Source organism: Pseudomonas taiwanensis (genome assembly GCF_013393345.1).
GTDB classification, from domain to species: domain Bacteria; phylum Pseudomonadota; class Gammaproteobacteria; order Pseudomonadales; family Pseudomonadaceae; genus Metapseudomonas; species Metapseudomonas resinovorans_C.
In genome coordinates, this window is the sequence record NZ_QJRF01000032.1 from 1 (window position 1) to 43,047 (window position 43,047).

General features: G+C 63.7%; 34 protein-coding genes. 16 read left to right on the plus strand and 18 right to left on the minus strand.

All coding sequences use genetic code 11. The features are described 5' to 3' along the window. Window positions 1-366, plus strand: a 366-nt coding sequence (locus DM872_RS03500) for an L-serine ammonia-lyase, iron-sulfur-dependent, subunit alpha (RefSeq protein WP_179058153.1), incomplete at its 5' end; no start/stop codon positions are given. A gap of 393 nt (window positions 367-759) precedes the next feature. Then, complete coding sequence (locus DM872_RS03505; protein ID WP_179058154.1) at window positions 760-1,863, plus strand: GlxA family transcriptional regulator; 1,104 nt, start codon at window positions 760-762, stop codon at window positions 1,861-1,863. Between the two features lie 263 nt (window positions 1,864-2,126). Here DM872_RS03505 and DM872_RS03510 read toward each other — a convergent pair whose 3' ends face one another. The 7 genes from DM872_RS03510 to DM872_RS03540 form a co-directional block, all read right to left on the minus strand. After that, window positions 2,127-2,372, minus strand: coding sequence for a hypothetical protein (locus DM872_RS03510; RefSeq protein WP_179058155.1), 246 nt, complete (start codon window positions 2,370-2,372; stop codon window positions 2,127-2,129). A 32-nt stretch (window positions 2,373-2,404) separates the two neighbouring features. Next, on the minus strand, window positions 2,405-3,184 hold the full coding sequence (gene etfB / locus DM872_RS03515; RefSeq protein WP_179058156.1) for an electron transfer flavoprotein subunit beta: 780 nt from the start codon (window positions 3,182-3,184) through the stop codon (window positions 2,405-2,407). After that, window positions 3,174-4,406: an electron transfer flavoprotein subunit alpha gene (gene etfA / locus DM872_RS03520; protein WP_179058157.1), complete on the minus strand. Its 1,233-nt coding sequence runs from the start codon at window positions 4,404-4,406 to the stop codon at window positions 3,174-3,176. Before etfA ends, etfB begins: the two co-directional genes overlap by 11 nt. A gap of 121 nt (window positions 4,407-4,527) precedes the next feature. Continuing rightward, window positions 4,528-6,486: a dimethylglycine demethylation protein DgcB gene (dgcB, locus tag DM872_RS03525; protein WP_179058158.1), complete on the minus strand. Its 1,959-nt coding sequence runs from the start codon at window positions 6,484-6,486 to the stop codon at window positions 4,528-4,530. A gap of 167 nt (window positions 6,487-6,653) precedes the next feature. Continuing rightward, window positions 6,654-8,714, minus strand: a complete 2,061-nt coding sequence (gene dgcA / locus DM872_RS03530) for a dimethylglycine demethylation protein DgcA (protein WP_179058159.1) — start codon at window positions 8,712-8,714, stop codon at window positions 6,654-6,656. A 15-nt stretch (window positions 8,715-8,729) separates the two neighbouring features. Beyond that, on the minus strand, window positions 8,730-9,260 hold the full coding sequence (locus tag DM872_RS03535) for a DUF5943 domain-containing protein (protein ID WP_179058160.1): 531 nt from the start codon (window positions 9,258-9,260) through the stop codon (window positions 8,730-8,732). Window positions 9,261-9,383: 123 nt separating this feature from the next. Further along, window positions 9,384-10,361: a dipeptidase gene (locus DM872_RS03540; protein WP_044871141.1), complete on the minus strand. Its 978-nt coding sequence runs from the start codon at window positions 10,359-10,361 to the stop codon at window positions 9,384-9,386. Between the two features lie 576 nt (window positions 10,362-10,937). Between DM872_RS03540 and DM872_RS03545 the strand changes: the two genes are divergently transcribed. From DM872_RS03545 to DM872_RS03560, 4 genes are read left to right on the plus strand one after another with little or no spacing between them, the layout of a single operon-like run. Further along, the gene (locus tag DM872_RS03545) at window positions 10,938-11,420 is read left to right on the plus strand and encodes a formate dehydrogenase subunit gamma (RefSeq protein WP_179058161.1); all 483 of its coding nucleotides are present in this window, start codon (window positions 10,938-10,940) and stop codon (window positions 11,418-11,420) included. After that, a complete protein-coding gene (locus tag DM872_RS03550) occupies window positions 11,414-12,973 on the plus strand; it encodes a formate dehydrogenase beta subunit (protein WP_179058162.1) in 1,560 nt (519 codons plus the stop codon). The genes DM872_RS03545 and DM872_RS03550 overlap by 7 nt, the downstream gene beginning before the upstream one ends. Further along, window positions 12,970-15,846, plus strand: a complete 2,877-nt coding sequence (gene fdhF, locus DM872_RS03555; protein ID WP_179058163.1) for a formate dehydrogenase subunit alpha — start codon at window positions 12,970-12,972, stop codon at window positions 15,844-15,846. The genes DM872_RS03550 and fdhF overlap by 4 nt, the downstream gene beginning before the upstream one ends. Further along, entirely contained in the window at window positions 15,843-16,064 is a 222-nt protein-coding gene (locus DM872_RS03560; protein WP_179058164.1) for a formate dehydrogenase subunit delta, read from the plus strand. Before fdhF ends, DM872_RS03560 begins: the two co-directional genes overlap by 4 nt. Before the next feature lie 188 nt (window positions 16,065-16,252). Here the strand turns inward: DM872_RS03560 and DM872_RS03565 are convergent, their stop codons facing one another. Then, the gene (locus tag DM872_RS03565; RefSeq protein WP_179058165.1) at window positions 16,253-17,221 is read right to left on the minus strand and encodes a GlxA family transcriptional regulator; all 969 of its coding nucleotides are present in this window, start codon (window positions 17,219-17,221) and stop codon (window positions 16,253-16,255) included. Window positions 17,222-17,445: 224 nt separating this feature from the next. Between DM872_RS03565 and choX the strand changes: the two genes are divergently transcribed. The 4 genes from choX to DM872_RS03585 all read left to right on the plus strand — a co-directional run bounded on the left by choX (window position 17,446) and on the right by DM872_RS03585 (window position 20,991). Beyond that, a complete protein-coding gene (gene choX / locus DM872_RS03570; RefSeq protein WP_179058166.1) occupies window positions 17,446-18,384 on the plus strand; it encodes a choline ABC transporter substrate-binding protein in 939 nt (312 codons plus the stop codon). 73 nt (window positions 18,385-18,457) lie between these two features. After that, window positions 18,458-19,342 (plus strand): 3-keto-5-aminohexanoate cleavage protein, encoded by an 885-nt coding sequence (locus DM872_RS03575; protein WP_179058167.1) that lies wholly within the window; start codon window positions 18,458-18,460, stop codon window positions 19,340-19,342. A gap of 117 nt (window positions 19,343-19,459) precedes the next feature. Then, the gene (locus DM872_RS03580) at window positions 19,460-20,425 is read left to right on the plus strand and encodes an L-carnitine dehydrogenase (protein WP_179058168.1); all 966 of its coding nucleotides are present in this window, start codon (window positions 19,460-19,462) and stop codon (window positions 20,423-20,425) included. 86 nt (window positions 20,426-20,511) lie between these two features. Then, entirely contained in the window at window positions 20,512-20,991 is a 480-nt protein-coding gene (locus tag DM872_RS03585; RefSeq protein WP_179058169.1) for a thioesterase family protein, read from the plus strand. Window positions 20,992-21,022: 31 nt separating this feature from the next. Here the strand turns inward: DM872_RS03585 and DM872_RS03590 are convergent, their stop codons facing one another. Next, window positions 21,023-21,655 carry a response regulator transcription factor gene (locus DM872_RS03590; RefSeq protein ID WP_077520873.1) on the minus strand — a complete coding sequence of 211 codons (633 nt, stop codon included), beginning with the start codon at window positions 21,653-21,655 and terminating at the stop codon, window positions 21,023-21,025. Window positions 21,656-22,158: 503 nt separating this feature from the next. Between DM872_RS03590 and DM872_RS03595 the strand changes: the two genes are divergently transcribed. Then, complete coding sequence (locus DM872_RS03595; RefSeq protein ID WP_256873282.1) at window positions 22,159-25,731, plus strand: ATP-binding protein; 3,573 nt, start codon at window positions 22,159-22,161, stop codon at window positions 25,729-25,731. Here the strand turns inward: DM872_RS03595 and DM872_RS03600 are convergent. After that, window positions 25,725-26,921, minus strand: coding sequence for an EAL domain-containing response regulator (locus DM872_RS03600; RefSeq protein WP_179058171.1), 1,197 nt, complete (start codon window positions 26,919-26,921; stop codon window positions 25,725-25,727). The two genes, DM872_RS03595 and DM872_RS03600, sit on opposite strands and share 7 nt — an antisense overlap. 163 nt (window positions 26,922-27,084) lie before the next feature. Between DM872_RS03600 and DM872_RS03605 the strand changes: the two genes are divergently transcribed. Continuing rightward, entirely contained in the window at window positions 27,085-27,720 is a 636-nt protein-coding gene (locus tag DM872_RS03605; RefSeq protein ID WP_179058172.1) for a response regulator transcription factor, read from the plus strand. Window positions 27,721-27,731: 11 nt separating this feature from the next. Here DM872_RS03605 and DM872_RS03610 read toward each other — a convergent pair whose 3' ends face one another. The 5 genes from DM872_RS03610 to gbcA all read right to left on the minus strand — a co-directional run bounded on the left by DM872_RS03610 (window position 27,732) and on the right by gbcA (window position 34,348). Further along, window positions 27,732-30,182 carry a fimbria/pilus outer membrane usher protein gene (locus tag DM872_RS03610; RefSeq protein ID WP_256873281.1) on the minus strand — a complete coding sequence of 817 codons (2,451 nt, stop codon included), beginning with the start codon at window positions 30,180-30,182 and terminating at the stop codon, window positions 27,732-27,734. 241 nt (window positions 30,183-30,423) lie between these two features. After that, complete coding sequence (locus DM872_RS03615; RefSeq protein WP_179058174.1) at window positions 30,424-31,155, minus strand: fimbrial biogenesis chaperone; 732 nt, start codon at window positions 31,153-31,155, stop codon at window positions 30,424-30,426. Between the two features lie 73 nt (window positions 31,156-31,228). Further along, window positions 31,229-31,795 (minus strand): fimbrial protein, encoded by a 567-nt coding sequence (locus DM872_RS03620; RefSeq protein ID WP_179058175.1) that lies wholly within the window; start codon window positions 31,793-31,795, stop codon window positions 31,229-31,231. Between the two features lie 461 nt (window positions 31,796-32,256). Continuing rightward, on the minus strand, window positions 32,257-32,577 hold the full coding sequence (locus tag DM872_RS03625; protein WP_179058176.1) for a hypothetical protein: 321 nt from the start codon (window positions 32,575-32,577) through the stop codon (window positions 32,257-32,259). Between the two features lie 481 nt (window positions 32,578-33,058). After that, on the minus strand, window positions 33,059-34,348 hold the full coding sequence (gbcA, locus tag DM872_RS03630) for a glycine-betaine demethylase subunit GbcA (protein ID WP_179058177.1): 1,290 nt from the start codon (window positions 34,346-34,348) through the stop codon (window positions 33,059-33,061). Between the two features lie 364 nt (window positions 34,349-34,712). Between gbcA and gbcB the strand changes: the two genes are divergently transcribed. Then, window positions 34,713-35,816 carry a glycine-betaine demethylase subunit GbcB gene (gene gbcB, locus DM872_RS03635; RefSeq protein WP_179058178.1) on the plus strand — a complete coding sequence of 368 codons (1,104 nt, stop codon included), beginning with the start codon at window positions 34,713-34,715 and terminating at the stop codon, window positions 35,814-35,816. Between the two features lie 294 nt (window positions 35,817-36,110). Beyond that, a complete protein-coding gene (gstA, locus tag DM872_RS03640) occupies window positions 36,111-36,716 on the plus strand; it encodes a glutathione transferase GstA (protein WP_179058179.1) in 606 nt (201 codons plus the stop codon). Between the two features lie 135 nt (window positions 36,717-36,851). Here gstA and fusA read toward each other — a convergent pair whose 3' ends face one another. Together fusA and DM872_RS03650 are read right to left on the minus strand one after the other, a co-directional pair. Further along, the gene (fusA, locus tag DM872_RS03645) at window positions 36,852-38,897 is read right to left on the minus strand and encodes an elongation factor G (RefSeq protein ID WP_179058180.1); all 2,046 of its coding nucleotides are present in this window, start codon (window positions 38,895-38,897) and stop codon (window positions 36,852-36,854) included. A gap of 874 nt (window positions 38,898-39,771) precedes the next feature. Beyond that, the gene (locus tag DM872_RS03650) at window positions 39,772-40,812 is read right to left on the minus strand and encodes a threonine aldolase family protein (RefSeq protein ID WP_179058181.1); all 1,041 of its coding nucleotides are present in this window, start codon (window positions 40,810-40,812) and stop codon (window positions 39,772-39,774) included. Between the two features lie 207 nt (window positions 40,813-41,019). Between DM872_RS03650 and DM872_RS03655 the strand changes: the two genes are divergently transcribed. Continuing rightward, window positions 41,020-41,322: a hypothetical protein gene (locus DM872_RS03655; RefSeq protein WP_179058182.1), complete on the plus strand. Its 303-nt coding sequence runs from the start codon at window positions 41,020-41,022 to the stop codon at window positions 41,320-41,322. Between the two features lie 101 nt (window positions 41,323-41,423). Here DM872_RS03655 and DM872_RS03660 read toward each other — a convergent pair whose 3' ends face one another. After that, window positions 41,424-41,843 (minus strand): acyl-CoA thioesterase, encoded by a 420-nt coding sequence (locus DM872_RS03660; RefSeq protein ID WP_179058183.1) that lies wholly within the window; start codon window positions 41,841-41,843, stop codon window positions 41,424-41,426. A gap of 509 nt (window positions 41,844-42,352) precedes the next feature. Here DM872_RS03660 and DM872_RS03665 point away from each other — a divergent pair. Continuing rightward, window positions 42,353-43,047: serine dehydratase beta chain (locus tag DM872_RS03665; protein ID WP_306296685.1), on the plus strand; the 695-nt coding region annotated here is incomplete at its 3' end.

Consider the following 43,047-nt stretch of genomic DNA (forward strand, 5'->3'; position numbering starts at 1 on the left):
GGTGCCGAAGTCGGCTGCCAGGGCGAAGTGGGCTCGGCCTGCGCGATGGCCGCCGCTGGCCTGGCGGAAGTGCTGGGCGCGACCCCGGCGCAGCTGGAGAACGCCGCCGAGATCGGCCTGGAACACAACCTCGGGCTGACCTGCGACCCGGTGGGCGGGCTGGTGCAAGTGCCGTGCATCGAGCGCAACGCGATTGCCGCGGTGAAGGCGATCAACGCCGCGCAGATGGCCCTGCGCGGTGACGGCGAGCACTTCATCTCGCTGGACCAGGTGATCCGCACCATGCGCGACACCGGTGCCGACATGCACGACAAGTACAAGGAAACCTCGCGCGGTGGACTGGCGGTCAGTGCCATCGAGTGCTGACCTCGACCACGGGCGGCCGCCGCCGCCCAATGCTGGTGCAAGATGCGGCGGGGGCGGTTATGACCAATTGGTCTGGTTATGAATATTCCGTCTGTTACTGAAGGTGTTGTCCTACGGCACGGGGTGACATTCGCTGACTCCGCCAGTGCTACCTAAGTCCCCAGGGCCCGCCGGACGCGGGCTCTCACGGTCGTAAACAGAATGATTCTGTCGCTGATGCCTAGGCCGAATGGCACGGGCCTTGGAGGAATCTGCTGTTTTTAATTGAACGATCAATAAATCTAGGCACGACCTTTGCCTAGATTTGGTATCACCTGGTTTAGCCGTACCAGGCCATAACAAAAAAGCCCCGAAAACGGGGCTCCGCCCGTGCCTAGTCTGAGGGTTTCGCGAATGTCACAGTTCAACCAAGGGGCTCAACCCCAGAACCGTGTTCCCCAGTCCATCGGTTTCCTGCTGCTGGACAACTTCACCCTGATTTCCCTGGCATCCGCGGTCGAACCGCTGCGCATGGCCAACCATCTCTCCGGTCGCGAACTCTACCGTTGGTACACCCTCAGCCAGGGTGCCCGCCCGGTCAGCGCCAGCGACGGCCTGCAGATCACCCCCGACAGCGGCCTGGACAATGCGCCGGCCCTGGATGCCGTGATCGTCTGCGGCGGTGTCGATATCCAGCACAGCGTCAGCCGCGAACATGTGCAGTGGCTGCAATCCCAGTCTCGCCAGGGCCGCCAGTTGGGCGCCGTGTGCACCGGCAGCTGGGCGCTGGCCAAAGCCGGCCTGCTCGACGGCTTCGAGTGCAGCGTGCACTGGGAGTGTTTGGCGGCGATGCAGGAAGCCTTCCCGCGTGCCGGCATCACCACCCGCCTGTTCTCCATCGACCGCAATCGCAACACCTCGTCCGGCGGCACCGCGCCCATGGACATGATGCTGCACCTGATCGCCCGCGAGCACGGTCGCGAACTGGCGGCGGCCATCTCCGAGATGTTCATCTACGAGCGCATCCGTAACGAGCAGGATCACCAGCGCGTGCCGCTCAAGCACATGCTCGGCACCAATCAGCCGAAGCTGCAGGAAATCGTCGCGCTGATGGAAGCCAACCTGGAAGAGCCCATCGACCTCGATGAGCTGGCCACCTACGTCGACGTCTCGCGCCGGCAGCTGGAGCGCCTGTTCCAGAAGTACCTGCACTGCTCGCCATCGCGTTACTACCTGAAGCTGCGCCTGATCCGTGCACGCCAGCTGCTGAAGCAAACCGCCATGTCGATCATCGAAGTGGCTTCGGTGTGCGGCTTCGTGTCCACCCCGCACTTCTCCAAGTGCTACCGCGAATACTTTGGCATCCCGCCGCGCGACGAACGCGCCGGCCAGAACGCCAATGTGGTGGCCCTGATGCCGGTGCCGGACGAACTGGTACGCAACGCACCGTCCACCGCCGGCGTAGCCCTGACTCGTGCTCAAGGCGAGTCCACCTTCGCCAGTGTGCGGGTGGTATAAGGGCGCGCTGCGCACGCCTTAGCGAATGAATTCGCCCCCACAATGGCTGGATGGGCGAGTGGCCACCTTGCGGCACGTCCAGCTCCCTCTCCCTCTGGGAGAGGGTAGGGGTGAGGGTAGGTGGGCCGTGCAGGGATTTGAAGGAGGCCACGAAGCCCAACGAGGCTGCATCGATAACGATGGGCTTCGCTTCGCTCAGCCACAACCTACAGAGATGAAAAAGGGCGCCAATGGCGCCCTTTTTCATTCATGGGGTTCAGCTATCAGCGCGGCACCAACGCCGGCAGCAGCGTGCGCGAAATAGCTTCACGCACGTTCGGCAGCAGGGTGGCGCTGCCCCCCAGCAACTCTTCCACCAGGCGGCGCAGCGCCAGTGCGCGCTCCGGGCTGAGGCCGCTCACGGCCTGCTCACAGGCCTGCTCGGCGCTCACCCCCGACGGGATGCTGATACCCAGCGCCACCAGGCGCTCGCGAAAATCTTCCTGGTCGATCAGATCGGCATGCATCATCGCGCTATTCCTCCGCGTCAGGTGCTGCGCGATCAGCGCAGCACGCCCTCTTCCAGCAACAGTTTGAAGATAGCTTCGGCGCCCGCTTGCGGCGAGACATCCTTGAGCACCTGGCCGCCACCGCCGGATGCCTTGGCGGTCGCCGCCTTCATCCGCTCGGCGCCGGTCTTGGCCTTGATCACCTTGAGCCGCTTGGGACGCGGACGGGCCGGCTGCAGCTGGGCCTCGGCGAACATTACATCCTCCACGAGCTCCACGTCTTCCGCTTCGATGCGGCCGCGACGGGCCGGCCCGAATGCGCTTTGTCGCGCAGTCGGTGCGGCGTTGTCGACGCTGGCGACGAAGGGCAGGCGAACCTTCAGACGGCGACGTTGGCCTCGGGGCAGGGCTTGCAGCACCTGGGCCACGCCATTGTCGACTTTCTCCACCTCGGCCAGGCCCACCACCAGCGGCCAGCCCAGGCGTTCGGCCAGCAGGTAGGGCAGCAGCCCCGAGCCTTCGCCTGTTTCCGCCTGACTTCCGGTGAGGACGAGTTGGGCACCGCTCTCACGGAGGAAGTCCCCCAGCGGATGCAGCGCGTCGTCCTGCGGTCCCTGTTCCAGGACGATCAACTCATCCAGACCCATGCCCAGATAGGCACGCAGCGCTTCTTCGTGCGGATTGCCCGCATGCACCACACGCAGGCGCGGGCCCGCCAGGCGCAGGCCGAGTTCGACGGCGCGGGCGTCCTGGTCGGCGCGGCGCGCGCGGCCCGAAGTGGGGTGCGCGCCGATGGAGACCAGGCTGACGATCTTCAGTGCGTCATGCGGCATCGCGTGCCCCTCCCTGACGGTATTCGGTGGCCAGCTGGATCAGCGCGGCGAGGATGGCGCCGGAGTCGCCGATCACCGAGAGATCCGCGCGTTTGATCATGTCGCAGCCCGGGTCCATGTTCACCGCCACCACCTTGTCGCAGGCGCCGATGCCCTGCAGGTGCTGGATGGCGCCAGAGATTCCCACGGCCAGGTAGACCCGTGCGGTGACCCAGGTACCGGTGGCGCCCACCTGACGGTTACGCGGCATGAAGCCGTCGTCCACCGCCACGCGCGATGCGCCTTCGGTGGCGCCGAGGGCGCCGGCGGCTTCGTGGAACAGTGCCCAGTCCTTCACCCCGTTACCGCCGGAGAGGATGAACTCCGCTTCGGCCATGGGGATCTGCGCCGGGTCGACGGCCACCGGGCCGAGGTCCTCGATGCGAGGCAGGCTGTGGGCGATGTTCGCCGTCAGTTCCAGCGAACGGGCTTCATGACGGGTTTCGCTGACCGGTTCGGCGCATTCGGCGGCAGCCAGGATCAGGCGCGGCACAGCGCGCACCAGGTCCTCGCGGCCTGCACCGGCGCGGCCAGTGGCTTGTTCGTTGGCGACTTGCCAGACGCGGGTGGCCGGGCGCTCGCCCAGCTTCGCAGCCAGGCGCCGGCCCAGTTCACCACCACCGGTGCGGCTGTCGGGCAGCAGCCAGTGGCGCGGCGCCAACTGGCTTTCCACGGCACTCAGGGCGAGCACGCGGGCTTCCGGCGAGTAGCCGTCGAAATCGCTGCCGGCGATGCGCAGGATGCGGTCGACGCCCGCGGTGTCGAAGGCGGATTCCTTGTCCTCGCCGAAGAGCACGGCAACCACCGCGCCTTCGCTTCCGGCCAGCTTGCTGGCCAGCCCCAGGAGGTCCTTGTCGTGGCTGGACAGACGGCCACCGACCATGTCCGGGACCACGCAAATGTGGAAGGCCGGTTGTTCGATCACGTGCAGTGGCAGCTGTACCACTTCGCTGGCCGCGCTGCGCTTGCCGGCGGTGCCCTGCTGGGCGCCGCTGCGGTCGATACGCTTGACGCCGTTGGGGCCGATGAAGCCCGCTGCTGCGGCGTGGGGATTCTTGCGGATCAGGCCGTTGGGGCCCATCCAGCTCGTCTGCCCCTGGGTCTGCATGGCGGCATGCAGCGGGTGCAGGCGGTTGCGGGCGATCCACTCGGCGCGCGGGTCGCGGCGGATGATGTCGCTCATTGGCGGGCCTCCAGCGTGCTTTTCGTAGGAGCGAGCTTGCTCGCGAAGGGGGTGACGTCGGCGCGGTGCCGGTTCGCGAGCAAGCTCGCTCCTACACCTGCTACCGGGGCTGGGATGTGCATCACGCCACCTCCACAGCAGCTTTAGCCGCCGACGGCTTTTTTGCTTCCACCGGCACCTCGATCAGCACGTCGGCCACCAGTTCGGCGATGTCCTTGATCTCCGGGCGCGGGGCGACCACGCCTTCGAGCATTGCGGTGCACTGCGGGCAGCCCACGGCCACCAGCTCTGCGCCGGTTTCCTTGATGTCCACCATGCGCATGTCCGGAATCCGCTGCTTGCCAGGGATGTCGGTGATCGGTGCGCCACCGCCACCGCCGCAGCAACGGGAACGGAAGCCGGAGCGTTCCATTTCCTTCACCTCGATGCCGATGGCCTTGAGCACGGCGCGCGGGGCTTCGTACTCGCCGTTGTAGCGGCCCAGGTAGCACGGGTCGTGGTAGGTCACGCTGCCGCCCTTGTGCTGGCCGAGGCTGAGGTTGCCGCCTTGCATCAGTTCGTTGATGTAGGTGCTGTGGTGCAGGACTTCGTAATGGCCGCCCAATGCGCCGTACTCGTTCTTCAGCACGTGGAAGCTGTGCGGGTCGCAGCTGACGATGCGCTTGAACTTGTACTGGTTCAGCGTGGCGATGTTGCGTTTGGCCAGGGTCTGGAAGGTAGCTTCGTCGCCCAGGCGCCGGGCCACGTCACCGCTGTCGCGTTCTTCCAGGCCGAGTACCGCGAAGTCGACGTTGGCGGCCTTCAGCACCTTCACGAAGGCGCGCAGGGTGCGCTGGTTGCGCATGTCGAAGGCACCGTCGCCGACCCAGAACAGCACGTCGGCCTGTTTCTTCTCTCTCATCAGCGGCAGGTTCAGGTCCGCGGCCCAGTTCAGGCGGCCGCCGGGGGCGAAGCCGCCGGGGTTGTCGGTGGCGATCAGGTTTTCCAGCACCTCGGCACCCTTGTTCGGAGTGGCGCCCTTTTCCAGGGTGAGGTGACGGCGCATGTCGACGATGGCATCGACGTGCTCGATCATCATCGGGCATTCCTCGACGCAGGCACGGCAGGTGGTGCAGGACCAAAGAGTGTCCGCTCCCACCAGGCCCTTGCCGCCCTGGACCACGATCGGCTGGTGCGGGCCGCCAGCGTGTTCGCCCAGCGGGATGCCTGGATAGGGACTGCCGGCGAACTTGGCGTCATTGCCGCCAGCCAGACCGATGACCATGTCCTGGATCAGCTTCTTCGGGTTCAGCGGCTGGCCGGCAGCGAAGGCGGGGCACACCGCCTCGCACTTGCCGCACTGCACGCAGGCGTCGAAGCCGAGCAGCTGGTTCCAGGTGAAATCGGTGGGTTTCTCGACGCCGAGTGGTGCCTCGGGATCGTTCAGGTTAAGCGCCTTGAGGCCGGTGGAGCGGCCGCCGCCGAAGCGCTCGGCACGGCGGTGCCAGGCCAGGTGCAGCGCGCCGGCGAAGGCGTGCTTCATCGGGCCGCCCCAGGTCATGCCGAGGAACAGCTCGGACACGCCCCAGGCCACGCCAATGGCGAGGATGCCGGCGAGGAACCAGCCGCCGAAGCCTTCCGGCAGGATGCCCGCCACCGGCAGCGTCGCGATGAAGAAGCTCGCCGCGAACATCAGCAGGCTCTTCGGCAGGCGCATCCACGGGCCCTTGGACAGGCGGGACGGCGGGTCCAGGCGGCGTTTGGCGACGAAGAGGGCGCCGACGAACATCAGCACGGTGGCGGCCAGCAGCGCGAAGCCGAGGATCCGGCTGTGCAGGCCGAAGCCGTGCACCGCGATCGCCAGCACGGCCGACAGCACGAAGCCGCCAGCGGTGGCCACGTGGGTCTTGGACATGTACTTGTCGCGCTCGACCACATGGTGCAGGTCCACCAGGTAGCGGCGCGGCATCTTCATCAGGCCGCCGATCCAGTCGACCTTGGAGGGTCGGCCGCGGCGCCACATGAAGAAGCGCTTCGCGGCGCCCAGAACGGCAAGACCGAGGGCGGCGAAGAGCAGGATGGGAAGAAGGGTGTTCAGCATTCTAGTTGGTCTCCTTGCAGGGACCGAAAGGGGTGCTCCGAACCAGTCCCCTCTCCCTGAGGGAGAGGGTTAGGGAGAGGGGGATGCCGAAAACGCAGGGGTCGCCGGCTTGCCCTCTCCCCCCGCCCTCTCCCGCAAGCGGGAGAGGGGGCCGTCCGTGTGGGCGCTTAGAAATCCTTGCACAGACGCAGAGCGTCGTAGATCGCCGCGTGGGTGTTGCGCTGGGCCACGCAGTCGCCGATACGGAACAGCAGGTAGCCATCGCCGGGCTGGCTCAGGCAGGGCTGCGGCTTGATGGCGAACAGCGCCTCGACGTCGATCTGGCCCTTGTTGCGCGAACCGTCCTTGAGCGCGTAGTACAGGCCCTCGTCCGGGCGCACGCCGTTCTCGATGACGATCTGGTCCACCACACGCTCCTCGCGGGCGCCGGTGTACTCGTTCTCCAGCACCGCCACCACCTTGTCACCCTCGCGGTAGACCTTTTCCAGCATCAGGTCGCCGGTCATGATCACTTCTTTCGGGTACATGCTGCGGTAGTAGGTCGGGAAGGTGGTGCCGCCCATGGCGATGCCCGGCTTGATGTCGTCGGTGACGATTTCAACCTGGGCGCCCTTGTCGGCCAGGAAGTCCGCCGCCGACATGCCGCCGAATTCGCAGATGGTGTCGTAGACCAGCACGTTCTTGCCCGGCGCCACGGTGCCGTCGAGCACATCCCAGCTGCTCACTACCAGGCCTTCAGCCGCGCCCCAGTGCTCGTTCTGCTCCAGGAACGGATGACCGCCGTTGGCCAGGACGACGATGTCCGGCTTGAGGTCGAGGATGGCTTCCGGGTTGGCCGCGGTGCCCAGGCGCAGGTCGACGCCGAGGCGTGCGATCTCCAATTGGTACCAGCGGGTGATGCCGGCGATCTGGTCACGTTGCGGCGCCTTGGAGGCGATGGTGATCTGGCCGCCGAGCTGGTCCTTCTTCTCGAACAGGGTCACGTCGTGGCCGCGCTCAGCCGCCACGCGGGCCGCTTCCATGCCAGCCGGGCCACCGCCGACGACGACTACCTTGCGCTTCACGCCGGTGGTCTTCTCGATGATGTGCGGCACGCCCAGGTATTCACGGGAAGTCGCGGCGTTCTGGATGCACAGTACGTCCAGCCCCTGGTACTGGCGGTCGATGCAGTAGTTCGCGCCGACGCACTGCTTGATCTGATCGATCTGGCCCATCTTGATCTTGGCGATCAGGTGCGGGTCGGCCATGTGCGCGCGGGTCATGCCCACCATGTCCACATAGCCGCCTTCCAGGATGCGGGTGGCCTGGTTCGGGTCCTTGATGTTCTGCGCATGCAGGACGGGGACGTTGACCACTTCCTTGATGCCGGCTGCCAGGTGCAGGAAAGGCTCCGGCGGGAAGCTCATGTTCGGGATCACGTTGGCCAGGGTGTTGTGGGTATCGCAGCCCGAGCCGACCACACCGAGGAAGTCGATCATGCCGGTGTCGCTGTAGTACTTGGCGATCTGCTTCATGTCCTCGTGGGACAGGCCGTCCGGGTGGAACTCGTCACCGCAGATACGCATGCCGACGCAGAAGTCGTCGCCGACTTCGGCGCGCACGGCCTTGAGCACTTCCAGGCCGAACTTCATGCGGCCTTCGAAGGTGCCGCCCCACTCGTCGGTACGCTTGTTGACGCGGGGGCTCCAGAACTGGTCGATCATGTGCTGGTGCACGGCGGACAGCTCGACGCCGTCCAGGCCACCTTCCTTCGCCCGGCGAGCGGCCTGGGCGTAGTTGCCGATCACACGCCAGATCTCTTCGACTTCGATGGTCTTGCAGGTGGCGCGGTGCACGGGCTCGCGGATGCCGGACGGCGACATCAGGGTCGGCCAGTTGAAGCCGTCCCAGCGGGAGCGGCGGCCCATGTGGGTTATCTGGATCATGATCTTGGCGCCGTGCTTGTGCATGGCGTCGGCCAGATTCTGGAAGTGCGGGATGATGCGGTCGGTGGACAGGTTCACCGAGCTCCACCATTCCTGCGGGCTGTCGATGGCGACCACGGAAGAACCACCGCAGATGGCCAGGCCGATGCCGCCCTTGGCCTTCTCCTCGTAGTACTTCACGTAACGCTCGGTGGTCATGCCGCCATCGGTGGCGTAGACCTCTGCGTGGGCGGTGGACAGCACACGGTTGCGGATGGTGAGTTTGCCGATCTGGATCGGCTGGAACATTGCTTCGAATGCCATTGCCCTAGCCTCGCCTTACAGAGGTTTGACGATGAACAGGCCGTCGTCGTGGCCTTCTTCGGAGCCGCCGTACACCTGCTCGGCGACGGTGCGGACGCTGCTGCCACGGGCCTGGAGGACCTGGTCCATGGCGCCGGCGAACCAGCCGGTGAACATGTAGTCGACCTTGCGACCGACCTTGCCGTACACGTACACGAATGCGGAGTGCTTCAGGCGTACCTGGGCGGTGCCCTTGTCGAGGTCGATGGATTCGATCTGGAACAGGCCCCAACCGCGCTGGGACAGGCGCTTCATGTAGTGCTCGAACACCGCCACGCCTTCCAGGCCGTGGCATTCGGCTTCCTTCTCGCACCAGTGCCAGGCGGACTTGTAGCCGGCCTTGTAGAGGATTTCGGCGTAGCGCTCCGGGCCCAGCTCGGCTTCGATGCCCATGTGGTTGTTCACGAAGAAGTGACGGGGCACGTACAGCATCGGCAGGGCGTCGGTGGTCCAGACACCGGTTTCGCTGTCGACTTCGATGGGCAGTTCGGGGGCGTGTTTGGCCATGTTGTTTTAGCTCCGGAATTCGATTTGGGCCCGGCTGCGGGCTGCATTAACCCCCTCTCCCTTTGGGAGAGGGTTGGGGTGAGGGTTTGGCCCCTCTCCCAATGGGAGAGGGGAGAAGAGCGATCACTCGCCCCAGACGTCCTTCAGTACGCGAACCCAGTTCTCGCCCATGACCTTGCGCACCACGCGCTCGGGCATGCCGCGTTTGAGCAGGGTTTCGGTGAGGTTGGGGAATTCGCCCACGGTGCGGATGCCCAGCGGGTTGACGATCTTCCCGAAGTTGGTCAGGCGGCGGGCGTAACCCTTGTCGTGGGTCAGCCACTCGAAGAATTCCTTGCCATGGCCCTGGGTGAAGTCGGTGCCGATGCCGATGGCGTCTTCGCCCACGATGTTCATCACGTACTCGATGGCTTCGGCGTAGTCGTCGATGGTCGAGTCGATGCCCTTGGCGAGGAAGGGCGCGAACATGGTCACGCCGACGAAACCGCCGTGATCTGCAATGAACTTCAGCTCTTCGTCGGACTTGTTGCGCGGATGTTCTTTCAGGCCGGACGGCAGGCAGTGGGAGTAGCAGACCGGCTTCTTGGATTCGAGGATGACTTCTTCGGAAGTCTTGGAGCCCACGTGGGACAGGTCGCACATGACGCCGACGCGGTTCATCTCGGCGACGATCTCGCGACCGAAGCCGGAGAGGCCGCCGTCACGCTCGTAGCAGCCGGTGCCGACCAGGTTCTGGGTGTTGTAGCACATCTGCACGATGCCAACGCCCAGCTGCTTGAACACCTCGACGTAGCCGATCTGGTCTTCGAACGCATGGGCGTTCTGGAAGCCGTAGAGGATGCCGGTCTTGCCCAGTTCCTTGGCCTTGCGGATGTCGGCGGTGGTGCGCACCGGGATCACCAGGTCACTGTTTTCGCGGATCAGCTTGTTGCTCGCGGTGATGTTGTTCACCGTCGCCTGGAAGCCCTCCCAGACCGACACGGTGCAGTTGGCTGCGGTCAGGCCGCCCTTGCGCATGTCTTCGAAGAGTTCACGGTTCCACTTGGCGATGATCAGACCGTCGATGACGATGCTGTCGGCGTGCAGTTCGGCTGGGCTCATCAGGCTGTCCCCTGTTATCCATGCGCCGAATCTTCTGCCGGCGCTTTGAGGGGAGCATATCCCTGGGGAATTCGGCGCTATCGCGCAAAAGCGACCGGGGTATTGCCGAAAGCGTCAAGCCGGTCGCTAATGGGCAAGCGGGGTTCGGAACTGCCGTTTTTACGGGGGTGAGCCCTGCTCTTGTGGGGGCGAATTCATTCGCTATGCAGGCCGCAGGCCTGCCTTCAGGACGGAAATGGGGCGGCGGTGCCGCCCGTCGCGAATGAATTCGCCCCCACAGCAAAGCCGCAGGTCTGCGCTTCTCCAGGCATCGTTCCTGAGCGCCTATAAAGGAAGGTACAGAGCGCTCCGTCGGCCTGCGTCGGTTTCAGAATGTGCAGGGTCGCTGGGGTGAAATTTCCGAATGACGGGGATGGCAAGCTCCCCGAATGTCCCGACGAGCGCGCGTAGATGTGCTTCGGGGCGCTAGGACGGCCACCACAGACCACGCTCCGTGACGTGGTGAGTGAGCCGCAGCCGAGACCTCCGGACGATGAACGGCACTGCCCTGTCGTCCGCGAAGCAGAGGAACGCTGTATGCCCGATGAGACGCTTCACCTGCCTCTGATCCATAGCGTGCTGGAGCGCGAGAAGGACACCCCCGGTGCCTTGCTGCCGATCCTTCACGCAATCCAGGAAGGCGCGGGTTACATCCCAGACGTCGCCATTCCCGAAATCGCTTACGCCCTGAACCTCAGCCTGGCTGAGGTGCGTGGGGTGATCAGCTTCTACCACGATTTCCGTACCACACCGCCGGCGCGCCATACCCTGCGCCTGTGCCGTGCCGAGTCCTGCCAGAGCATGGGCGCCGAGCGCCTCGCCGCGCAGTTGCGCGAGCAACTGGAGCTGGATGACCACGGCACCAGTGCCGACGGCCAGATCAGCCTGCGGCCGGTCTACTGCCTGGGCGCCTGCGCCTGTTCGCCCGCCCTGGAGCTGGACGGCCGCCTGCACGCGCGCCTCACCCCCGAGCGCCTGCGTTCCCTGGTGAACGGTTGCCTGGAGGACGGCTCATGCTGACGCTGTACGTCTCCTGTGATTCCGTCGCCCGTGCCGTCGGCGCGGACGATGTGGCAACGGCGCTCGCCCGTGAAGCCGAACAGCGCAAGCTGCCACTGGACATCCGGCGCACCAGTTCCCGTGGCCTCTACTGGCTGGAACCGCTGCTGGAGCTGGATAGCGCCGAAGGGCGCCTGGGCTTCGGTCCGGTTGCACCCGAGGATGTGCCCTCGCTGCTGGAAGCCCTGCAGGGCGATGCCAGCGGCCATCCGCTGGCCCTTGGACCGGTGGAGGAACTGCCATATCTGAAGAGCCAGCAACGGCTGCTCTTCGCCCGCGCCGGCATCACCCGGCCGCTGTCCCTGGATGACTACCGCGCCCACGGCGGTTTCGAAGGGCTGGCGCGCGCGATTGGTTTGAGCGGCGATGACGTCGTTACCGCCGTGCTGGATTCCGGCCTGCGTGGCCGGGGTGGCGCGGCCTTCCCGGCAGGCATCAAGTGGCGCACCGTGCGCGGCGCCGCCGCCGCGCAGAAGTACGTGGTCTGCAACGCCGACGAAGGCGATTCCGGCACCTTCGCTGACCGCATGCTGATGGAAGGCGACCCCTTCCTGCTGATCGAGGGCATGGCCATCGCCGGCCTCGCCGTCGGTGCCACCATGGGCTACATCTACGTGCGCTCCGAGTACCCGCAGTCGGTGGATAACCTGCGTGCCGCCATCGAGATCGCTCGCGAGGCCGGCTACCTCGGCGCCAACGTCGGCGGCAGCGGCCGGGCCTTCGACCTCGACGTCCGCGTCGGCGCCGGTGCCTACATCTGCGGCGAAGAAACCGCTCTGCTGGACTCGCTCGAAGGCAAGCGCGGCGTGGTTCGCGCCAAGCCGCCACTGCCGGCCCTGCAAGGCCTGTTCGGCCAGCCGACCCTCGTGCACAACGTGCTCACCCTGGCCTCGGTGCCGGTGATTCTCGCCCGTGGCGCGCAGTTCTACAGGGACTTCGGCATGGGCCGCTCGCTGGGCACCATGCCCTTCCAGCTGGCCGGCAACATTCGCCACGGCGGCTTGGTGGAACGCGCCTTCGGCCTGACCCTGCGCGAGCTGGTGGAAGGCTATGGCGCCGGCACTGCCAGTGGTCGCCCGCTGAAGGCCGCACAGGTGGGCGGCCCGCTGGGCGCCTGGGTGCCGCCGTCGCAATTCGATACGCCGCTGGACTACGAGGCCTTCGCCGCCATGGGCGCGATGCTCGGTCACGGTGGCGTAGTGGTCGCCGACGACACGCTGGACATGGCCCATATGGCCCGCTTCGCCCTGCAGTTCTGCGCGGAGGAATCCTGCGGCAAGTGCACGCCCTGCCGCATCGGTTCGACGCGCGGCGTGGAAGTGGTGGACCGCCTGATCGCCGCCACGGACATCACCGCCCGCGAAGAGCAGGCCCTGCTGCTCAGGGACCTCTGCGACACCATGACGTACGGCTCGCTCTGCGCCCTGGGTGGCATGACCGCCTTCCCGGTGACCAGCGCGCTCAAGCACTTCCCTGCCGACTTCGGTCTTGAGCCCGTGGAGGCCGACCAATGATCAACATCTTCGATCCCTCCAGCGATGTCGATCTCGGCACCCCGGCCCGCGAAAGCGACGTGCAGGTCAGCCTGAGCATCGATGGCCGCGAGATCAGCGTGCCCGCCGGCACGTCGGTGATGCGCGCCGCCGCGCTGCTCGGCACCACCATTCCCAAGCTGTGCGCTACCGATAGCCTGGAAGCCTTCGGCTCCTGCCGTATGTGCCTGGTGGAAATCGACGGCATGCGCGGTTATCCGGCCTCCTGCACCACGCCGGTGAGCGAAGGCATGGTGGTCCACACCCAGACGCCCAAGCTTGCCACCCTGCGCCGCAATGTGATGGAGCTGTACATCTCCGATCACCCGCTGGATTGCCTGACCTGCTCGGCCAACGGCAACTGCGAGTTGCAGACCGTCGCCGGCCAGGTGGGCCTGCGCGAGGTGCGCTACGGCTACGACGGCGCCAACCACCTGGATGAGCAGAAGGACGTCTCCAACCCCTATTTCGACTACGACCCGAGCAAGTGCATCGTCTGCAACCGCTGCGTGCGCGCCTGCGAGGAGACCCAGGGCACCTTCGCCCTGACCATCAGCGGGCGTGGCTTCGAGTCCCGCGTGGCGGCGGCCGGTGGCGAGAACTTCCTCGACTCCGAGTGTGTGTCCTGCGGCGCCTGCGTGCAGGCCTGCCCGACCGCCACCCTGATGGAAAAGAGCGTGGTGGAGATGGGCCAGCCCGAGCGCAGCGTCATCACCACCTGCGCTTATTGCGGCGTGGGCTGCTCGTTCAAAGCCGAAATGAAGGGCGACCAACTGGTGCGCATGGTTCCGGACAAGAACGGCCAGGCGAACCACGGTCACTCCTGTGTGAAAGGCCGCTTCGCCTGGGGTTATGCGACCCACCCGGACCGCATCACCAAACCGATGATCCGCAAGCACATCGAAGACCCCTGGCAGGAAGTCAGCTGGGAAGAAGCGGTGAACTACGCGGCCAGCGAATTCCGTCGCATCCAGCTCAAGTACGGGCGCGACTCCATCGGTGGCATCACTTCCAGCCGCTGCACCAACGAAGAGACCTACCTGGTGCAGAAGCTGGTGCGCGCTGGCTTCGGCAATAACAACGTCGACACCTGCGCCCGTGTCTGCCACTCGCCCACCGGCTACGGCCTCAAACAGACCCTCGGGGAGTCCGCTGGCACCCAGAGCTTCGACTCGGTGATGCAGGCTGACGTGGTGCTGGTGATCGGCGCCAACCCCACCGACGCCCACCCGGTGTTCGGCTCCCAGCTCAAGCGCCGCCTGCGCGAGGGCGCGCGGTTGATCGTCATCGATCCGCGCCGCATCGACCTGGTGGATTCGCCCCACGCCCGCGCCGACCTGCACCTGGCGCTGCGACCGGGGACCAACGTGGCCATGCTCAACGCCCTGGCCCATGTGATCGTCACCGAAGGCCTGGTCAAACAGGACTTCGTGGATGCTCGCTGCGAAGCGACTGATTTTGCCCGCTGGCGCGATTTCGTCAGCCTGCCGGAAAACTCCCCCGAGGCCATGGGGCCGATCTGCGGTGTGTCGCCTGACGACATCCGTGCCGCTGCGCGGCTCTACGCCACCGGCGGAAACGCGGCCATCTACTACGGCCTGGGCGTGACCGAACACAGCCAGGGCAGCACCTCGGTGATGGGCATCGCCAACCTCGCCATGGCTACCGGAAACATTGGCCGAGAAGGCGTCGGCGTGAACCCGCTGCGTGGGCAGAACAACGTGCAAGGCTCCTGCGACATGGGTTCGTTCCCCCATGAACTGCCCGGCTATCGCCACGTTTCCAACGACACCGTGCGTGCCCAGTTCGAGCAGGCGTGGGGCGTGACTCTGCTACCTGATCCAGGCCTGCGCATCCCCAACATGTTCGAGGCGGCGCTCGGCGGCACCTTCAAGGCGCTCTACTGCCAGGGCGAGGACATCGCCCAGAGCGACCCCAATACCCAGCACGTCACCGCGGCCCTGTCGGCCATGGAATGCGTGGTGGTGCAGGACATCTTCCTCAACGAAACCGCCAAGTTCGCCCATGTCTTCCTGCCGGGCAGTTCCTTCCTGGAGAAGGACGGCACTTTCACCAACGCCGAGCGGCGCATCTCCCGCGTGCGCAAGGTGATGGACCCGCTGGGCGGCAAGGCCGACTGGGAGGCGACGCAGCTGCTGGCCAACGCCCTCGGCTACAAGATGGACTACAAACACCCGTCCCAGATCATGGACGAGATCGCCAGCCTGACCCCGACCTTCACCCGCGTGAGCTACGCCGAGCTGGATCGTCACGGCAGCCTGCAATGGCCCTGCAACGACGCCGCGCCGGATGGCACGCCGACCATGCACATCGAGGAATTTGTGCGCGGCAAGGGACGCTTCATGCTCACCGGCTACGTGCCCACCGAAGAGAAGGTCAACAACCGCTATCCGCTGCTGTTGACCACCGGCCGCATCCTCAGCCAGTACAACGTCGGCGCCCAGACCCGACGCACCGACAACGTCGCCTGGCATGAAGAGGACCGCCTGGAGATCCACCCGACCGATGCCGAGAGCCGGGGCATCAACGAGGGCGATTGGGTGGGCGTGGGCAGCCGCGCCGGACAGACGGTGCTGCGTGCCAAGGTCAGCGAGCGGGTGGCGCCGGGGGTGGTGTACACCACCTTCCACTTCCCCGAATCGGGGGCCAACGTGATCACCACCGACAACTCCGACTGGGCCACCAACTGCCCGGAATACAAGGTGACGGCGGTGGAGGTCACGCGGGTCTACCACCCCTCCGAATGGCAAAAACGCTATCAAGAATTCAGTGACGAACAGCGGCGCCTGCTCAAGGACCGCCGCAGGACCGAAAAAGTCGAGGTACGCCGATGAGCACCGACAACCTGATCAAGATGGCCAACCAGATCGCTCAGTTCTTCGCTTCCGAGCCGGACAGGGAGCAGGCAGTCAAGGGGGTGCGGACGCACCTGCAGAGCTTCTGGACACCGGCCATGCGTATCGAGCTGATGGCCTGGCAAGTGGAGCACCATGGCGAATGCCTGCACCCCCTGGTGCAGCAGGCGCTGGCGGAGCAGGGCAGGGCGGTGTAGCCAACCCTGGGGGCTTTTCTCTCTTGTGGGGGCGAATTCATTCGCTTAGGGCAGCGTAGCTGCCCCCTGCAAGGCCAAGGGCAGGACTGCGTCCTGCATAGCGAATGAATTCGCCCCCACAAGTGAACAGCGCTCGGCCGAGCTTTGTGGGAGCGATTTCAATCGCGATTGCAGGCTGAAGGCCGGCCTCATCCTATCTGGCGAGCAGGCTCCTGATCCGGATGCTCATGCCGGTCCTGGCTCGGGCAGGTGTTGAAGCGCGCACGGTACGCGCGGGAGAAGTAGGACGAGGACTCGAACCCGCAGGCCAGCGCCACTTCCAGCACGCTCATGTCGGTCTGGCGCAACAGCTGCCGTGCCTTCTCCAGGCGCAGGCCGAGGTAGAAGTTCGACGGCGTTTCCTTCAGGTGCAGGCGGAACAGTCGCTCCAGCTGGCGCGGCGTGACGCTCACCCGCTCGGCCAGCTCCCGTGAACTCAATGGCGCCTCGCTGTGGCGCTGCATCTCGCCGATAACCTGTACCAGCTTCTTGTTGTGCACATTGAAGCGGCTGGCGACCTGCATGCGCTGGTGGTCCTGCTGGGTGCGGATGCGGCCCAGCACGAATTGCTCGGAAACCTGCAGCGCCAGGGCCTCGCCGTGGCTGCGAGCGATGAGGGTGAGCATCAGGTCGAGACTCGCGGTGCCGCCGGCACTGGTGATGCGTCGCCCGTCGATCTCGAAGAGCTCCTGGGTGACGCTGAGCGCCGGGTAGCGCTCCTGAAAGGCTTCGATGGCTTCCCAGTGCAGGGTCAGTCGCTGCCGACTGAACAGCTCGGCTTCGGCAAGCACGAAGCTGCCGGTATCGATCCCACCCAACAGCAACCCGTCGTGCTCCGCACGGTTGAGCCAGTGGGCCAGGCGCGGACCGAAGCTGGCGAGCGGATCGAAGCCCGCGACCACGAACAGGCAATCCCCTTCCGGCGGAGTCTCCAGCCCAGCGTCGACGTTCAGCGACATGCCATTGCTGCCCGCCACCGGGCCCCCGTCCAGGCTCAGTAACCGCCAGCGGTACAACTCACCGCGAAAGCGGTTGGCCACGCGCAAGGGTTCCACCGCCGACATCAGTCCCATCATCGAGAAGCCAGGCAGCAGGAGGAAGCTGAAAGTCTGGGACATGGTCGGTTTCCGCGCATGGGATAACCCACTAAAAGGGAACGGCCTCAAGAGCGCAAGAAAGGTGGTCGTTCCTGTTCAACAGGTAGTCGTTTTAGTTCGAATCGCATCTTTGGACGCTGAGTAATTTGTCTCCATCGGGTTGTAGTGGCGCCCGAAAACGGAAGGAGTCGCCCCCGGCTCCTGCACAACAAATAAATAACCGTATGGCCGCAAGGGGAGCATCAATGAAACGTCTTACCGCATTCGCTGGTTGCTGTTTGTTCGCCCTCTCCAGTTCCGCCGCATTCGCCGCCGAAGACGCCAGTTGCCAGAAGATCCGCGTGGGCGTGGTCGGCTGGACCGATGTCGTCGCCACCACCGCCGTCGCCAACGAACTGCTCGGCAGCCTGGGGTACCAGACCACCCAGACCCAGGCATCGCAGCAGATCATCTTCGCCGGAATCCAGAAGAAACAGGTCGACGTCTTCCTCGGCTACTGGAAGCCGATTATGGATGACAACATCAAGCCATTCCTGGAATCCAAATCGGTCAAGGTCGCCGCCGAGCCGTCACTCAATGACGCCATTGCCGTACTCGCCGTTCCTACCTACACCGCCGAGCAGGGCCTGCGCACCTTCGCCGATATCGCGAAGTTCAAGGACCAGTTGGACGGCAAGATCTACGGCATCGAATCCGGTTCCGGTGCCAACACCGCGATCCAGAAGATGATCGACACCAATCAGTTCGGCCTGGGCGGCTTCAAACTGATCGAATCCAGCGAGGCGGCCATGCTCACCGCGGTCAAGCGGGCGGTGAAGAACAACAAGCCGGTGGTGTTCTTCGGCTGGAAACCACACCCGATGAACATCCAGATGCCCGTTACCTACCTCACCGGCAGTGAGGACGTGTTCGGCCCCAACGATGGCGCCGCCACGGTCTCCACCGTCACCGCACCGGACTTCGCCCAGCGTTGCCCCAACGCCGATCGCCTGCTGGCCAACCTGCGATTCACCAGCGCCCAGGAGGCTGAGTTGATGCAGCCGATCATGGAGCGGCAGGACCCCGCCAAGGTCGCCCGTGAGTGGCTGAAAGCCAACCCGGAAGTGGTCAAGGGCTGGCTCGCCGGGGTCACCACCTTCGACGGCAAGAACGGCGTCGACAGCGCCCTCGCTTCGCTGAAGTAACTCAACGCAACGCCCAGTGCGCGGGCCTGCCCGCGCACGGTTTCCGATCGCCTCGCAGAAGGATGAAACAACCGTGAACTACGAAGTCATCGTCACCTGTGCCGTTACCGGCGCCGGCGATACCGTCGGCAAGCACCCGGCCATTCCCGTTACTCCGAAGGAAATCGCCGCCGCCGCCATCGAAGCCGCCAAGGCCGGCGCCACCGTCGCCCACTGCCATGTGCGCGATCCGAAGACCGGCAAGCCGAGCCGTGATGTGGCGCTGTACCGGGAGCTGGTGGAACGTATCCGCGAGAGCGACACCGACATCATCATCAACCTCACTGCCGGCATGGGCGGTGACCTGGAAATCGGCAAGGGCGAGCAGCCCCTGGAGTTCGGCACCGGTACCGACCTGGTCGGGCCGCTGGAGCGGCTGGCCCATGTGGAAGAGCTGCTGCCGGAAATATGCACCCTGGACTGCGGCACCCTGAACTTCGGCGATGGCGACTTCATCTACGTCTCCACCCCGGCGCAGCTGCGCGCCGGTGCCAAGCGCATCACTGAGCTGGGCGTGAAGGCCGAGCTGGAAATCTTCGACACCGGCCACCTCTGGTTTGCCAAGCAGATGCTCAAGGAGGGCCTGCTGGAAGACCCGCTGTTCCAGATCTGCCTGGGGATTCCGTGGGGCGCGCCGGCCGACACCACCACCATGAAGGCCATGGCCGACAACCTCCCCGCTGGCTGCACCTGGGCCGGCTTCGGTATCGGCCGCTCGCAGATGCCGATGGTCGCCCAGGCCATGCTGCTGGGTGGCAACGTGCGGGTAGGACTGGAAGACAACATCTGGCTCGACCGCGGCGTGCATGCCAGCAACGGTCAATTGGTGGAACGCGCCATCGAGATCATCGAACGCCTCGGCGGCCGCGCCCTGACCCCGGCCGAGGGGCGCAAGAAGATGAACTTGAAGCCGCGCTGACCGCCCGTATGTGTAGGAGCGAGCTTGCTCGCGAATGATGCGTCCAGGAGCTTCGCGAGCAAGCTCGCTCCTACGGACTGTCTTTACCCAATTAGATTTGCCTGTCCAGGAGCCACCATGTCCTTCGTCACCCAGATCAAGACCTTCGCCGCCCTCGGCAGCGGCGTCATCGGCAGCGGCTGGATCGCCCGCGCGCTGGCCCACGGACTCGACGTCATCGCCTGGGACCCGGCACCCGGCGCCGAGGCCGCACTGCGTGCACGCATCGCCAATGCCTGGCCGGCGCTGCAGAAGCAGGGCCTGGCCCCCGGCGCTTCCCAGGACCGTCTGCGCTTCGTCGCGACCATCGAAGAGTGCGTGCGGGACGCCGACTTCATCCAGGAAAGCGCGCCGGAACGACTCGACCTCAAGCTCGATCTGCACGCGAAGATCAGCGCCGCCGCACGACCGGATGTGATCATCGGCTCCAGCACTTCGGGCCTCTTGCCCAGCGAGTTCTACGCTGACGCCGTGCACCCGGAACGCTGCGTGGTCGGCCACCCGTTCAACCCGGTCTATCTGCTGCCACTGGTGGAAGTGGTGGGCGGCGAGAAGACCGCGCCGCAGGCCGTCCAGGCGGCCATCGAAATCTACACCGCGCTGGGTATGCGCCCGCTGCATGTGCGCAAGGAAGTGCCGGGCTTCATCGCCGACCGCTTGCTGGAAGCCCTCTGGCGCGAGGCGCTGCACCTGGTGAACGATGGCGTCGCCAGCACCGGCGAGATCGACGATGCCATCCGCTTCGGCGCTGGCTTGCGCTGGTCATTCATGGGGACTTTCCTGACGTACACACTGGCGGGTGGCAACGCTGGCATGCGCCACTTCATGGCCCAGTTCGGCCCGGCGTTGCAGCTGCCGTGGACCTACCTACCGGCTCCGGAATTGACTGACGAACTGATCGACCGGGTGGTGGAAGGTACGTCCGAACAGCAGGGTTCGCGCAGCATTGCCGAGCTGGAGCGTTACCGTGACGATTGCCTGTTGGCAGTGCTCGGCGCCATCAAGGAAACCAAGGCCAATCACGGCTTCGCCTTCGCCGACTAACCTCAAACCTTCCCGCCACTCCGTGCTGGCCCCCTCTCCCTTCAGGGAGAGGGCTGGGGAGAGGGCGCATTGCTGGGAGTTTCCTGATGGGCCACGCCCTCACCACCTACCGCACCGCCGTCCTGCCCGATTGGGTGGACTACAACGGCCATCTGCGCGATGCCTTCTACCTGCTGATCTTCAGTTACGCCACCGATGCCCTGATGGACGAGATCGGCCTCGACGAACAGGGTCGTGCGTCCACCGGCCACACTCTGTTCACCCTGGAGTGCCACCTCAACTACCTGGCCGAAGTGAAGCTGGGAGCCGAGGTGGAGGTGCGCACCCAACTGCTCGCCCATGACGCCAAGCGGCTGCATATCCACCACGGCTTGTTTCTGAAGGGGGGAGAGGAGTTGCTGGCGGCCAGCGAGCAGATGTTGATGAACGTGGCTGCCGATACATCGCGCTCGGCGGCCTTCGCTGCGCCGGTGGCGGCGAAGGTAGAGGCCGTGTCGGCGGCTCATCGCGAACTGCCGCGACCCCGGCATGTGGGGTGTGTGATCGGGCTGCCGCCGCCCCGCTGAGGCGGCGGCATTTTCTTTTGGTGCGTGTTCCTCAGGGGGTGGGCACCACATAGCGGCGAGCGAAGTCGATCAGGTCGACCTGGTTGCGGGTCTTCAGCTTGTCCATCAAACGGGATTTGTAAGTACTGACCGTCTTGTGGCTGATGAACAGCTGCTTGGCGATTTCCTGATTGTTCTTGCCATTGGCCAGATTCTGCAGGACCGCCAGTTCGCGGTCGGACAGCGTGTCCAGCAGATGGCTGTCGCTGCACTCGCCCCGCTGCGAGGTATCCGGCAGGTGCACCGTGCTGGGAAACAGGCTGTACCCGGACAGTACCGAGCGCACAGCCGAGACCAGACTGACCGCCTGCTCCTGCTTGGACATGTAGCCGGTAGCGCCCGCCTGCAGGCAGCGGTTGGCGTACAGCGAGGCTGGCAGCGAGGTCAGCACCAGCAGTTTGAGGTTGGCGTCCATGCTGCTGAGTCGGCCCAGGACTTCCAGGCCGTCGAGCTTGGGGATGGCGATATCCAGTATCACCAGGTCGGGTCGCAGCGAACGCGCCATGCTCAGGCCTTCCACGCCGCTCTCGGTCTCACCGATCACCTCATAGTCCTCTCGCTCCAGCAGTACGCGAGTTGCAAATCGGATCATGGACTGATTGTCGATCAGCAGTACCTTGTTCATCTGTTGGTTCTCCATGTCAGGTTTCCAATGAGTACGGAGCGCTCACAGGCCTTCGGGAATTGCCGTTGAGAATGGGGCTATCGAAGATGTGGATGGCCACGCCGGCCCATTGAGATGGGGATTCGTTTCGACCGGCGTGAGAATGCCAAGTTGGCTTTAACGGAAATCCTATTCAGAATCTCGGCAACTTATCCTTCAGACCGATCTGATAACTTCGTACTAACTTTCACCTGTTTCTAAGACTTGCCCGTACTGTTTCCGGGTGTCCGTCCCAATTGGCAGGTGAATGTTCAGGGGCGGAAGTATATTGGCGGTTTTTCTGTTGATTGGACGTTTAGGAAGTTTCCTACAGAGTCTGTAGGCAGACTTCTTGGCGTGTAGGTCGCCCCGAAAAAAGTGCCCTGTTTCAACTAATGTTCTGTTCATTCAATTCTGCGAGGCGGACCGGCCAGGTGATCCGTAATTTCCTTTCCAGAGCAGTCCTGCCCTTCTTCTGGCTTCTCATGGTGGGGACTGCCTACGCTGGCGAGGATGCTCGCCCACTGACCCTTTCCAGCCAACTGGTGGTCGATCAGCAGGAGCTGTTGATCAGCGAGGAAGACTGGCACTGGCTACGGCAGAAGCGCGAGCTGGTGCTGGGCGTCACGGGTGGAGAGTTCGCGCCCCTGGAAATCATCGGGCGTGATGGCGGCTACGAAGGTATCGCGGCCGACGCCGTGGCACTGGTCCAGCAATTGCTCGGCATGCAGATCAAGCTGCGTCGGTACCCCGACCGGCCGGCCCTGCTGCAGGCCCTGGTCGCCGGCGAGATCGACCTGCTGATTGGCGATGGCCAGGACGGCGCCGGCCAGAGCGTCGTTCGCAGTCTGCCCATTGCGACTGATCGGCTGGCGCTGTTCCGCCGCTATGACGACCAGCGCAACTTCCCGCAGGACCTCGCTGGCGTCACCGTCGCTCTGGTGCCGGGGCATGACCAGGCGCTCGGCCAGCGCTATCCCGGCGTGCGGCAGGTGGTTGCCCGGTCGGTGGAGGATGGCTTGGCGGCGGTTGCGTTCGGGGAGGCCGATCTGCTGCTGGGCGACTTGCTGCCGGTCTATTACCAGCTCAATAGCAACTTCTATGGCATGGCCAGGTTCGATCGCTTCGTCGACCAGCCGGATGTCGGCGTCGCGTTCATCGTGCGGGAGCAGGACCAGCGTCTGTTGCGTGGCCTTGACGCGTCCCTGAGAGCGGTGGGCCGCGCGCGCCTTGACGAGATATCCCGGCGCTGGACGGGCGTTGGTGTAATTCCCGTACGCGACCTGCAGCCGCTCACACCCGAGGAAGCGCGCTGGGCTCAATCCCATCCGGTTGTGCGCCTGGTGATCGATGACGACAAGGCACCGCTGGCGTACTTCGACGACAGTGGACAGCTACGTGGTGGTGTGGCGGACCTGCTGGAAATGGTCTCGGTGCGCACGGGATTGCGTTTCGAAGCAGTCAGTCGTACCGGTGGCCCCGCCCGCCAGCTCGAGGATCTGGAAGAGGGTGACGCGGACCTGGCCATCCTGACGCCGAGCAAGGAACGGGAAAGCCAGCTGCGCTTCACCCGTCCGATTTCTACCAGCCCCTTCGTGCTGGTGGCGCATATGGACAAAGAGGGCGAAGTCGCGCCGATTGGGGAGAGGGGCCAGCGCCTCGCCCTGAGCCGCGGTAACGTGGCCCGGGAGCAAATCCGACAGATCTATCCCGAGATGCAGTTTATCGATGCCGCCTCCTCTCTGGATGCCATGAATAGGGTGCGTTCCGGCGAGGCGGACTTCGCCTTGGTGGCGATGCCGGTGGCGCAGTACTACACCGTGCCCCTGTTCGAAAACAGACTGAAGATCGCGGCACTGCCGCCCATCGACCCGGCGCATGCCAACTTCGCCGTGCGCCGCGGCGATACCGAGTTGTATTCGATCATCGAGAAGGCCCTGGCCAGCATTTCGCCGGACGAACTGAACGCAGCAACGAATCGTTGGCGCGGTAGCCGGGCCATGAGCCCACAGATCTGGCGCGACTACAGCGCCCTGATTCAGCGCATCCTCATCGGTGCCTCCCTGCTGCTGCTGCTCGTGCTCGCCTGGGTCCTGCGCCTGCGTCGCGAAGTGCGGCGGCGGCAGACGGCCGAGCGCCAGCTCAGCGACGAGCTGCGCTTCATCGAAACCCTGACCGACAGCATGCCGCCGCCGCTTTATGTGCGGGATACCGAAGGGCGACTGCTGTCGTGCAACCGCAGCTATTCGACGAGCCTGGGGCTGGCAGCGGATCAGGTGCGCGGCCTCACTCCGATGGAGCTGCCTGGAGACGTTTTCGAGGCTGCGCCGGAGTTCCATCGGCTCTACCTCCAGGCGATGGCGGAAGGGCGGATGATCAAGGGCATCCACCACGTTCGTCTCGGCGGCAAGAGCCTGTGGATCGATCACTGGATCCAACCTTTCCAGGACTCCGCCGGCAAGGTCAAAGGGGTAATCTGCGGCTGGCTCGACATCACCGAGCACCGTCATCTGGTGCAGGAGCTGGAATCGGCGAAGAACCTGGCGGACGAGGCCAGCCGGGCCAAGACCACCTTCCTCGCGACCATGAGCCACGAAATCCGCACGCCGATGAACGCGGTGATCGGCATCCTCGAACTGGCGCTGAAGCGTGCTGCCGACCAGCCCATCGACCGCTCCAGCATTGAAGTGGCCTACGGCTCGGCCCGCAGCCTGCTGGCGCTGCTCGGTGACATCCTCGACATCGCCCGTATCGAATCGGGTCGGCTCAGCCTGGCACCGCAGCGGGCCAACCTGCGCGAATTGGTGGAATCGGTGGCGCGGGTGTTCGATGGGCTGGCACGACAGAAGCGCCTGAGTCTGCTGCTGGATATCGACTCCAGCATCCAGGGCGACGTCCTGGTGGACTCCCTGCGTTTCAAGCAGATCCTTTCCAACCTGGTCAGCAACGCGATCAAGTTCACCCGTGAGGGCAGTGTTCGCGTGCACATCCGCGGTGAGGCGCTGGAGGGTGAAATGCTGCGCGTCCACCTCGGAGTCGAGGACACGGGCATCGGTATCTCGCTGGAGGAGCAAGGCCGGCTGTTCCGCCCCTTCGCCCAGGTGGAGCGAGGCAACCAGCAGACCGAAGGCGCGGGCCTGGGACTGGTGATCAGCCGCTCTCTCTGCGAAATGATGGGTGGCCGGCTGAACCTGACCAGTACGCCTGGCCAGGGCACGCGAATCGACCTGGAGCTGCGCCTGCACCGCCTCGAACCGGTCGAGGAGCCGGCGTTGCCCTCGCCCGATCGCGTACAGCAGCGCCGCAGGTTGCGGGTGCTGGTGGTGGATGATCATCCGGTGAACCGGCAAATCCTCGCCCAGCAACTGGCCTACCTCGGACACGAAGTGGTCGCGGTGGAGAATGGCGTGGAGGCCCTTGCCGCCTGGCGGGCCTATCCGTTCGATGTGATCGCCACCGATTGCCACATGCCGCTCATGAATGGCGCCAGCCTCGCTCAAGCGATCCGCGCCGAAGAACGCCAGGGGCCGCGTGCGCCGGTCCTGATTCTCGGCCTGACGGCCGATGCCCAGCCGGATGAAATCGAGCGGGGCCTGCAAGCTGGCATGGACGACTGCCTGATCAAGCCCATAGGTCTCGACCTGTTGGAAGAGAAGCTTTGGGGAGCGTCGGGAGGCGAAGCGGCTCCAGCGGAAGAAGCCAAAGGTGAAGCGCTGTTCGACCTGTCTCCCCTGGCGCCGCTTACTGGCGGTGATGCGGTTCTGATTCGCAATCTGGTGAACGAGTTGCTGGAGGCCAATCGGCGGGATCTGGAGCCCTTGGCCGACCTGGCCGGAAGGAGTGATGCGCCTGCCCTGGCTGAACTCGCCCACCGCCTCAAGGGCGCCGCACGTGTGATCCGCGCGGAACCGCTGATCGACGCCTGCAATGATCTCGAACAGGCATGCAAGCTACCGGCGCCGCAACCCTCGGACCTGCGCGCAGGTGCAGAGGGGCTGCGGCGGGCGATGCTGGAACTGGAGAGCGCGTTGCTGGCGGAGCTGGCCCAGAATCAGTGACGTCCGGGGTGCAAACGATCATCCAGCAGCGCCCGGAAGCTGCTGCGATCCAGCGGCCGTGCGAAGAGGAAACCCTGTGCCACCTTGCAGCCGAGCGAAAGCAGACGCTCACATTGCTCGGTGGTTTCCACGCCTTCCACCACCAGCGTCAGGTCCATGGCCTCGGCCATGGCGACGGCGCCGCGGATGACCGCCCCGCTGCGCGGCTGGTTATCCAGCTTGCGGACGAATGCCGCGTCCAGCTTGACCTCGCTGAAGGGCAGTTCACACAAGCGATCCAGCGACGAATAGCCGGCGCCGAAGTCATCCATGGCCAGTCCACAGCCCATCAGGCGCAGGCGGACCAGGCTTTCCAGGCTGGCGGCTGGCGCTTCCAGCAGGCCGGTTTCGGTGAGTTCGAACGTCAATCCGGAGCCTGGCAGCCCAGCCAGTTCCAAGGCCTGGCCAACGCGCTCGGCGATATCGAGATTGCCCAGCTGTCGTGGGTGGAGATTGAAGGCGAGGTTCACCTGCCGCCCGCTGAGGCCGAGTTCCTGCTGCAGTTCCAGGCCTTGCCCGAGGAGATGCCAGAACAGGCGATCGACCAGGCCGTGACGCTCGATGGCTGGCAGGAAGTGGCCGGGCGATAACACGCCTCGTCGTGGATGGCGCCAGCGGGCGAGGACTTCAGCGCCCTGGAGCTCACCGCTCCGCATGCACACCTTCGGCTGGAGAAACGGTTCGAACTCACCCTGTTCCAGGCCTCTGAGGATTTCCTCCAGGGTGGGCGGCGCGTTCGCCGCCGCGAGGGCTTCGGGCCGCGTGGGAAGGGCTGAATGGCGCTTGATCAGGTCGGCAGCACGCTGCATGTCGAAGGGCTTACCGAGGTCGCCGAGGAAATCCAGGCCAAGGCAGCGGATCATGGCAGAGGTCGCCTGGCGCAGCTCAGGCCCTACCTCGCTGCTGAGAATCACCGAACGGATGACGCCAGCCTGGCTGGCACAACGGAGAAAGGCCGCGCCATCCATGCCGGACATGCGCAGGTCGCAGAGGGCGATGTCGACTCCGCCGCAGGCTTCGAGCAAGGATAAGGCGCTGGCGCCGTCCGCCGCTTCGTGGATCTTCTCGAGCCCCAATTGCCGAAGGGCGGTTACCGCGATCAGGCGCTGGAATGGTTCGTCTTCCAGCACCAGAATGCTCAAGTTCTTCATGGCGGGCTCGACAGCGGTTGGGATAACGGCCAAGTTACCTACGGACACGCGTCCCCAGCTAGGCGATGCGTCCTAGGTGGTTGTAGGAAAATTCATCGGTTGTCGGCTTTGGCCAAGTTCGGGTGCAGCGTCATGGATGCTTGGCCCCTTTTTCGAGGTTGCAATGAGAAGTGCCCTGATCGTCGACGATCATCCAGTGATCCGTATGGCTGTCCGCATGTTGCTGGAGCGCAACGGGATGGAGGTCATCGGCGAGGCTGATAACGGCGTCGATGCCTTGCAGATGATCCGTCAACATGAGCCGGATATCGTCATCCTGGACATTGGCATCCCGCGCCTTGATGGCCTCAATGTCATCTCGCGAATCCAGGCGCTGGGGCTCGACAGTCATGTCCTGGTGCTGACTTCGCAGTCGGCAGAGGGCTTTTCCCAGCGCTGTCTCCAGGCGGGAGCAAAGGGCTTCGTCAGCAAGGAAGAGGACCTGCAGAACCTGCTCACGGCCATCAATGCCATCAACGCCGGATTCACCGTGTTTCCGTCCATTTCGATGAGCGGCAGCCAGGCACCGGCGCTGAGCGAAAGCGAGCTGGTGGAGAGGCTGTCCAACCAGGAGCTGATGGTCTTGCAGTACCTGGCGACCGGGCTGTCGAACAAGGAAATCGGCGAGCGCATGCTGCTCAGCAACAAGACCATCAGCACCTACAAGACCCGTATCCAGCAGAAGCTCAACCTCGGGTCCTTGCTGGAGCTGATCGAGTTCGCCCGGCGCAACGACCTCGCCGAACGACCCGAGGGCTGACCTTTCTTCCCTCAGTTCTGGCAGCTGAGGCGATAGCGCTGGTAGTTGCTGGATTTGTCTTGTGGCGGTAGCGCGTAGGCGGCGGCGCATTGTTGCCCACTCCACTTGATGGTCAGCGTGGCCTGGTCCTCTTCGACCAGGGCCAGTGCCCTGCCGCTCGGATCGGAGATGGCGAGCTGCTTGCCCTTGGCATCTTCCAGCGAAGCGCCGAATGGGATGGGTTGGCCCAGGCTGTCGAACAGCTCGAACTGGACGCGTTGCCCCTTTTTTCCTTCGTAACGGGCCAGCACTATGGCCCCGCGGCGCGGCACGACCTGCTGGGTAGCGTTGTCGATCTCGACGCCGCCGCCGAGGTTGCGTGTGTCCAGGGTGATCCAGTTGGTCCGGTAGGGCTGAGCGTTCGGCACTATGGCATAGCCGTTGTATCCGGTATTGACCCCGTTGAAGTTGCTGACGCTGACATCCGAGATGTCGGGGACTTCCACCAGTGCGAAGGTTTCACCCACCGGTTGGCCCAGGTTGATGCCGCCAGCGTGGGCGACGACGGAGCCCGACAAGGTGAGGTTCTCCGACGTGTAGCTGCGTCCCTTGCTGTAGCCAAGGTTGATCTCCGCAAGCGAGGTGCGGCTGTTCAGGTTGACCGAAGTCGAGCTACCCCTGCTGCTGTTCTGGCTGCCTTGCACCGAGTAGGAGGTGTCGCTGTCTTCGGACAGGTAGCCGTTCACGCCGACCTGCGTGTTGTCGTTGCTGTCCTGATGGGTGGTCGAGAGGTAGGCGCGTGGCGCCCGTGGCTTCGAGCCCAGAGGGAAGGACACGGAAAGGTTTAGCTGGGTGTCGTCGTTCGACGGGCCGGCAGTACCGATGTTGCGAGTTTGGCTCACGCTGAAGCTGTAGCTGACGTCGCGCCAACCATTGGAGTAGCCGGCGGAGAGGCTGCGCGTGCCGCCGCGATTCCAGTAACGCTCGTCGCTGGCGTTGATGTAGAGGCTGCCGTACTTGCGCTGGCCAAGGGTCTGGTTGACGGTCAGGTCGGTACGGATCTTCGAGCGACCACTCGTGCTCGGCATGCCCAGGGTGAGTTCTTGAACATGATCGGAGAGCGTCCGATAGCCTTCGGTGGAGTAGCGATAGGCCGCCAGGGTGAAGCTGGTGTCAGTGCCGGTGAAGGTCTTCGCGTACAGCGCACGCAGGCTGTTGCCTCGGGCGGAGAGCCCACGAACCCGGCTGGCCGAGTGCGTTACGTCGACCGACACAGCACCGATCGGGGTATTTCGCCCGGCACCGAGCGATACGGCATTGAAGTCCTGGGTGGCCTGGGTGCCAGCAATGCCCGTGAGGTTGCTGCTGAGGCCGTAGGCTGCAGTCGCGCTGACGAATGCCGGGTTTTTGAGGTCGTCACTGTTGCTATTGAACTCGCCGGCAGAAAGGCTGTAGTTCAGTTGGCCTTCGCGGACCATGGTCGGCAGGCTCGAAAAGGCCTGCTGGCTCACGCGCCGGCGCCCGTCGGCCTCGATGATGGTGATCTCCAGGTCGCCGTTGGAACCGGTGGGGAAGATGTCGCTGATCTCGAACGGGCCCGGCGCCACGGTTGTGGAGTAGAGGATGTAATCGTTCTGACGAATCTCCACGGTCGCGTTGGTCTCCGCAACGCCACGGATGACCGGTGCATAGCCGCGCTCGCTGTCCGCCCGCATGGCTTCATCGGAGGCCAGCTTGATGCCGCGGTAGCGCACACTGTCGAACAGGTGGGCGTCGGAGTAGATCTCCCCCAGGCTGAACTGCCCCTTGAGCCTTGTGATGTCGCGCTGCAAGTAAGTGCGGTTGCTGGTGAAGGAACTTGGCCGACCAGTGCCCGTCCGGTAGTTGGATTCGTTCCGCAGACGCCATGCCCCCAGGTTGATGCCGTTGCGCAGGCCCAGGTTGTTGTATGTCTGACGGCCGTAGTCGTCCCGGTTCCGGTTGGTGTTGAGCTGGTAATTGACGAAGGCGGCGGCGACACCGTTGTCCCACAGGGCCGGGTCTACGTAGCCGCGCCGGCCCTGGAGCATGGCGATCTGCGGAATGCTGGCGCTCAGGCGCAGGCGAGTGGAGTCGTAGCGCAGTGTGGCCTGGTCGATCAGTGTCGACAGGTCGTAACAGGTGTCGGCCCCGTCGGGATTGACCACGCCCTGTTCCACCAGCTTTGCCAGGTCGATGCCCAGCAGGTGAAGCAGCTCGATATTAAGGCAGGGTTCGACTATTCCCGTCTGCTGATTGCGCAAAAAGTCGATGTCCCTACGCCCGACCAGTACCTCGTTGCTGTAAAGGTCCACCCGATAATTGCCAGGCACGACGCTGTTCGCGTGCAGCAGGGACTGCAGGTCGACGGCTGAGGGCGCACCCTTGAGGAAGGTCGTGTTGAACGAATCGACCTGGGCGTCTGCCACCGGTAGCGGTTCGGGGGATTTGGCATGCAGCGTCATCGAAGGGAGAGCCAGGGAAATGGCTAGCGCGAGTTTGCTGCGGCGAACCAGGGGGCGCGATCTCAGGTTGCCCGCGGGCAACCGAGTGGAACGTCCCTCGATATGACTGGGCCAATTGCTCATTACTCAATGCCTGCGAGCTGCCCGGTTCACCTCCCCTCAGGACGAGCGGTGCCAGGCGGGAGCGTTCAGCACCCGCCGGAGGTGAGCCAGAGGTTTGGGGATAGAGCTCGTTACAAGCTCACTCGGACCGCTTTGCCGTGGCTCCAGCGGGACTCCCGATGGAAAGGCTTGCGGAGTAGGGCACCAGGGCTCCGTAGTCGTTGATGCTGAAGAAGGTCAGATCAACGGCTTTCGCAGACGGCAGATCCGGGACGCTGAATACCCGTTCTTCGCCGGGGGCGATCATGGTGGAGTCGACGGCCACCGTGGTGCCCAACTTCACATCGCTCATGGAGACGTGGTATTTACCCGGGTTTCGGAGCTTCAGCTCCGTCTTGCCGCCAAGGCGCGCGAGCTGCCATTGCAGTTCTTCTGGTGCACGGTGGGCCTCGGTCTTCAGCCCCTCCGGACGGAAGAACATCTTGATTCGCTGGCGTACGGCCAACTGCAAGATGTTCCGGCCTTCGCTGGTCTGGGGAATTTCCTGGACGTTGAGCCATACCACCGACTCCCGGTCGGTAGGCATGCCGCTGCCTTCGTAGAGAATGCGCAACAGCTGTCGTTCGTTCGCAGGTACGCGCGCCAGAGGAGGCGTCACGGCAAAAGGTGGCGGCGTGTCCAAATCCTTGTCGCTGTCGATCCATGACTGAACAAGAACGTCCTTTCCAGTGTTGCGAACGGTGATGCTGGCCTCTTTGTTGGGGCTGTTGAAGACAAGACGGGTGGAGCTGAGAGAGATTCCCGCGCATGCGTGGGAAGCCAGCACCAGGCTCAAGGCGCCCAGGCAGGTGGAGATCGTGCGACGGAGCATAGGATTACCATCAGGTACCAGGGAAGTAGCGGGGCCGGATGGCCCCGCCAGGCTTCATGGATGCCGTTCCTGCTTATTCGTACTGCAGGGTGAACGGCAGGGTGGCGTTAGCGTCACCGGGAGTGGCGGTCTTCGGGTCGGCAGTGGTGACGTAGGCTGCGGCGAAGGTCAGGGTGGCGTCGGTACCGTTCAGTGCGCTCTCGATCTTGGCGGTGTTTTTTGTGCGCAGGTCAATGATTTCACCATTGCTGTCCATGATGGCGATGCCGACGTTCGTGGCAGATTCGGTGCTTCGGTTCAGGGCCAGGATTGGCTTGCTGTCGACCAACCCGGAACCAGCTGCGGCGTCGAACACCATGGCGACCTTGGTGCCTTCGTTGCAGTTGACCTTCAGGTTGAAGTTGCTTGCGCCGATTCGGCCGCTGGTCGGGGCGGTATCGGTACCGATGTCCTTGATGGCAAGGTTGCCCATATCGACGATGATGGCCTTTTCCTTACCGACGGAGCCGTCTACCGTGCAGGCGTCGTTGTTGATGAAGCCGGTGAAGTTGATCTGGCCACCACCTGCGTCGATGGCAAAGGCGGAACCGCTAGCTGCGATGACGGACATCGCGAGGAAGGCCAGGGAGATCTTTTTCATGTGTTACTCCAGACAAATTGATCACGAAAAGTGGTGCATCGAAATGCCCGGCCAAGATAATCCCTGGTGAAATTCGGGAATATCAGATGGGGTTTTTGATTCTGTAAGGAATTACCGATATTGGGGGTAGCCGCTTTCTTGCCGGCGTTTTCAGCGACGATCGTGGTCGTTTCAATGCAGGCTGAAAGCCCCTATGAACGGATGATTCAGCTTGATTGCACCTGTGCCGAAGCTTTCGGAGAGCGGGTCCAGGTCGAGGCGACGGCTTTCCGCTTGTGCGTGAGGGGAGAAGGAAGCAGGCCCTTGCTTGGCCGGGGCGATTCGGAGCGGGTTCCGCGCGGAGGCATTCGGCTGATACCAACACTTCGTGATTGAAAGCTGTCTGCTTCCGACGGCAGCTGCAGCTTGCCGTTGCCCCCACCGGAGATAGCAGGCAAGGCCCCGTGGGGGGCTTGGCCCTTTCAGTTGAAGGTGACGATCACCACCTTGCCGCGAATCGTGGAACGGGAGCTGCTGGCGACTGCATAAGTGCTGATGGAGGACGTATCAGCTACGCCTGCACAGATTCCATTTGCAGCGGGAGCCGCCCCGGCGCTGCCCGGGCTGACGCCATTGATTCGACCCGCATGCCGGTTCCAAGTGGCCGTGGAATATTCACACGGTCCCCTCTCAATGCTCCCTACGAAGTGAATGACGCCATGAGTTGTCTTGCCGTCGCGTGCATGAGAAACCGCTGAAAATGCAATCAGCAGCATCGCTACTGGGATAAGAATTTTCTTCATGGCTGAGCCCTCTATCTGACTTAGGGTCAGTAAAGATCAGACGGCTCTGACCTACTAGATCTTGGGGTTTCCGATTTTTCTGTAGGAATTCAGGGTCCGTCTGAAGTCTCTTCGCAATCGCCGGAGAATTCCTATGAGGAATGTGTGCTTATCCGCACTTCCTCAGGAATGGGAAATTTCACACAGCCAATTTCCCGCTGGAACTGAGGATCATTGAGGGTTTTGCCGGACCGACGGTGCTTCAGAAAGGACGTTGGTGAGGAATGGCGGGCAAAAAAAGCCCCCGTCAGGGCCGACATCCCGACGAGGGCGAGGGTGGTCCTTGAGGGGACCTCAGTGTGAACGTTCGGACCAGGCCTTGAGCAGGCTCGAGGCCAGTCCATAGAGCGTCAGGAGGATGGCGAAGCCGAGGCATACGGACATGGCTGTTCCTCCGCCCGGCGAGGCTGCCGCAGCCGCCTCGCCGAGCTCCCTGGAAGTGTTACTCGTTGACCTGGCGCAGTTGGGTGGCCGGGGTATCACCGAGGTTGTTCAGCATGCGTTCGCTGTACCAGTCGAGGAAGTTGATCACGCCGAACTCGTAGGTCTTGGAGTAGGGGCCCGGCTGGTAGGCCGTGGAGTTGATGCCGCGCTGGTTCTCTTCGGCCAGGCGACGGTCCTGGTCGTTGGTGGCATCCCAGACTTCACGCAGGCGCTGCACGTCGTAATCCACGCCTTCCACCGCGTCCTTGTGCACCAGCCATTTGGTGGTGACCACGGTTTCCTGGGCGCTGATGGGCCACACGGTGAACACGATCAGGTGATCGCCCATGCAGTGGTTCCACGAGTGCGGCAGATGGAGGATGCGCATCGAGCCCAGGTCCGGGTTCTTGATGCGGCCCATGAGTTTCTTGCTGCCCTGCTTGCCGTCCATGGTCATGGATACGGTGCCGTCGAGCAGGGGCATGCGCACGATCCGGTTGCGCAGGCCGAAGCTGGCGTGGGCGTAAGGGATCTTCTCCTCGTCCCAGGCCTTGGTGCAGGCGGCGACCTGGTCCTTGAAGGCCTGGCTGGCGCGCGGGTCGGTGACGTCGTCCCATTCCAGCAGGGTTTTCAGCAGTTCCGGGTGCGAACCGTTGCAGTGGTAGCACTCGCGGTTGTTCTCCAGCACCAGCTTCCAGTTGGCGGCTTCCTTCAGGGTGGTCTGCACGGCCACCTTGGTGTTCTCCATGTCATACGGCTCCATGTAATGGGCCAGGGTGGAGAGGAAGTCGTCGATGGCTGGCGGGTTCTCGGCCAGGGAAATGAAGATGTAGCCGCCCGCGGTCTTCACATTGACGGGTTTGAGGCCGTATTCCTTCATGTCGAAGTCGGCACCCATCTCGGTACCGGCGAACAGCAGGCGGCCGTCGAGTTCGTAGGTCCACTGGTGATAGGGGCAGACCAGCTTGGCGACCTTGCCCTTTTCACTGACGCACAGGCGCGAGCCACGGTGGCGGCAGACGTTGTGGAAGGCATGGATCTGGCCTTCGCCGCCACGGATGACGATGATCGGGTTATCGCCGATCTGCAGGGTCAGGTAGTTGCCCTTGGCGGGGATTTCGCAGGTCATGCCGGCGATCAACCACTCCTTGTGGAAGATCTCCTGCATGTCGATCTGGAACAGACGCTCGTCGCTGTAGAACGGCTGCGGCAGGGAGAAGCTGTGGTCGCGTTCGCGGAGCATTTCGGCCGTGGCCTTGCGTGCGGGTTCAAGCGGATCGCCCAGGCTCAGGGTGGAAGTGACGTCCATCGGTAACTCCTCAATGGCTGGTCGCGCCGGCGACCGCCGCAAATAAGTGGCTGATTCGGTTGTCACGCAAGGCGGCGTGACCTGCCCTCGTTTCTTGCCTGCCGATTGGCTGCCCTGCTGCGGGTGCGAGGGTGGTTCGCTCGGAAGCCTTATGGTTCGGCTGGGAATGAGTGTGCTGGCGCTGGGAGGTACGACCTTATCCATGGGCGACATGGGGACATCCGTTTCCGACGGGCGAGCCCCGGTGGTTGCTGGCAGGTCGCGATGAGCATGTGAATGTCGCGGACAGGTAAATGGGCCGTTTTTGCGTTATTCACAATCCGCCACATTAGGCCGATATCCGGCCACGCGCGGAGCAGCGTCCATGACCAATAACTTCCTCAATCCGATCACGACCCAGACCTGGACCAACGGCCGGCACATGGTTCGCTGCGTCAAGGCGATCCAGGAAACCTGGGATGTGCGTACGTTCTGCTTCATGGCCGACCAGCCCATGGTGTTCTTCTTCAAGCCGGGGCAATTCGTGACCCTGGAGCTGGAGATCGACGGCCAGCCGATCATGCGCTCCTACACCATCTCCAGCTCGCCGTCGGTGCCCTACAGCTTCTCGCTGACGATCAAGCGCGTGCCGGGCGGCAAGGTGTCCAACTGGCTGCACGACAACCTGAAAGAAGGTGACGTGATTCCGGTGCACGGCCCGGTCGGCCTGTTCAACGCCATCGACTTCCCGGCGGACAAGGTGCTGTTCCTGTCCGGCGGCGTCGGCATCACCCCGGTGATGTCCATGGCGCGCTGGTTCTTCGATACCAACGGCGCGGTGGACATGATCTTTGTCCACAGTGCGCGGACGCCGAAAGACATCATTTACCACCGCGAGCTGCGTCACATGGCCTCGCGCATCGAGAACTTCAAGCTGCACCTGATCTGCGAGAAGTACGAGATCGGCGAAACCTGGTCGGGTTATCGCGGCTACCTGAGCCGCGCGATGCTCGATCTGATGGCCGGCGATTTCATGGAACGCGAGATCTTCTGCTGCGGCCCGACGCCTTACATGTCCGCGGTCAGGCGCCTGCTGGAGGCCGCCGGCTTCGACATGAAGCGCTATCACGAGGAAGCCTTCGGCCCGACGCCGCCGGAGATCCGCGAGGAAGTGAAGGAACATGCCGCCGAGGCAGCCGAAGCGGCGGCGGAAGTACCGGCCGGCGCGATGAACCTGGTGGAGTTCACCGGCACTGGCAAGAGCATCCGCGTGGCGCCGGGTGAAACCGTGCACTCGGCCGCCGCCAAGGTCGGCCTGCATATTCCCAAGGCGTGCGGCATGGGCATCTGCGGAACCTGCAAAGTGATGAAGACCGCCGGCGAGGTGGACATGGAGCACAACGGCGGCATCACCGACGAAGACGTCGCCGAGGGCTACATCCTGTCCTGCTGCAGCATTCCCAAGGGCGACGTGGCCATCGACTACTGATGGTTTTCTGAGCAACTCCCGCCAGCCCGCGGCAATCGTGGGCTGGCGCCATCTATCCACAGCTTGTGGACGCAGCGGTGCACAGTTGTTGTGCGCAACTCGCTGAAATCGCTGAAAAAACCACCAATCCTCTGCAGCCTACGCAGCACGCGGCCACGAATCAGGCACGAACAGCTTGTCCACAGCCTGGTCCACCGTTGGTGGGGGTAACCCCCGCTATGCTTGATCGGACCTTCGTTCCGCCGGCGCACCTGCCTGCGCCGGTCCCCTGCGACCTGCCTGAGGTGCCATGCGATGAAACTCTACTATTCCCCCGGAGCCTGCTCCCTCGCCGTGCATATCGTCCTGTGTGAAATCGGCAAGCCCTTCACTCTGGAGAAGGTCGACCTGGCCACGCACAAGACAGCCGACAACTGGGATTACTACCGCAGCAATCCCAAGGGCTATGTACCGCTGCTGGAAATGGACGATGGCCAGAAACTGACCGAAGGCCCGGTGATCTGCCAGTACCTGTGCGACGAGGCCGGGCGCACCGACCTGATGCCGCCAGCTGGCGACATGCGGCGCTATCGCGTCATGGAGTGGCAGGCATTCATCGGCAGCGAAGTGCACAAGACACTCGGGGCCCAGTTCAATTCGGCGCTGGATGACAAGGCCAAGGCAACCTACGCCGGCATGGCTCACCGGCGTCTGCTCTGGATTTCCCAACAACTGCATGACCAGCAGTTCCTCACTGGCGACGACTTCACCGCAGCGGATGCGTACCTCTTCACGGTCACCAACTGGACGGGTCACCTGAACATGGACATCTCCGATTGCCCCGATCTCCAGGCCTTCCAGGCCCGCGTGGCGGCCCGCCCGGCCGTGCAGGCCGCGCTGAAGGCGGAGGGGTTGGCCTGATACCGGAACGGTGGGCCGTGTCTGCATCAAGTGCTGCAAGTAGCTGCAATGCCCGTAGGAGCTGGCTTGCCAGCGAATGGCCCGTTTCGCTAGCAAGCTAGCTCCTACAAGGCAAGCCAGTCCCCACAAGGATTCTCAATCCTCCTCCTGCACCGCCTTGTAGTTGCCGGAGAGCTTCTGCTGAACATCCTGGGGTGCGGCGTTGTAGTGGCTGAGGACCATGCTGAAGGCGCCGTGGCCCTGGGTGATCGCCTTGAGCCGTCCGGCGTAGCCGTCCAGCTCCGCCAGGGGCACCTGGCCGTAGACCAGCGCCAAACCCTGGGACAGTGACTCGGTACCCGTGACCTGGCCGCGACGGCCAATCAGGTCGGTGGTGATATCACCCAGGTTGGCCTCCGGCGCAGTCACTTCCACCGCTACCACAGGTTCCAGCACGACCTCTCCGGCAGCACGCAGGGCATCGAGCATGGCCTTGCGTCCGGCGGCCTGGAAGGCGATGTCCTTGGAGTCCACCGGGTGGTGCTTGCCGTCGTAGACGGTGACCTTCACATCCTCCACCGGCAAGCCTGCCAGCGGTCCGCAGGTAAGCACCGAGCGCACGCCCTTTTCCACCGAGAGAATGAACTGCGACGGAATCACACCGCCCTTCACCTCGTCGGTGAAGGCGAAACCGGTGCCACGCGGCAGCGGTTCGATACGCAGGAACACCTCGCCGAACTGGCCGGCGCCGCCCGTCTGCTTCTTGTGCCGGCTGTGGCCCTCGGCGGGGCGGGTGATGGCTTCGCGGTAAGGGACCTTGGGCGGGCGGGTTTCCACTTCCAGCTTGTAGGTGCCGGTGATGCGATCCAGCAGGTAGCGCAGGTGCAGCTCGCCCATGCCGCGCAGCACGGTTTCCTGGGTAGAGGCCTGGTAGTCCAGCTTCACGCAGGGGTCTTCCGCCTGCAGACGACTCAGTACCTCAGCGATGCGTTGCTCGTCGCCACGGCGCTTGGCCTCGATGGCGAGCCCTTGCATTGGCTCGGGGAAGTCCAGGGCCTTGAGATGGATCTGATCCTCGTCGTGGGAGTCGTGCAGGACCGAGTCGAACTCCACTTCGTCCACCTTGGTCAGGGCGCCGAAATCGCCGGGGATCAGCCGTGTCACTTCCTCATGGCGCTTGCCTTGCAGGCGCAGCAGATGGCCGAGCTTGAAGGGTTTGCGCCCATCGCCGACGAACAGTTGCATGTCCCGCATCAGGGTGCCCTGGTGCACGCGGAAGATGCCCAGCTTTCCCACGAACGGGTCGATCACCACCTTGAACACGTGGGCCAGGACGTGTTGCTGAGGGTCGGGCCGGGAGCGGAAGGCCTTGGCATCCGCTCCCTCGCCCTTGAGAAAGAGCGGGGGGTTGCCCTCGGTGGGGTTGGGCGCCAGGCGCGCGAGGATGTCCAGCAATTCGGCCACCCCGGCACCCGTGCGTGCGGAGGTGAAACACAGGGGAATGAGATGCCCTTCGCGCAGGGCTCGCTCGAAGGGTTCATGCAGTTCAGCCGGGGCGATTTCACCTTGCTCCAGGTAGCGCGCCATCAGCTCCTCATCCACCTCCACCACCTGGTCGACCAGGGCCTGGTGAGCTTCGGCCACCGAAGAAAAGTCGGCCTCGCCAGCAGGCTCGAAGAAGCAATCCACTACGCGGCTCGCATTGTCTGCCGGCAGGTTCAGCGGCAGTACCTCCTTGCCGAAGACTTCCCGAAGGTTGGCCAGCAGGGCAGGGAGGTCGACCCGCTCGGCATCGATCTTGTTCACCACCAGCATCCGGCACAAGCCGCGTTCGGCTGCCATGGTCATCATCCGGCGTGTGGTCAGCTCGATGCCGTTCTGTGCATTGACCACCACCAGCGCGGTTTCCACGGCCGCCAGGGCGGCGATGGACTGGCCGATGAAGTCGGGATAGCCGGGGGTGTCGATCAGATTGAGCTCGGCGCCCTCGTGGCTGCAGTGGGCCAGGGCGGAGGCGAGGGAATGGCGGTATTCGCGCTCCAGTGGATCGAAGTCGCACACCGTGTCGCCGCGCTCCAGGCTGCCGGCGCTGGCAATCGCGCCGCTGCCCTGCAGCAGGGCTTCGGTCAGGCTGGTCTTGCCGCTATCACCATGGCCGACCAGGGCGACCGTTCGAATGGATTCCACCGAGTAGTTCGCCATGAGTACCTCCGCACACTGGGTGTTTCCAGTATAGGCAGGCGGCCCATGCGTGCCCGGATGGCTCGTGCTTTCTACAACTCATTGATATTGCGCGAAAAATGTACGAATCGCGGCAGGCCCCGCCATTCCTGGTGTCGGCCAGTGTCTGTACAGCTTGTCCACAGAAGACTCCACTGGCTTTGTGAGTAAACACCGGGTTTTCCACTGGCTGACCGGGTTTTTAACCTGCGGATGGACCTGAACGGCCAATAGATCGGCAAGTGATCACTTCTCTATACAGTGCGTAAATGCTGGCGTTGATCGACTTGCAAACGGTTTTTCCACAGGGTTCTTCACGGATTTTGTGCGCAATATTTCGGCGGCTGACCGCTCCGCTCCGTGAATCTGTTTGAAAGCCTTGAACTGCGGGGCTTTGCCTATACATAGCCACCAACAGGTTTTCAACAGGGTTATTCACAGGCTATGGGGATAGATCCGCAGAAACACTAGACTGTCTACTTTTTGATCGATTCTGCGCAAGGCAGGTAGGACTAGGTGCGCATTCCTTTTTCCACAGCTTGTGTACCTTTCGCTGCACAGAATCTGTGTGGAAGAAGTGCCAAGTCGTTGAAGTAGATCAGGAAATATACAAGTGACGGGAGGCCGCGGACGGCGTGGGCTGCAGCAGTGGCTCTACAGATTGTCCACAGGTTGGTCCACGGAAAACGGGGGTAAGGCGGGGAAAGAGGGAACGAGAGAAGCCTGTGGAAACTTGTGGGGGCGATTTCAATCGCTACAGGCCGCAGGCCTGCCGCCCGAAGGGGCAAGGGGGGCAACTGCGCTGCCCTTAGCGAATGAATTCGCCCCCACAAGAGAAGAAAGCCGGAGGCGTGAATCAGGCCCCCATCGCCGCACGGATATCCGCGGCCAGTTCACGCACGCGATCCATCTCGGTGTCCCACGAGCACATGAAGCGCGCACCGCCGGCGCCGATGAAGGTGTAGAAGCGCCAGCCCTTGTCGCGCAGGTATTCCAGCGCCGGTTCGGACATCTGCAGGAACACGCCGTTGGCTTCCACCGGGAACATCAGGCTGACGCCGGGCACGTCGGCGACCAGTTCGGCCAGCAGTTGTGCACAGGCGTTGGCATGGTTGCCGTAATGCAGCCAGGCGTCGTCCTGCAGCAGGCCAACCCAGGGAGCAGCGAGAAAGCGCATCTTCGACGCCAGCTGGCCGGCCTGTTTGCAGCGGTAGTCGAAGTCTTCGGCCAGATCACGGTTGAAGAAGAGGATGGCCTCGCCCACCGCCATGCCGTTCTTGGTGCCGCCGAAGCAGAGCACGTCCACCCCGGCTTTCCAGGTCAGATCGGCCGGCGAGCAGCCGAGGAAGGCGCAGGCATTGGAGAAACGCGCGCCGTCCATATGCAGGTTAAGGCCCAGCTCCTTGCACACCTGGCTGATGGCGCGGACTTCCTCGGGACGGTAGACCGTGCCGACTTCGGTGGCCTGGGTAAGGGTGACCACGCGGGGCTTCGGATAGTGGATGTCCTGGCGCTTGAGGGCGATTTCGCGGATCGCTTCGGGCGTCAGCTTGCCGTCGGCGGTCTTGGCCAGGAGCAGCTTGGAACCGTTGGAGAAGAACTCCGGTGCGCCGCATTCGTCGGTCTCGACGTGGGCGGTCTCGGAGCAGATCACGCTGTGGTAGCTCTGGCACAGCGACGCCAGGGCGAGGGAGTTCGCCGCGGTACCGTTGAAGGCAAAGAAGACTTCGCAGTCGGTTTCGAACAAGTCCCGGAAATAGTCGGAGGCCCGCGCCGTCCACTGGTCATCGCCATAGGCGCGTTCATGGCCGTGATTGGCCTCGGCCATCGCGGCCCACGCTTCCGGGCAGATACCGGAGTAGTTGTCACTGGCGAATTGCTGGGTCTGGTCGGTCATGTACTGGTCCTTCTGTCCGATCGCCTGCAGGCACAGGCGTATGGGGCCTAACTTTACGCCAGGTTGAAGGCTTGGGATTCGCTCGAGGCGACATCCTTTTCCATGGCTGGCGCCTGATCAGACCAAGGGAACTCCAGCGGCCATCCGCCCCTCAGAATCCAAGAGCCCGCCTCACGGCGACGCCCTGCCCAGGAAGGAGGAACCGACATGCGTTACCCGACCCTGATCGCCCTGTTCATCCCCGTGTTGATCGGCCTGCCGGCCATAGCCGCCGAATGGCCCAGCGGCGAGCGCGACCACTTCATCCAGGAGTGCAAGACCAGCGCGCAGGCCAATGTGTCAGGCGACAAGCTGCAGCGTTATTGCAGTTGCGCCGCTGACCAGGTCAGCACTGAGTTCAGCACTGCCGAGCTTGAAGAACTCAAGACCCAGAAAACCCCCTTGCCCGATCAGACCCAGCAGCGCCTGATCAAGGTGTCCCAGTCCTGCCTGAGTCAGCTGAACGGCTGAGCATAATTTGATCGATCGGCTGCAGCCCAGGCATTACGCGGGCTGCGTGGCCGCTCCCACAGTTTGTCCACAGGAACGTCCACGTTTTGTGGGGATAGTGGTCAGTCGACCGGCTCCCAGGCCGCCGCCCGCGCGCGGACATCTTCCGGGAACGCGCGGGCCTTGCGCGCCTGGGTATCCAGGTGCACGCCCACCAGGGTCGTGACGGCGGCGATCTCGCCAGTCTCGTCATTGCGCATTTCGTGGCAGAAGTGGATCGACTTGTCCTTTATCTCCAGCACCCGCGAATGAATGGACACCACGTCGCCGGCATGCAACTCGCGCCGGTACTCGATCCGCTGTTCCACGGCTGCCATCCCCGCGTTCTCGCCGCGCAGCCGCGATGGCGCGAGACCGAGCAAGCTGAAGAGCTGCCAGGTCGCTTCATCGAACTTGCCGACGTACCACATCACGTTCATGTGGCCCATGTGATCGCAGTGCCAGGGATAGACAGCGCCGCGGTAGGTGAGGGTATCGGTCATGTCAGGCTGCCTTGTGAGGAGTGACTGGAACAGGAAGTCGGGTTCTGAAGCGGTCATTATTTGAACGCGGTCAGTTATACCAATCGCTTTGAATGGCCGCCGCAGGGGTTACAAAATTTAATCGCGTGTTTAATTTGGTTGTTTTTTGATCAATTCTTCGCAAGTCCCGCAGCGCCGCCATTCGGCATCGACACACACACCTTATCCACAGCCCACTGCACAGATTCTGGGGGCAGCTGTTTCGGCAAGCGCCTGAAATGGCTCAAGAAATGACCATTCGGCTGCAAGCCGCGTGACGCAAGGGGCCGGGCGGTGGCTCTACAGCTTATCCACAGCATGATCCCCGGCTTCTGTGGGCGAGGCGGTGCGCCGGTACATTTTCGAGTCGGATACAGACAGATTTCGCTGAGGCGGGATCGGGAGAATCGTACTGGGCAGGCTCGGCCTGATTCGCGAATGAATTCGCCCCCTCACATCGCTCCTAAATTGCCTCCAAGCGGGGAACCTGCATGGCCATCAGCGTGTTCGACCTGTTCAAGATCGGTATCGGCCCTTCCAGCTCGCACACCGTGGGCCCGATGCGGGCGGCGGCGCTGTTCGCCACGGCGCTGCGTGAGCGCGGCCTGCTGGCGCAGGTGACGCGCGTCGAGGTGCGCCTGTACGGCTCGCTGTCGGCCACCGGCGTCGGCCACGGCACCGACCGTGCGACCCTGATCGGGCTGATGGGCGAATGGCCGGACCAGGTCGACCCGAAACAGATCGCTCCCCGTATCGAGGCGCTGAAGGAAGCCCGCGAACTGCGGCTGGATGGCAGTCACCCGGTGGCCTTCGACTGGAACCGCGACCTGTTGCTGCTGGACGAGAACCTGCCTTACCACCCCAACGCCATGACCTTGATTGTCGAAGGCGAGGCGGGCGAACTGCACCGCGACACCTACTACTCCGTCGGCGGCGGCTTCGTGGTCGACGAGGCCCAGGCCAAGGCCGGGCAACTCGATCAGGACGCCACCGAACTGCCCTACGACTTCTCCAGCGCCGAGGAGCTGCTGGTGCTGTGCCAGCGCCATAACCTGCGCATTTCGGAACTGATGCTGGCCAACGAGAAGGCCTGGCGCAGCGAGGCGGAGATCCGCGCCGGGCTGCTGAAACTCTGGGACGCCATGCAGGAATGCGTAAGCAACGGCCTCGGCCACGAAGGCATCCT

Excerpts from the sequence above, each read along its gene's own strand:
- etfB (WP_179058156.1), bottom strand. The coding sequence starts at position 3,184 with ATGCCGCATGACGCACTGAAGATCGTCAGCCTGGTCTCCATCGGCGCG.
- DM872_RS03585 (WP_179058169.1), top strand. The coding sequence starts at position 20,512 with ATGGGCCACGCCCTCACCACCTACCGCACCGCCGTCCTGCCCGATTGG.
- DM872_RS03505 (WP_179058154.1), top strand. The coding sequence starts at position 760 with ATGTCACAGTTCAACCAAGGGGCTCAACCCCAGAACCGTGTTCCCCAG.
- DM872_RS03625 (WP_179058176.1), bottom strand. The coding sequence starts at position 32,577 with ATGAAGAAAATTCTTATCCCAGTAGCGATGCTGCTGATTGCATTTTCA.
- gstA (WP_179058179.1), top strand. The coding sequence starts at position 36,111 with ATGAAACTCTACTATTCCCCCGGAGCCTGCTCCCTCGCCGTGCATATC.
- DM872_RS03535 (WP_179058160.1), bottom strand. The coding sequence starts at position 9,260 with ATGGCCAAACACGCCCCCGAACTGCCCATCGAAGTCGACAGCGAAACC.
- DM872_RS03545 (WP_179058161.1), top strand. The coding sequence starts at position 10,938 with ATGCCCGATGAGACGCTTCACCTGCCTCTGATCCATAGCGTGCTGGAG.
- DM872_RS03580 (WP_179058168.1), top strand. The coding sequence starts at position 19,460 with ATGTCCTTCGTCACCCAGATCAAGACCTTCGCCGCCCTCGGCAGCGGC.
- gbcB (WP_179058178.1), top strand. The coding sequence starts at position 34,713 with ATGACCAATAACTTCCTCAATCCGATCACGACCCAGACCTGGACCAAC.
- DM872_RS03600 (WP_179058171.1), bottom strand. The coding sequence starts at position 26,921 with ATGAAGAACTTGAGCATTCTGGTGCTGGAAGACGAACCATTCCAGCGC.
- dgcB (WP_179058158.1), bottom strand. The coding sequence starts at position 6,486 with ATGCTGAACACCCTTCTTCCCATCCTGCTCTTCGCCGCCCTCGGTCTT.
- DM872_RS03605 (WP_179058172.1), top strand. The coding sequence starts at position 27,085 with ATGAGAAGTGCCCTGATCGTCGACGATCATCCAGTGATCCGTATGGCT.
- gbcA (WP_179058177.1), bottom strand. The coding sequence starts at position 34,348 with ATGGACGTCACTTCCACCCTGAGCCTGGGCGATCCGCTTGAACCCGCA.
- dgcA (WP_179058159.1), bottom strand. The coding sequence starts at position 8,714 with ATGGCATTCGAAGCAATGTTCCAGCCGATCCAGATCGGCAAACTCACC.
- DM872_RS03615 (WP_179058174.1), bottom strand. The coding sequence starts at position 31,155 with ATGCTCCGTCGCACGATCTCCACCTGCCTGGGCGCCTTGAGCCTGGTG.
- DM872_RS03595 (WP_256873282.1), top strand. The coding sequence starts at position 22,159 with ATGGTGGGGACTGCCTACGCTGGCGAGGATGCTCGCCCACTGACCCTT.
- etfA (WP_179058157.1), bottom strand. The coding sequence starts at position 4,406 with ATGAGCGACATCATCCGCCGCGACCCGCGCGCCGAGTGGATCGCCCGC.
- fusA (WP_179058180.1), bottom strand. The coding sequence starts at position 38,897 with ATGGCGAACTACTCGGTGGAATCCATTCGAACGGTCGCCCTGGTCGGC.
- DM872_RS03540 (WP_044871141.1), bottom strand. The coding sequence starts at position 10,361 with ATGAGCCCAGCCGAACTGCACGCCGACAGCATCGTCATCGACGGTCTG.
- choX (WP_179058166.1), top strand. The coding sequence starts at position 17,446 with ATGAAACGTCTTACCGCATTCGCTGGTTGCTGTTTGTTCGCCCTCTCC.
- DM872_RS03620 (WP_179058175.1), bottom strand. The coding sequence starts at position 31,795 with ATGAAAAAGATCTCCCTGGCCTTCCTCGCGATGTCCGTCATCGCAGCT.
- DM872_RS03660 (WP_179058183.1), bottom strand. The coding sequence starts at position 41,843 with ATGACCGATACCCTCACCTACCGCGGCGCTGTCTATCCCTGGCACTGC.
- fdhF (WP_179058163.1), top strand. The coding sequence starts at position 12,970 with ATGATCAACATCTTCGATCCCTCCAGCGATGTCGATCTCGGCACCCCG.
- DM872_RS03610 (WP_256873281.1), bottom strand. The coding sequence starts at position 30,182 with ATGACGCTGCATGCCAAATCCCCCGAACCGCTACCGGTGGCAGACGCC.
- DM872_RS03590 (WP_077520873.1), bottom strand. The coding sequence starts at position 21,655 with ATGAACAAGGTACTGCTGATCGACAATCAGTCCATGATCCGATTTGCA.
- DM872_RS03650 (WP_179058181.1), bottom strand. The coding sequence starts at position 40,812 with ATGACCGACCAGACCCAGCAATTCGCCAGTGACAACTACTCCGGTATC.
- DM872_RS03550 (WP_179058162.1), top strand. The coding sequence starts at position 11,414 with ATGCTGACGCTGTACGTCTCCTGTGATTCCGTCGCCCGTGCCGTCGGC.
- DM872_RS03560 (WP_179058164.1), top strand. The coding sequence starts at position 15,843 with ATGAGCACCGACAACCTGATCAAGATGGCCAACCAGATCGCTCAGTTC.
- DM872_RS03565 (WP_179058165.1), bottom strand. The coding sequence starts at position 17,221 with ATGTCCCAGACTTTCAGCTTCCTCCTGCTGCCTGGCTTCTCGATGATG.
- DM872_RS03655 (WP_179058182.1), top strand. The coding sequence starts at position 41,020 with ATGCGTTACCCGACCCTGATCGCCCTGTTCATCCCCGTGTTGATCGGC.
- DM872_RS03510 (WP_179058155.1), bottom strand. The coding sequence starts at position 2,372 with ATGATGCATGCCGATCTGATCGACCAGGAAGATTTTCGCGAGCGCCTG.